Origin of the sequence: Pontibacter sp. JAM-7 (assembly GCF_048548695.2) — a bacterium.
Taxonomy (GTDB): domain Bacteria; phylum Pseudomonadota; class Gammaproteobacteria; order Pseudomonadales; family Balneatricaceae; genus Neptuniibacter.
In genome coordinates, this window is record NZ_JBLYIF020000005.1 from 171378 (window position 1) to 228414 (window position 57037).

57 protein-coding genes and 1 tRNA gene (2 of these 58 only partly in view) are annotated in these 57037 nt (G+C 51.2%); 42 read left to right on the plus strand and 16 right to left on the minus strand.

Translation table 11 applies throughout. From position 1 onward, the window contains the following. A protein-coding gene (locus ACFVYJ_RS08620; RefSeq protein ID WP_419415082.1) for a hypothetical protein crosses the window boundary here: on the plus strand, positions 1 to 169 show its 3' portion. 140 nt of this gene lie to the left of the window's left edge; the window shows 169 of its 309 coding nt (coding positions 141–309); the start codon falls outside the window, past its left edge; it ends in the stop codon at positions 167 to 169. Beyond that, a complete protein-coding gene (locus ACFVYJ_RS08625) occupies positions 166 to 594 on the plus strand; it encodes a hypothetical protein (RefSeq protein ID WP_419415081.1) in 429 nt (142 codons plus the stop codon). Before ACFVYJ_RS08620 ends, ACFVYJ_RS08625 begins: the two co-directional genes overlap by 4 nt. Here the strand turns inward: ACFVYJ_RS08625 and ACFVYJ_RS08630 are convergent. From ACFVYJ_RS08630 to ACFVYJ_RS08650, 5 genes are all read right to left on the minus strand, one after another. Then, positions 588 to 983 (minus strand): hypothetical protein, encoded by a 396-nt coding sequence (locus ACFVYJ_RS08630; protein ID WP_419415080.1) that lies wholly within the window; start codon positions 981 to 983, stop codon positions 588 to 590. The genes ACFVYJ_RS08625 and ACFVYJ_RS08630 overlap by 7 nt on opposite strands. 43 nt (positions 984 to 1026) lie before the next feature. Then, the gene (locus ACFVYJ_RS08635; protein ID WP_419415079.1) at positions 1027 to 1818 is read right to left on the minus strand and encodes a lipoate--protein ligase family protein; all 792 of its coding nucleotides are present in this window, start codon (positions 1816 to 1818) and stop codon (positions 1027 to 1029) included. A gap of 4 nt (positions 1819 to 1822) precedes the next feature. Then, the gene (locus ACFVYJ_RS08640; RefSeq protein ID WP_419415078.1) at positions 1823 to 2650 is read right to left on the minus strand and encodes an ion transporter; all 828 of its coding nucleotides are present in this window, start codon (positions 2648 to 2650) and stop codon (positions 1823 to 1825) included. A 79-nt stretch (positions 2651 to 2729) separates the two neighbouring features. Continuing rightward, complete coding sequence (locus tag ACFVYJ_RS08645) at positions 2730 to 5828, minus strand: efflux RND transporter permease subunit (protein WP_419415077.1); 3099 nt, start codon at positions 5826 to 5828, stop codon at positions 2730 to 2732. Beyond that, positions 5825 to 6883 carry an efflux RND transporter periplasmic adaptor subunit gene (locus ACFVYJ_RS08650; protein WP_419415076.1) on the minus strand — a complete coding sequence of 353 codons (1059 nt, stop codon included), beginning with the start codon at positions 6881 to 6883 and terminating at the stop codon, positions 5825 to 5827. The genes ACFVYJ_RS08645 and ACFVYJ_RS08650 overlap by 4 nt, the downstream gene beginning before the upstream one ends. 556 nt (positions 6884 to 7439) lie before the next feature. Here ACFVYJ_RS08650 and gspE point away from each other — a divergent pair. The 12 genes from gspE to ACFVYJ_RS08710 all read left to right on the plus strand — a co-directional run bounded on the left by gspE (position 7440) and on the right by ACFVYJ_RS08710 (position 20689). After that, positions 7440 to 9164, plus strand: coding sequence for a type II secretion system ATPase GspE (gspE, locus tag ACFVYJ_RS08655; RefSeq protein ID WP_419415075.1), 1725 nt, complete (start codon positions 7440 to 7442; stop codon positions 9162 to 9164). A gap of 1 nt (position 9165) precedes the next feature. Further along, positions 9166 to 10389 (plus strand): type II secretion system F family protein, encoded by a 1224-nt coding sequence (locus ACFVYJ_RS08660; RefSeq protein ID WP_419415074.1) that lies wholly within the window; start codon positions 9166 to 9168, stop codon positions 10387 to 10389. 12 nt (positions 10390 to 10401) lie between these two features. Beyond that, the gene (gene gspG, locus ACFVYJ_RS08665; RefSeq protein WP_419415073.1) at positions 10402 to 10854 is read left to right on the plus strand and encodes a type II secretion system major pseudopilin GspG; all 453 of its coding nucleotides are present in this window, start codon (positions 10402 to 10404) and stop codon (positions 10852 to 10854) included. Between the two features lie 6 nt (positions 10855 to 10860). Then, entirely contained in the window at positions 10861 to 11316 is a 456-nt protein-coding gene (locus ACFVYJ_RS08670) for a GspH/FimT family pseudopilin (RefSeq protein WP_419415072.1), read from the plus strand. Continuing rightward, positions 11309 to 11749 (plus strand): type IV pilus modification PilV family protein, encoded by a 441-nt coding sequence (locus ACFVYJ_RS08675; protein ID WP_419415071.1) that lies wholly within the window; start codon positions 11309 to 11311, stop codon positions 11747 to 11749. The genes ACFVYJ_RS08670 and ACFVYJ_RS08675 overlap by 8 nt, the downstream gene beginning before the upstream one ends. Next, positions 11746 to 12450 (plus strand): prepilin-type N-terminal cleavage/methylation domain-containing protein, encoded by a 705-nt coding sequence (locus ACFVYJ_RS08680; protein WP_419415070.1) that lies wholly within the window; start codon positions 11746 to 11748, stop codon positions 12448 to 12450. The genes ACFVYJ_RS08675 and ACFVYJ_RS08680 overlap by 4 nt, the downstream gene beginning before the upstream one ends. Further along, positions 12428 to 13381: a type II secretion system minor pseudopilin gene (locus ACFVYJ_RS08685; protein WP_419415069.1), complete on the plus strand. Its 954-nt coding sequence runs from the start codon at positions 12428 to 12430 to the stop codon at positions 13379 to 13381. The genes ACFVYJ_RS08680 and ACFVYJ_RS08685 overlap by 23 nt, the downstream gene beginning before the upstream one ends. Positions 13382 to 13386: 5 nt before the next feature. Further along, on the plus strand, positions 13387 to 14505 hold the full coding sequence (locus tag ACFVYJ_RS08690) for a PilN domain-containing protein (RefSeq protein WP_419415068.1): 1119 nt from the start codon (positions 13387 to 13389) through the stop codon (positions 14503 to 14505). Continuing rightward, positions 14502 to 15113, plus strand: coding sequence for a type II secretion system protein GspM (gene gspM / locus ACFVYJ_RS08695; protein ID WP_419415067.1), 612 nt, complete (start codon positions 14502 to 14504; stop codon positions 15111 to 15113). The genes ACFVYJ_RS08690 and gspM overlap by 4 nt, the downstream gene beginning before the upstream one ends. A gap of 1 nt (position 15114) precedes the next feature. After that, complete coding sequence (locus ACFVYJ_RS08700) at positions 15115 to 15702, plus strand: hypothetical protein (protein ID WP_419415066.1); 588 nt, start codon at positions 15115 to 15117, stop codon at positions 15700 to 15702. Then, complete coding sequence (gene gspD, locus ACFVYJ_RS08705) at positions 15702 to 17876, plus strand: type II secretion system secretin GspD (RefSeq protein WP_419415065.1); 2175 nt, start codon at positions 15702 to 15704, stop codon at positions 17874 to 17876. Before ACFVYJ_RS08700 ends, gspD begins: the two co-directional genes overlap by 1 nt. 536 nt (positions 17877 to 18412) lie before the next feature. Beyond that, on the plus strand, positions 18413 to 20689 hold the full coding sequence (locus tag ACFVYJ_RS08710; protein WP_419415064.1) for a hypothetical protein: 2277 nt from the start codon (positions 18413 to 18415) through the stop codon (positions 20687 to 20689). A 76-nt stretch (positions 20690 to 20765) separates the two neighbouring features. Here the strand turns inward: ACFVYJ_RS08710 and ppsR are convergent, their stop codons facing one another. Then, positions 20766 to 21584: a posphoenolpyruvate synthetase regulatory kinase/phosphorylase PpsR gene (gene ppsR / locus ACFVYJ_RS08715; protein ID WP_419415063.1), complete on the minus strand. Its 819-nt coding sequence runs from the start codon at positions 21582 to 21584 to the stop codon at positions 20766 to 20768. Positions 21585 to 21718: 134 nt separating this feature from the next. Between ppsR and ppsA the strand changes: the two genes are divergently transcribed. After that, positions 21719 to 24088, plus strand: coding sequence for a phosphoenolpyruvate synthase (gene ppsA / locus ACFVYJ_RS08720; RefSeq protein WP_419415062.1), 2370 nt, complete (start codon positions 21719 to 21721; stop codon positions 24086 to 24088). A 10-nt stretch (positions 24089 to 24098) separates the two neighbouring features. Here ppsA and ACFVYJ_RS08725 read toward each other — a convergent pair whose 3' ends face one another. Then, complete coding sequence (locus ACFVYJ_RS08725) at positions 24099 to 25019, minus strand: LysR family transcriptional regulator (protein ID WP_419415061.1); 921 nt, start codon at positions 25017 to 25019, stop codon at positions 24099 to 24101. A gap of 108 nt (positions 25020 to 25127) precedes the next feature. On the opposite strand from ACFVYJ_RS08725, the gene ydiJ reads away from it, so the two are divergent. Both ydiJ and rraA read left to right on the plus strand, forming a co-directional pair. Further along, positions 25128 to 28211, plus strand: a complete 3084-nt coding sequence (ydiJ, locus tag ACFVYJ_RS08730; protein WP_463255163.1) for a D-2-hydroxyglutarate dehydrogenase YdiJ — start codon at positions 25128 to 25130, stop codon at positions 28209 to 28211. 57 nt (positions 28212 to 28268) lie between these two features. Then, positions 28269 to 28760, plus strand: a complete 492-nt coding sequence (rraA, locus tag ACFVYJ_RS08735) for a ribonuclease E activity regulator RraA (RefSeq protein ID WP_419415598.1) — start codon at positions 28269 to 28271, stop codon at positions 28758 to 28760. A 28-nt stretch (positions 28761 to 28788) separates the two neighbouring features. Here rraA and ACFVYJ_RS08740 read toward each other — a convergent pair whose 3' ends face one another. Beyond that, positions 28789 to 29217 carry an RrF2 family transcriptional regulator gene (locus ACFVYJ_RS08740; RefSeq protein ID WP_419415597.1) on the minus strand — a complete coding sequence of 143 codons (429 nt, stop codon included), beginning with the start codon at positions 29215 to 29217 and terminating at the stop codon, positions 28789 to 28791. Positions 29218 to 29369: 152 nt separating this feature from the next. Between ACFVYJ_RS08740 and ACFVYJ_RS08745 the strand changes: the two genes are divergently transcribed. The 3 genes from ACFVYJ_RS08745 to ACFVYJ_RS08755 are packed head-to-tail and all read left to right on the plus strand — an operon-like array spanning position 29370 to position 31752. Continuing rightward, positions 29370 to 30026 (plus strand): HAD-IA family hydrolase, encoded by a 657-nt coding sequence (locus ACFVYJ_RS08745; RefSeq protein WP_419415596.1) that lies wholly within the window; start codon positions 29370 to 29372, stop codon positions 30024 to 30026. 15 nt (positions 30027 to 30041) lie between these two features. Next, positions 30042 to 31076 (plus strand): S49 family peptidase, encoded by a 1035-nt coding sequence (locus tag ACFVYJ_RS08750; RefSeq protein WP_419415595.1) that lies wholly within the window; start codon positions 30042 to 30044, stop codon positions 31074 to 31076. 34 nt (positions 31077 to 31110) lie between these two features. Continuing rightward, positions 31111 to 31752, plus strand: coding sequence for a glutathione S-transferase family protein (locus tag ACFVYJ_RS08755; protein WP_419415594.1), 642 nt, complete (start codon positions 31111 to 31113; stop codon positions 31750 to 31752). Here ACFVYJ_RS08755 and hisI read toward each other — a convergent pair. From hisI to ACFVYJ_RS08770, 3 genes are all read right to left on the minus strand, one after another. Further along, positions 31747 to 32172, minus strand: a complete 426-nt coding sequence (gene hisI / locus ACFVYJ_RS08760) for a phosphoribosyl-AMP cyclohydrolase (RefSeq protein ID WP_419415593.1) — start codon at positions 32170 to 32172, stop codon at positions 31747 to 31749. The genes ACFVYJ_RS08755 and hisI overlap by 6 nt on opposite strands. Before the next feature lie 324 nt (positions 32173 to 32496). After that, positions 32497 to 32772 (minus strand): hypothetical protein, encoded by a 276-nt coding sequence (locus ACFVYJ_RS08765; RefSeq protein ID WP_419415592.1) that lies wholly within the window; start codon positions 32770 to 32772, stop codon positions 32497 to 32499. A 187-nt stretch (positions 32773 to 32959) separates the two neighbouring features. Beyond that, positions 32960 to 34105: a GNAT family N-acetyltransferase gene (locus ACFVYJ_RS08770; protein ID WP_419415591.1), complete on the minus strand. Its 1146-nt coding sequence runs from the start codon at positions 34103 to 34105 to the stop codon at positions 32960 to 32962. Positions 34106 to 34174: 69 nt separating this feature from the next. Between ACFVYJ_RS08770 and ACFVYJ_RS08775 the strand changes: the two genes are divergently transcribed. The 17 genes from ACFVYJ_RS08775 to nadA all read left to right on the plus strand — a co-directional run bounded on the left by ACFVYJ_RS08775 (position 34175) and on the right by nadA (position 47977). Beyond that, positions 34175 to 34621: an HIT domain-containing protein gene (locus ACFVYJ_RS08775; RefSeq protein ID WP_419415590.1), complete on the plus strand. Its 447-nt coding sequence runs from the start codon at positions 34175 to 34177 to the stop codon at positions 34619 to 34621. A 205-nt stretch (positions 34622 to 34826) separates the two neighbouring features. Beyond that, positions 34827 to 36590 carry an aspartate--tRNA ligase gene (aspS, locus tag ACFVYJ_RS08780; protein WP_419415589.1) on the plus strand — a complete coding sequence of 588 codons (1764 nt, stop codon included), beginning with the start codon at positions 34827 to 34829 and terminating at the stop codon, positions 36588 to 36590. A gap of 59 nt (positions 36591 to 36649) precedes the next feature. After that, positions 36650 to 37390: a YebC/PmpR family DNA-binding transcriptional regulator gene (locus ACFVYJ_RS08785; RefSeq protein WP_419415588.1), complete on the plus strand. Its 741-nt coding sequence runs from the start codon at positions 36650 to 36652 to the stop codon at positions 37388 to 37390. A 78-nt stretch (positions 37391 to 37468) separates the two neighbouring features. Continuing rightward, positions 37469 to 37990 carry a crossover junction endodeoxyribonuclease RuvC gene (gene ruvC, locus ACFVYJ_RS08790; protein ID WP_419415587.1) on the plus strand — a complete coding sequence of 174 codons (522 nt, stop codon included), beginning with the start codon at positions 37469 to 37471 and terminating at the stop codon, positions 37988 to 37990. Further along, complete coding sequence (locus ACFVYJ_RS08795) at positions 37990 to 38649, plus strand: trimeric intracellular cation channel family protein (RefSeq protein ID WP_419415586.1); 660 nt, start codon at positions 37990 to 37992, stop codon at positions 38647 to 38649. The genes ruvC and ACFVYJ_RS08795 overlap by 1 nt, the downstream gene beginning before the upstream one ends. Next, the gene (gene ruvA / locus ACFVYJ_RS08800) at positions 38646 to 39284 is read left to right on the plus strand and encodes a Holliday junction branch migration protein RuvA (protein WP_419415585.1); all 639 of its coding nucleotides are present in this window, start codon (positions 38646 to 38648) and stop codon (positions 39282 to 39284) included. The genes ACFVYJ_RS08795 and ruvA overlap by 4 nt, the downstream gene beginning before the upstream one ends. Before the next feature lie 33 nt (positions 39285 to 39317). Then, on the plus strand, positions 39318 to 40331 hold the full coding sequence (ruvB, locus tag ACFVYJ_RS08805; RefSeq protein ID WP_419415584.1) for a Holliday junction branch migration DNA helicase RuvB: 1014 nt from the start codon (positions 39318 to 39320) through the stop codon (positions 40329 to 40331). A gap of 368 nt (positions 40332 to 40699) precedes the next feature. Continuing rightward, positions 40700 to 41029, plus strand: coding sequence for a TraR/DksA family transcriptional regulator (locus ACFVYJ_RS08810; RefSeq protein ID WP_419415583.1), 330 nt, complete (start codon positions 40700 to 40702; stop codon positions 41027 to 41029). Between the two features lie 205 nt (positions 41030 to 41234). Continuing rightward, a complete protein-coding gene (gene tolQ / locus ACFVYJ_RS08815) occupies positions 41235 to 41915 on the plus strand; it encodes a protein TolQ (RefSeq protein WP_463255172.1) in 681 nt (226 codons plus the stop codon). 11 nt (positions 41916 to 41926) lie between these two features. Next, positions 41927 to 42343 (plus strand): protein TolR, encoded by a 417-nt coding sequence (gene tolR, locus ACFVYJ_RS08820; RefSeq protein WP_419415582.1) that lies wholly within the window; start codon positions 41927 to 41929, stop codon positions 42341 to 42343. A 10-nt stretch (positions 42344 to 42353) separates the two neighbouring features. After that, positions 42354 to 43259, plus strand: coding sequence for a cell envelope integrity protein TolA (tolA, locus tag ACFVYJ_RS08825; RefSeq protein ID WP_419415581.1), 906 nt, complete (start codon positions 42354 to 42356; stop codon positions 43257 to 43259). Next, positions 43253 to 44557, plus strand: a complete 1305-nt coding sequence (gene tolB, locus ACFVYJ_RS08830) for a Tol-Pal system beta propeller repeat protein TolB (RefSeq protein ID WP_419415580.1) — start codon at positions 43253 to 43255, stop codon at positions 44555 to 44557. The genes tolA and tolB overlap by 7 nt, the downstream gene beginning before the upstream one ends. A gap of 94 nt (positions 44558 to 44651) precedes the next feature. Beyond that, complete coding sequence (gene pal / locus ACFVYJ_RS08835; RefSeq protein ID WP_419415579.1) at positions 44652 to 45167, plus strand: peptidoglycan-associated lipoprotein Pal; 516 nt, start codon at positions 44652 to 44654, stop codon at positions 45165 to 45167. A 6-nt stretch (positions 45168 to 45173) separates the two neighbouring features. Then, positions 45174 to 45977: a tol-pal system protein YbgF gene (gene ybgF / locus ACFVYJ_RS08840; protein WP_419415578.1), complete on the plus strand. Its 804-nt coding sequence runs from the start codon at positions 45174 to 45176 to the stop codon at positions 45975 to 45977. Positions 45978 to 45989: 12 nt separating this feature from the next. Continuing rightward, positions 45990 to 46673, plus strand: coding sequence for a 7-cyano-7-deazaguanine synthase QueC (gene queC, locus ACFVYJ_RS08845; protein ID WP_419415577.1), 684 nt, complete (start codon positions 45990 to 45992; stop codon positions 46671 to 46673). A gap of 47 nt (positions 46674 to 46720) precedes the next feature. After that, a tRNA-Lys gene (locus tag ACFVYJ_RS08850) sits at positions 46721 to 46796 on the plus strand. Positions 46797 to 46924: 128 nt separating this feature from the next. Then, positions 46925 to 47977 (plus strand): quinolinate synthase NadA, encoded by a 1053-nt coding sequence (gene nadA / locus ACFVYJ_RS08855; protein WP_419415576.1) that lies wholly within the window; start codon positions 46925 to 46927, stop codon positions 47975 to 47977. 20 nt (positions 47978 to 47997) lie between these two features. On the opposite strand, the gene ACFVYJ_RS08860 is transcribed toward nadA, so the two are convergent. Further along, positions 47998 to 49428, minus strand: coding sequence for a M48 family metalloprotease (locus ACFVYJ_RS08860; RefSeq protein ID WP_419415575.1), 1431 nt, complete (start codon positions 49426 to 49428; stop codon positions 47998 to 48000). An 83-nt stretch (positions 49429 to 49511) separates the two neighbouring features. On the opposite strand from ACFVYJ_RS08860, the gene ACFVYJ_RS08865 reads away from it, so the two are divergent. Beyond that, entirely contained in the window at positions 49512 to 49748 is a 237-nt protein-coding gene (locus ACFVYJ_RS08865; RefSeq protein ID WP_419415574.1) for a sulfurtransferase TusA family protein, read from the plus strand. A 46-nt stretch (positions 49749 to 49794) separates the two neighbouring features. Next, complete coding sequence (locus ACFVYJ_RS08870) at positions 49795 to 50886, plus strand: AI-2E family transporter (protein WP_419415573.1); 1092 nt, start codon at positions 49795 to 49797, stop codon at positions 50884 to 50886. 15 nt (positions 50887 to 50901) lie between these two features. On the opposite strand, the gene ACFVYJ_RS08875 is transcribed toward ACFVYJ_RS08870, so the two are convergent. Then, positions 50902 to 51378, minus strand: a complete 477-nt coding sequence (locus ACFVYJ_RS08875) for a peroxiredoxin (protein WP_419415572.1) — start codon at positions 51376 to 51378, stop codon at positions 50902 to 50904. Between the two features lie 175 nt (positions 51379 to 51553). On the opposite strand from ACFVYJ_RS08875, the gene dapA reads away from it, so the two are divergent. Then, on the plus strand, positions 51554 to 52429 hold the full coding sequence (gene dapA / locus ACFVYJ_RS08880) for a 4-hydroxy-tetrahydrodipicolinate synthase (protein WP_419415571.1): 876 nt from the start codon (positions 51554 to 51556) through the stop codon (positions 52427 to 52429). A gap of 12 nt (positions 52430 to 52441) precedes the next feature. Next, entirely contained in the window at positions 52442 to 53830 is a 1389-nt protein-coding gene (bamC, locus tag ACFVYJ_RS08885; protein ID WP_419415570.1) for an outer membrane protein assembly factor BamC, read from the plus strand. 227 nt (positions 53831 to 54057) lie between these two features. Here the strand turns inward: bamC and ACFVYJ_RS08890 are convergent, their stop codons facing one another. Further along, positions 54058 to 54234, minus strand: coding sequence for a hypothetical protein (locus ACFVYJ_RS08890; RefSeq protein ID WP_419415569.1), 177 nt, complete (start codon positions 54232 to 54234; stop codon positions 54058 to 54060). Between the two features lie 244 nt (positions 54235 to 54478). Between ACFVYJ_RS08890 and ACFVYJ_RS08895 the strand changes: the two genes are divergently transcribed. After that, positions 54479 to 55429 (plus strand): D-2-hydroxyacid dehydrogenase, encoded by a 951-nt coding sequence (locus ACFVYJ_RS08895; RefSeq protein ID WP_419415568.1) that lies wholly within the window; start codon positions 54479 to 54481, stop codon positions 55427 to 55429. 133 nt (positions 55430 to 55562) lie between these two features. Here the strand turns inward: ACFVYJ_RS08895 and ACFVYJ_RS08900 are convergent, their stop codons facing one another. Both ACFVYJ_RS08900 and rlmD read right to left on the minus strand, forming a co-directional pair. Then, positions 55563 to 56186, minus strand: coding sequence for a pseudouridine synthase (locus ACFVYJ_RS08900; RefSeq protein ID WP_419415567.1), 624 nt, complete (start codon positions 56184 to 56186; stop codon positions 55563 to 55565). Then, positions 56186 to 57037, minus strand: the 3' portion of a protein-coding gene (gene rlmD / locus ACFVYJ_RS08905) for a 23S rRNA (uracil(1939)-C(5))-methyltransferase RlmD (protein ID WP_419415566.1). The gene runs 498 nt beyond the window's last position; 852 of the gene's 1350 nt are visible here — the last part of the coding sequence; the start codon falls outside the window, past its right edge; its stop codon occupies positions 56186 to 56188. The genes ACFVYJ_RS08900 and rlmD overlap by 1 nt, the downstream gene beginning before the upstream one ends.

The window sequence follows — 57037 nt, forward strand, 5'->3', positions numbered from 1 at the left end:
AACAGACAATGGCGGTTTACTGTTCCAGGTGCGTTGCCAAAATATCAGCCATTTTCCCCAGGGGGTGAAAATTTTTTGTCCGGATGCGAGCGATGAACGTAGTTGTGTGTTGCTTAATAAAGGGGTGGAGTTTAAGCAACTTATGTTATTACAGGGTGGTGAGCAGTGAGTAAGGGTGCTTTATGGGTGCTGTGGTTGTCGTTGCCTTTGCTGCCTGTTGTCGTTCAGGGGTCTGTCAGTCAGGCATTGCTGGAATGTCGCCAGCGCAGTGCGGGTGAAGCACGTTTGCTGTGTTATGACGCTATAGATCCGGTCAAACGACACCAGGCTGCAGTGCCAAGGTTTACTGGCAGGCTCAGTCAGTCAACAGAGCAGTTTATTATCGAAAAACCGACCCGTTTACGTTATCAGAGTGATGGTGCCATTTTTGTTCTGGCCTTGCACCGGGCGGATGGCAGGGTTGTGCAAAATCTGCATATTGGTGGTGCAGGTGAAGACAGTTATCTGATTCAGCAGCCGGGAAAATATTTCTTACGTATTAATGGCTCAACTACGTGGCGCATCTGGTTAGAAAATCCAGACCGTTCTCAGTAGCTATGTCCTTCACCGCCAATTCGGTACAGCTGCAGATCTTCCTCGTCCAGAGCATTAAAGGCTGACTCAGTTGCCTGATTGCGGGGGATGCTATATTCAGTGTCCGATAACTTTTCGACGCGGTACAGGTCGTTGGGTGGTGACAGTAATAGGGACAGAAACTCTTCTGTGCTCCAGCTGTATACATCCGCCGGCAAGCCATATGCCAGTGCGATTTCGATCTCCTGCCAAGAGGGATGAATCAGGTCCAGGTAATAGCATTCTGTGACATGGCACATCAGGCCCATTTCAGTATCAATCAGATATACGTCTTGTGACAGGGTACGTGGTACCTGGACGGAGCAGGCCGCCAGTAGTGCTGTGGCGGTGAACAAGGCTAACGTTTTCATGATGTTTCCCTCTATCAGCAATACTATGACGCTGTCGACCGGTTCAAGTTTCCTGTGGCAGATTGTCTGCCGCACAGAGCAGGGCACAGCTATTTATCAGTCTAGTGCGAATGGCGTCGGTGAGAGTGGTTTTATCGGTAGCTGGTGTTAAACCCAGCGTGGCCAGGCTGGTTGCGACTGTCGGTGAGAATTGTTTTTGGCCGCCGGACAGTTGGTAAAATCGGTTGACGATCTGGGTGTAGGCTGCCGCATCTGCTTCAACCATCAGCATTGCCTGAGCCAGAATACCGTGACTAATCTGCTGTTGGTTGTTCGTGGCAACCATCATGCGTTGTGCCGTCCCGGTGATTTTCAAGCCATCGACATTGAGGTTAAAGCGGCCATCGCAATAAGATCCCGGGGTGTCGCCATAGGTAGCTTTAATGCCATAGCTTTGCAGCGCCAGAATAATGGGCTCACACAGGGCGAGGTAGAGAGTATCGAGATCAAAGCGGGGCTGCAGTAGTTGCGGCAAGATAAGTGACAGGTTGAGAATGCCTGGATGGTGAGGCACAGCACTGCCACCACTATCCCGCACCACAACAGGCCAGCCAGCCGCTTCCATCGCAGCTTTGGCGGCAGCAAATTGTGGAAAGCGGGTTTCCTTACGGGTCACGACCAGGCACTGTGGATTTTCCCAGATGCGAATGGTTGCGCCACGTTTGGTTGCTGCCACGTCTCGTAACAACTGACTGTCCTTGTCGACGGCGTGCTGTGGATTGGTGTTCAGCGTTTCATTTTGCAGGTGCCATCGCTGGTGACACTGAAAGACTGCAGCGGCGCTCTCCCCTGCCATCTGGTTAGCGGTCCATGGTGTCGGAGTTGCGTTTATGTTGCGTCTCTAGCATCTGCTTTAGTTCAGCCACCTGTTGTGAGAGGTCCTGCAGGGTTGGCTCATTTGCGGCAGCCGCTTTGGCAGCGCGCTCTTTGGCATGTTCATCTTCCATCACGCTGACCACAATACCGATTACCATATTCAGAAACGCAAAGGTGGTGAGGAAAATAAAGCTCAGGTAATAGAACCAGCTAAACCCATGGACCGCCATAGTCTCGTACATGACATCGGTCCAGTCCTCAAAGGTCATGACCCTGAACAGGGTCAGCATGGCAACGGTAATATCCCCCCACAGTGTGGCGTTGATGTCAGCAAAGAAAAATGCGCCGATCGCACCATAGATATAAAAAATGATAAACATCAACAGCACGACATAACCCAGCCGTGGCAGGGCAATTAGCAGCGAGTTAAGTAAGGTTCTCAGCTCAGGTACCATGGAGACCATTCGCAGCACTCGAAAGATACGTACCAGTCGGCCAATCAGCGCCAGTTCACTGTCCTCAATCGGGATCAGGCTGACAACGACAATTAGGGTATCAAACAGGTTCCAGGCACTTTTAAAGAACTCCCGCTTATTCGGCTCGCCCAGGTAACGAATACTAAGCTCGACCAGAAAAAATAGCGTGATTAATATATCTGTCCATATGATCAGCTGTAGCACCGGCGCAGGAATGTCATAGGTTTTCGCGCCGATTACCAGAGCGGAGAAGATGATGACTGCAATGACAAAGGTTTCAAAAATTTTGTTGGAACGTAGCTCGTAAAATCGTGCCTGCAGTGCGGAGGTGTTCATGGATCAGGTTGGCTCCTTCAGGTAGTTAGCTGAGCAACTTTACTGTGCTTTGTGTTACTGAACCAGTGCTATCTGGTGCTTAGGCAGCAATTTTTTTGTTACGCCACTGATGTACCGTCAGATAGACTAATGGCACCAGAAGTAAGCTGACCAGCATGGAAAAAGACAGCCCCCATACCACTGTGATGGCCAGAGGCTGGAGCATTTCAGCCCCGTCACCCCAGCCCAACGAAAGCGGCAGCATGCCAACAACGGTAGATAGCGTGGTCATCAGGATTGGGCGTAACCTCAGGCGGGCGGCTTCAATAATGGCGGTGTGTAAGTTGGCATGCTGCTCCCGCTCCAGCTCAATATATTCCACCAGTAAAATAGCGTTATTCACTACGATGCCAACCAGCATGATCATGCCCAGCCAAACCGGCATAGAGAGGGGGAGCTGAAGTACCTCAATACCCAGCGCAACACCGATGGCAGCAAAGGGCACGCTAATGATAATGATCATCGGGTTGAGCAGGGATTCATACTGAATTGCCATCACCACAAAAACCAGAAATAACGCTAACAACAGCAGCATGTCGGCTAATTCCTGTTGTTGTTGCAACGCTTCGCGTGAGCCCCCGTCATACAGGGCATAACCCTCTGGTAGTGAGATGTTGTCGCGTAGCGCGTCCAGTGATTGTAATGCCTCACCCAGGGTGAAGTTTTCTTTCAGGCTGGCGCTTAGCTCGACAATACGCATCTGGTTATCGCGCTTTATGGTGGCGGGGGTTTCCAGCAAACGGATTTTGGCCACGGTGCCTAGATATACCGGTTGGCGCTGGTCGGTGCCGGGAAATAGAATAATGGACTCCAGATCCTGCGGACTGGTCATGGTGCTCTGGGCCAGTCGTACGCGTATGTCATAGGCACGATCACCGTCGATGTAGTCACTGATGACCTGACCCTCGAGTGCGATTTTTGCGGCCTGGGCCAGATCCTGCATGTTCAGCCCTAACTGGACTGCACGTTGCCGATCCAGAGTAATGGAGATCTCCAGTTGCTCATCTTCTGCCGAGTGGGTGATGTTACTTAACGAGGCTAGGGCGCGCATCTGGCTGGCCAGCTCATTGGCAAGCTGTTTGAGGATTTGCGGATCATTACCCTGCAGGCGAAGACTAATATCATCATCGCCACGGTTGGTGCGAATACCACGGATGCCGCGCTGTGACATCCTGATTTTAAAGCCGGCCAGTTGCAGGTCTGTGATCATCTGTTGAGTGCGTTGCATCCATTGACCGCTACTGACTGAACGTTCACTCAGAGGCTTCAACTGTACAGTGATGGTTGATCGGCTTGGGGTTTCGCGTTGGGTGCGGCCAAATATCGAGCCGCCTACCAGAGTGAAGACCGACTCAGTTTCCGGCTGCTCAGAAAACAGTGCTTCGATCATGCTGGTTTTCTGATCCATCTCCTCTAATGAGATACCAATATCAGCAGACACTATGACCCGGATTTGACCGTCATCCAATGTGGGCAAAAATATCTGCTTACCGCTTAGAAAAACCGGCGCACTAAAGCCCAGGCCCATAACAAACAGCAGCATGATCAGCCAGCGCACAGATAACAATCTGGCGATGGCAGCGGCGTACAGGTTTTGTAACCATTCTATGCTGCTATCTACCCCGCGCCGCAAACGGCTGCTGCTGATCTGATCTACCCGCGAGGCGTAGGCGGGTACCAGCGTTAGGGCAATAATCATTGAGGCAAAGATGGCGGAGGAGATCGTAAAAATCAGTTCGCGAAACAGGAGTCCGGTTAGGCCGCCAATAAACAAGAAGGGTAGTACCGCTGACAGGTTGGTCGAGGTGGCTGCAACGATGGCTCCATTGACTTCGGATGCGGCTTGGATGGCACCTGCTTCAGCGGCTTCACGTTTACGCTGATGTCGATAGATGTTTTCCAGCATAACGATGGTGTTATCCACCAGCATCCCTATACCGAGAGCCAGCCCACCCAGTGTCATAACGTTGAGGGTTAGGCCACCTAAACCCATGAGTACACAGGTAAACATAATGGCGATGGGGATCGCGCTGCCGATGATCAGGGTGCGTCTTAGGTTACCAAGAAACAGGTAGACCACTGACATTGCCAATAAGGCACCACTGATAGCCGCCAAGCTGGCATTTTTCAACGATTGCAGAATATAAACTGACTGGTCAGCGACCACGGTTGCGGTGATATCCTCAGGCAGCACGCCCTGACTGTTGAGCCAGTCAATCCGTTCTTTAACGACTTGCACTACCGCTGTGGTATTGGCGGTTGGCTGTTTCTGGATTGAGAGTTTGATGCCCGCAACACCATCAGCCCGTACTTTAATACGCTCATCTTCATTGCTATCGATGACCTCAGCTACGTCAGTTAGCAGCACAGTATTGCCGTCATAACGCGCCACGGGTAGTTGGCGTATATCGTCAATGGAGGTGAGCCGGCCGCTGATGCGACCAGTGATTTCGTGGGCTGGCATCTGCAACCGGCCAATTGGCTCGTCGCTATTGGAGGTTTGCAGGGCCTCTATGACATCGTTATAACTAATGCCCACGCCAGCCAGTCGCTGCTGGTCGGGTATGATCTGAATCTCGCGCAACTGCCCGCCACCCACTTCTGCTGCGGCGACGCCTGGAAGATTGAGAAACCATTTGCTGAAAGTATCATCCACCCAGGTGCGCAGTTCGGTACTGTTGCGCAGGGGTGAACTGATCACAAATTCCAGAACCGGAATTTGTGACGGGTCCAGTTTATAGATGACGGGCGGATCGATGCTGTCAGGTAGAAAGCGTTTGGCCCGGTCCAGCCGGGTACTGGCATCCCGTAGAGCGATATCGATATCTTTACCGTAATTGAATGCCAGATCGACGGTGGACAAGCCGCGATTTGTACTTGATTGAACGCTAATAGCATCTTCGGTAATGGCCAGTTGTTCCTCTAACTGGCGTGTGACTTGATCTTCCATCACTGAAGCCGGGACACCGCTATCGATAATCCGCACCCGGATTTCAGGATAGATAATGTGCGGCAACAGATCGATGGCCAGTCGGCTGAGGGCAAAAAAACCCAGCACAATCACCGCCAGAGCAATCATGCTTACGCCAACCGGGTGGCGAATTGACCAGGCCGCCAGGCCGCCGCTGCGAAATTTCACTGACGGTTACCCGCCGCATTTAACAGGCTGACGTTGAGGCCATTACGTAATCCGGTGAAACCACGAATAACGACGTATTCCCCTGTGCTCAGACCTGACAGTATTTCAATGCTGTCACCGATGCGTAAGCCAGATCTGACCGGACGAGTTTCTATGCTGTTATCAGCGTTCACCAAATAGACAAACTCACCTTCGCTGGCGCGTCTGAGGCCGACAAAAGGGATCAGCAGTCGGCTGGCTTTTTCTGTCTGCAACGTGATGCGTGCCAACTGTCCCGGGCGGGCACCGTCCGGCACTGGATTGAGTGCGATCTCCACGGTGCCGGTGCGTGTGAGTGGATTCAGATTAGGATGAATGCGCGTGATACTGGCGCTGAGTGGTACAGCTGAACTATCAAGGCCAGACAGTGCGTCGATGGTCATAGTGACTGGGTCGCCGATGTGCAACTTGTTTAGCAGTAGCTCTGATACCTGCACTTCAGTGATGAGTTTGCTTTGATCAGACACCGTGAGTAAATGGGTGTAACGCTCGGCGATATTACCTGGTTCCGTCAGCCTGGCGCTGATGACGCCATTGATTGGTGACTGCATCTGTGTGTATTCCAGTCGCGTGTTGATGATCTGTTCATCCGCTCTGAGCACAGCCAGGTCAGTTTCGGCGCGGGTTAAATCGGTTTCAGCCGCCAGTTTGCGTTTCGCCAGACCTCGAATCCGCATCAGGTCTTTTTCCGCTTTGCGCCGTTCCGCAGTGATTCGGTTACGTTCAGCATTTAGTAAACGATCATCCAGCCGTGCCACCAGTTGGCCGGACTTAACCTGATCCCCCTCATAAAAGGGCAGGGCAGTAATGCGGCCCTCTTCCTGATTAAAAATTTGAATCTCGCGGAAGGCACGCAAAGAACCTGTGCGTTCTCGACGCACGGCAATGTTAATTTGGCTGGCAGAGACAACTTCAACCAGGTGAGGTGAGGCTGCTTTTTTGCCCGGCGCCGGCGCCTCTGAGCAGCCGACAATCAGCAGGCACAGGGTGACTGCTGTAAACAATACTAAGCGCATCAGTATTAACCTTGAGTTTCCGTGGCACCGGTAAGGGAATATGCATCGATTTTAGGTAGCCGTTGCGGTCAAGTCCAGCGGCGTGAGAATGCAACATGCAGGCGGCAACAGCGTTAATCAAGGCTGCTATCTGCCTTGCCACTGTTAGATTGTCATCTTTGCCAGGGATAATAGTCGTAGGCGTGACCACGGTAAGATAGCCGAAAAGGGGCTGTGATTGCGCTTGGGTGAGCGTGTTCGGTGGCAAAATTTTTTTGTTTTCAGATCGTGTTAAGCCGTGTTGATAATTCGTATTGTGTGCAGAAATAAACCTAAAAATTAATATGTTATCTGATATAGTCGATTGGAATCGGGGCGTCTAAACAGTGTGTGTGCAGTAGGTTAGTCTCTACCGAAATCAATAAGGTTTGGTCGGGTTTCGCATCTACCTGGGATGCTTAAGCAGCCAGCAGGATATATCGGTGGGCAACTGACTGCCCAGGGCGTGATCGTCTATATTTTCAGTATCACGTGACGGTGCTAGCCACCGGGCCTTCAACCGGCAAAGGAATGATCTATGCAACAGTCAACTGAGCAGATAAGTCTTGCCGATAACCAGCAGTTGGGTCAGGCATTGGTTCAGGCTGGCTGCCTTTCCGGAGGAGACTTGAACCGGGTAATGCAGATGGATGAGCTGAAACAGCAACGCTCCTCACTGTCTGGTTTGCTGGTTCGGCTGGGGTTGGTGTCAGAAAATAACATGGCTGAGCAACTCACCCGCTTGCTGCAGTTGCCAAGAGTCGAACCCAAAGACTTTCCACCGGCGGCGGTATTGCCTGAATCTCTTTCTTACCGTTTCCTCAAAGATACGCATGTTTTGCCGCTTAATTTGAATGATCAGACTTTGGTGCTGGCCATGTCTGATCCTCAGGATCAATTTGCCGTCGATGCGGTGGAACTTGCCACCGGTTATCAGATAGAGCGTCGTGTCGCACTGGGTTCCGATTTGGAAAATGCGATTGAGAAACTCTATGGTCAGGGTAAGAGCCAGATGGGTAATATCCTGGCGGGTGTCGATTCTGTTGAGGATATTGAAGATGAAGAGGACATCGAGCACCTGAAGGATATGGCCAGCGAGGCCCCCGTTATCAGGCTGGTCAATCTGATTTTGCAGCGCGCAGTTGAGTCACGTGCATCAGATATTCATATCGAACCTTTTGAAGACTGTCTCAAAGTGCGTTATCGCATTGATGGTGTGTTGCAGGAGGGTGAAGCGCCCCCTGTGAAAATGTCCCCTGCGGTGATCTCTCGAATTAAGATCATGTCACGTTTGAATATTGCCGAACGCCGTTTGCCTCAGGATGGCCGCATAGAGTTGCGACTGCAGGGTAAGGACCTTGATGTGCGTGTATCTACCGTGCCTACCATGCATGGTGAGAGTGTCGTCATGCGTTTGCTGGACAGGGAGACAGTGAGCCTGGACTTTGGCTCGCTGGGTTTGGATGACGACATTCTGCAAAAACTTTACACCGTGTTGAGCATCCCCCATGGCATGCTGGTGGTAACTGGGCCCACAGGTAGTGGTAAAACCACGACGTTGTATACCGCGCTGAGCAAACTGAATACGGAACAGAGCAAACTGATTACGGTGGAAGATCCGGTTGAATACCAGCTGCCGGGTATTAATCAGATTCAGGTTAAACCGTCCATTGGTTTAAGCTTTGCCGGAGCACTGCGTGCCATTGTGCGGCAAGACCCTGATGTCATTATGGTGGGGGAAATGCGCGACCTTGAAACGGCCCGTATCTGTGTCCAGTCAGCACTGACCGGTCATATTGTGTTATCTACCCTGCATACCAATGATGCGGCCAGTAGTGTGACACGACTACTGGAAATGGGTGTTGAAGATTATTTGCTGACTTCTACGCTGAATGCCGCGATAGGCCAGCGCCTGGTTCGCCGTTTGTGTCCCCATTGCCGCGAACCTTACACACCACTACCTGAAATTATCGACGAAATGGGCCTGGCTAAACTGGCTGGTGATCAGCCCATTACTCTGTACAGTCCAAAGGGTTGTGAACATTGCGGAGGCAGTGGTTATCGTGGCCGGTTGGCGATCATCGAGTTGCTGGTAATGAATGACAACATAAGGCGTTTGGTCATGAGCCGCGCGGATTCCGGCACCCTGTTTAATGCTGCCCGGGAAGCCGGTATGCGCACCATGTATGAAGATGGTTGCCTCAAGGCGTTACAGGGCTTAACCAGCATCGAAGACGTGATTCGCGTCACTCAGGAGAGTTAAGATGCCGGTCTTTCACTATCAGGCGGTCACATCTTCCGGCGAAGCCCGTGCTGGTCAGCTTGAAGGCGCTGACCAGCATGCAGTGGTAGCGCAGCTTCAGTCTCAGGGATTGATTCCGTTATCGGTAGAGAGTGGCATTCGTGGTTTCAGCCTGCAGCAACTGTTGCAGATGAAAGTGGGTGGCCGCCAAGGTTTGAGTGAAGCAAAATTGTTGGGTTTTACCCGTCAGTTAGCTGCACTGATGCAGGCCGGCATCGCGTTGGATCGGGCGCTACAGATTATGCACCGGGTGACCGATGATCATGAGCTACGCGAGGTGATCAGCCCGATCCAGGAAGGTGTGCGCCGCGGCCAATCCTTATCTGTGGTTCTGGAAGAGCAAAATGCGGGTTTCACTAATTTTTATATCAGCATGGTCCAGGCCGCAGAAGTATCCGGTGATCTGGGGCAGGGGCTAACAACTCTCGCCAGCTATATGGAGCGCAGCAAAATATTACGGGACCAGGTGATGTCGGCGCTGATCTATCCGATTATCCTGCTGCTGGTATCAGCCATTTCACTGCTGATTATTCTCACCTATGTGGTGCCTCAGTTTGAACAGTTGTTCTCTGATATGGGGCGGGCATTACCCCTCTCCACCCAGGTGGTGATCGGCGTGGCACAGTTCCTCCAGAATTATTTACCGATGATCTTAGTCATCATGTTGGCGTTGTTTGTTTATTGCCGCTACTTGCTAACTCAGCCGTCAATACGTCTGTCCTGGGATCGCCGGAAACTCAGTCTTCCCCTGTTTGGCAGTTTGATACAACGCCTGGAAACTGCGCGCTTTACCCGCAGCCTGGGAACGCTGGTCAAGGGTGGCGTGCCGTTATTACGTGCGCTAAGTATTGCTCAGGAAACGCTGTCAAACCGCCGCTTGATTGAAGCTGTCAGTGGGGCTACCAACAGTCTTAAAGAGGGGCGTCATTTGGCGGCACCGTTACTGGCGACCGGCGCTTTCCCTGCACTGGCTATTCAGATGATGCAGGTGGGCGAAGAAACCGGGCAGCTGGAAGAGATGCTGCTAAAGGTTGCCGATGTATTTGATCAAGAAGTGGCGACAGCGATTCAGCGTATGCTGGCGATTCTAACCCCGGCACTGATTGTCACCTTAGGGGTTGTGATCGCGGGTATCATCATGTCGATTTTGGTAGCCATTATGAGTATTAACCAAATTCCTATTTGATTCGGAGTTGTTATGACACAGGAATATGTCGCAGAAAAAACCGTGCGCCATCATTACAAAACGGGTGGCTTTACCCTACTTGAAATATTGGTGGTACTGGTCATTCTGGGTTTGCTTGCCAGTCTGGTAGGGCCTCAGGTATTTAAGCAGTTATCGAGCTCGAAAACTAAAACTGCGGAGCTGCAAATAGAAGAACTGTCATCAGCATTAGATCTTTATCGCCTGGAAGTGGGTAGCTATCCCTCCACGGCTCAAGGATTGAATGCCCTGATTGAACAGCCAGCTTCGGTTGATAGCTGGAACGGCCCTTACCTGAAGAAAAAAGTCATTCGCGATGATCCCTGGGGTAATGCTTATCTTTACAAATTTCCGGGAGACAACGGTGAGTTTGATTTGTACTCACTTGGCGCGGATAAACAGGCTGGCGGAGAAGGTGAGAATCGAGATGTTGCCAGTTGGGAATAAAACCTAATGGCCGGGGCGGACGGTATAACCAAGCCTTCAGCGCAGGGCTTTACCTTGCTGGAGCTGTTGGTGGTACTGGTTATTGCCAGCCTGGGAATGACTTTAATGGTGCCACAGTTCTCGAATTTGATTCCCGGGGCTGAGCTGCGAGGGGAAACCCGAAAAATAGCTGCCATGCTGCGCCATGCGCGCAGTGTGGCAATTGCCCAGGGTCAGGCAGTCAGTTTTAGTCAAGACCCAGAGACGGGCGAATATGCGTTATCGTTTCAGGCTGCCGCCTATCAGCCTCCCGAGCGAATTCAGCTGACAGTGGCAGCGAATATGCCAGGTGCAGCCACAGGCCAGATTCTGTTCTACCCGGATGGGAGTTCAAGCGGAGGCGCGGTTAAATTGCAATCAGGCACTCGTCAGGGCGAGGTGATGATTGACTGGCTAACAGGCCGGGTAACCAGCGATGATTAAGGTGAGCCCGTTAGCCCGATTAATGGCCAAAGCACAGCCTAAAAAGCTGCAATCGGGTTTTACACTGCTGGAAGTCTTAGTGGCGTTTATGATTTTGGCCATGTCGCTGGGCGTGATTATGCACATTTTTTCGTTGTCGCTAAAAACGTCGCATAGCGCATCGCAACAGCAGATGGGTATGCAACTGGCACAGTCAAAGATGGCTGAGCTGCTGGCCGAACCCCGTCTTTCTCCTGGCGTACAGCAGGGTGAATTCAGTGAACAGTGGCAGTGGCGTGCCGAGATTGAGGCGTGGCGGTTTCCGGATCAGGATCGGGTCACTGAGTACCGTTATCAACCCTACCGCATTCGGGTTGAGGTTGAACGAGGTGATGGTCGCACGGCACCGCTGGTACTCAGCACCTTGTTTCTGGTTGACGAGTCAGCCTTATGAACATGGATCGGCGGCGTGGTTTTACTCTGGTTGAGATGCTGGTGGCATTGTTACTACTGAGCCTCTTATCGGTGGTGATTGGTAGTGGTTTATATCTGGGTTTACGCAGTTGGCAGGGTATTGACCAGCATCAGCAGCAGGCGGGTGATGCATACTTGGTTCAGCACGCATTACGTCGTCTGTTGGGTGCGACCACCCGTTCTGTTGTGCAGGACGAAGACCGTGGTCGACAGCTGGCATTCCACGGTAATGCAGAGGAACTGCTTTGGGTGGCACCGCTACAGCAGTATGACCAAGGCGACTCATTAAGCTGGTTGTGGTTGGGTTATCTGGATACCGGTGAGGAGGATATGCCTGCGGGATTGTATCTTGCCCATGCCGCCTTTAATGGGCTGGCTGATCAGGATGTGAATCAGCAGTCAGGTTTGACCAGCGGCAACCTTGATTGGAACCAACTGCGGTTTCAACTGACGCAGGATGCCCGCAAAACCTTGTTAATGGCAGGCAGTTTTGCAGATTTTAGGCTGGAATACCTGCGTGTAGAGCAGGATGAACCGCCTCGCTGGGAACAAGAATGGCAGTACGAAGACAGTTTGCCAGCATTGATAAGTGTGCACTTTCAGGACGGAGATAGAGCGCCCTGGCCGATCCTGAAAGTGCGCCCTAAGGCGGATGCATATGTTGTTAAACGTGACCGCTAAGCCTGACATGATGCGTGGTATGGCTCTGGTGATGGTGCTGTGGTTTTTGGTGTTGCTATCAGTCATCGCCTTGTATCTGGCGGATGTGACGCGCAGTGAAGCCAAGTTAACCCTTAATTTGCGTGCCGCCTCCCAGGCCAATTACGCAGCTGAAGCAGGTATGCAGTGGGCGATCTGGAATTTATCTCTGGCGCCGGAACAGGCTTGGCTGGCAGATGGTGATTGGCATGAGATGGCACTTGAAGAACACCTGGATGTTTATGTCTCGGTACAGGATGAAAACGGCAAGTTTGATCTCAATACGATCACCCCGGAGCTGCTGCAACGTTTATTACTGGCTGCAGATCTGGAGGAAAGCTACAGCAGTATGCTTGTTGACAGAATTCTGGACTGGCGAGACAAGGATGACCTGAAGCGGCTGAATGGCGCTGAAGATGAAGACTATCTTGCTGCCGGACTTGATTATGAATCAAAGGATGATCGTTTCTCTACGGTGGCAGAGTTACAAAAAGTGTTAGGTATGGAAATCGACGTTTATCATCGCATAGCACCGGCTTTGAGTGTGCATGCCCGCAACCAGGGCATAAACCCGCTGGTGGCGCCTAAACTGGTACTGATGTCGCTGCCGGGAGCGACAGAGGCGTTGGTGGATCAATATATTACGCAACGCCGTAGTAACCGTGAAAACGGATTGCCAGAACCTACGGTTCCGGTCACGGATGCACGCTTGATTCCCACCTCTACATTGGGGGTCTACTACACTGTCAAAACAGAGGGTAGATTAATCCCACACGCTCAGGTGGGGCTAAAGGTGCTGTTACAACGCAGTGGTCGGGGGGCAGAATCCTATTTTCGTGTCGCGGAAATTTCGGAACAACGCTCGGAGATCAGGCAACGTTGTAGTGCAGAGCCATGCTCAGAGGATGAATAACCCACATGGATAAAACGCAGAGCCAAGTAAAGCCCAGCATGATTTCGGTGATTCGCGGATGCCGTGAACACCTGTATCAGCTGTGGCATTGGTGGAAAGCTGAATTGATCGATATGCTGCCGGAATCATTTAGTGCTCGACTGCAAAGTCGAGGTCGCTATCTGCTGGCAGAGTTGCATGATAGTGCGTGCAGTATCCGTTATGGCAATCGTGGTGATTTGGCCATGCTGGGGCAGTTTGAGCTGGCGCAGTTGTCATCAGAAGAGTGGCGGCGCAGGTTTGCCGAAGAAGCGGGCAAAGCGGACGAAACCATTCTGTTACTCCCGGCTAATTTTTTATTGGTTCGTGATATTAGCTTACCGCTGGCGACAGCAGGTAATCTGCACAATGTGCTCAGTTTCGAGATGGATCGCTATACGCCTTTCAGCGCAGATCAGGTGTATTATGGCTATCGCATTTTGAGTCGTGACCTGAAATCGCAAGCCCTACTGGTACGTCTCTGCTTAATTACTCGTCAGCGCCTTGACCCGCTACTGAATCTTTTTTCTGCACTGGGTATGTCGCCTACGGTTGTTGCTCCAGCGGCAGATGCCAGTAGTGCACTTTACAGCATGAACCTGTTACCTAAATCATTGCAGGGTGTTCGTTCCGGCCGGCAGCAATTTATGGCGCGTAGCCGTAGTGTATTAATCTTGCTGGTGCTGGCAATGCTGTTGTTTTTGCCGCTGAAATATCAGGCGCAAAAAATAGCCGAACTGCAGGCGGGTATCGAACAGCCACGGGAATTGGCAGAGCAGGCACGCACCGTCAATGCCGAGATTGAAGCGTTGCTTAAAAGTCAGGGATTCCTGGAGCGTAAAAAAGCGGCCAAAGTGTCCAGTCTTTTGCTGTTAAATGATCTGACCGATGTACTGCCGGACCATACCTGGATTAGCAACGTGCAAATGGATGGCTCCAGTCTTCGCTTGCAGGGCGAGTCCAGAGAGGCTTCTGCGCTTATTGGCTTGCTCGATGCAACCCAATACTTAACCAATGTGCGCTTCGCATCTCCGGTCACTCTGAATGCGCGAACCAGTAAAGAACGGTTTGCCATCAATGCCGATCTGATCAAGGAGCAGCCATGATGCAACTGACCCAGAATCAGAGACGTATCGCGGCACTTCTGTTGCTCGCGTTGGTTGTCGCAGTACTGTACCAGTTAGTACTGGGACCCCTGTTAAATAGATACCTTGAAAACAGTGACCAGATTGACCGTTTGCAGCACCAGTTGGCGGTATATCAACGGGTGGCAGGTGATCTCGACAGCCAACAGGAAAAACTCAGGCAACTTAAAGCCAGTAATCCGACGGTGGGCATGTATCTGACTGAAACCCGACCTACGCTGGCGGCTGCAGAATTACAGCAGATACTTAACCGGTTGCTCACTCGTGGCGGTGGTCAGCTTGTGAGTACCCAAATTATTACCAGCCCAACCACTGATGCGCTGCCAGCCGTGGCAATCAAAGTACGATTACGTTGTGAGATAGATGAGTTGGTGCAACTGCTATATAGCCTGGAAACGCATCGGCCAGTGATGTTTGTGGAAAACTTGTTGTTAACCTCCACCGCGCAAAACGCGAGTCAGCGGGCGCGTGTCACGCGACGGACTGCAAGGCTCAGCCGTAGCATCGAATTACCCTCACTGGATCTCCGCTTTGATTTGGTGGCTTATACCGTGAAGGGAGGTACCTAAGATGTTACCTATCAGAGCTTTGGTATCGCTTCCGTATTTCCTGACGGCCTGCTTAACCGGTTGGTTAGCCATGTCGCCATTATGGGCGGCAGAACCGGAAGTCGACTCGGTGCCCACAGAATTACCCGACAACCAGGAAGAGCTGAAAGACGGGTTACCCCCCTTGGAGGCTTTCGAAGGCATGGTGGAACGTCCTTTATTTCATGCTACCCGACGACCTAAGGCGGTTCAGGAGGAGGCCAGTGGCAGTGATGCTGAACTGCTTGAAACATGGAAATTGACTGGGGTTGTGTTCGATGATGCCGGTGATCCGGTGGCACTGTTCAAACAACGTAATGGCGAGGAACGCCGCAGATTGACTCAGGGGATGCCCTTGGATTCAGGCTGGGATGTGGCGCTTATAGCTGTCAATCACGTGGTTGTTGGCAATGATGATGAGGAAGTGCGGTTTGATCTGTGGGAGCCACGACCAGTCGTACCGGTAGAACCACCAAAAAACCGGCGTCAAATTGTAAGGGAAGCGCCTGATGAGAAGCTTGATGAACAGGAAAATCAACCCGACAGTCGCAGTACGGGAGATAAACAATAATGAAAACTAAAAAAGTAGTGCAGGCTTCAGGCTTGCTGATCAGCACGATGCTGATCGCCTCCTGTATGACCTCTCCGGGAGGTGGGCGAGCAACGCTGGACAATCCATGGAATAGCCCTGAGGACGAAATACAGGTTACCAGCACACCCGCCGGGGCAACTACGGTAACGAATCGGTCAGGCACTGCGACGCGGTTTCAGAACCAGTCCAGTACTGGGGCCAATCAGAGCGCACCCGAAGCAGAAATTTATGAATCTTCGGGTGTCATGGTTGACCTGAAGAGCCCGACCTTAAAACCGGTTGCCGACGCAGAAGGCGAAATTACGCTGAATTTTCAGGGCGCCGAAATCTCGGAAGTGATTAAAACGGTGCTTGGCGATATTTTGCAGGCCAACTACGTCATGGATGAACAGGTGCGGGGTACGGTGAACCTGCAAACCAGCCGACCCCTGACCCGGGATGAACTGATACCTGCATTAGAAACATTGCTGCATATCAACGGCGCGGTATTACTCAAGACCGATAACTTCTACGAAGTCTTGCCAGCTGACAGTGCGTTAAACGGTGTTACCCCCGGTGCTGGCTTAACGCCTGGCAGTGGCTACCAGTTGCTGATACTGCCACTGCGTTATATCGCGTCTAGCGAGATGATGAAAATTTTAGAACCGCTGAAACCAAAGCAGGGGCTGATGGAGACCGATAGTCGACGCAACCTGTTGATGGTCGCAGGCACCTCATCTGAGCTGGTAAATATTCGGGAAACTGTACGTATTTTCGATGTTGATCAGTTACAGGGGATGTCGGTTGGCTTATTCCGGCTGCAATCAGCTGAAGCCGAAGTGATGATTGAAGAGCTGGATGCCATCTTTGGTGACAAGGTCGATGGACCACTGGCGGGCCTGGTAAGGTTTGTCCCCATTGAACGACTCAATGCCATTTTGGTGATTACTCCCCAGAAAAAATATTTGCGTGATGCCCGTGTCTGGATCAAGCGACTGGATCGTTCACAGAATGTCCGTGGTAAAAACATGTACGTTTATTACGTCCAGAACGGTAAGGCAGAAAACCTTGCCGGTATGCTGGGTGAGCTGTTCAGCGGTACGTCGGACAATGCCGAGCGGGGCGATCGTAGTCGTCGCACCCGTAGCAACACTAGCAGTGCCCCTGACAGTGATTCGCGTCAGGAACAGTCACAGGAGCCGGTTCAGGCCGTCAGAACCAGCCCGGCAGCGAATGCTGGTGTCGACGGTTCTAACCTGGAGGTAGGCGAAGTCAGCATTATTGCTGATGAGGAAAACAACGCCTTGTTGGTCATGGCGTCGGCAAATGACTACGATAAGGTTTTACAGGCGATTCAGAAGCTGGATGTGTTGCCTTTACAGGTTCTGGTAGAAGCGACCATCGTTGAAGTCTCGCTGCAGGATGAACTGCGTTACGGCCTGCAATGGTTCTTCAAGTCCAGTCTGGATGGTGGCAGTAAATCAGCCATCGGGTCATTGGGTTCGTTACCAATAGACACGCCGAGTGATTTCTTCCCCTCGGCCAACTTTGAAATTTTTGATGCTTCCAGTACCCGGTTATTGCTCAATGCTCTGGCGCAGGATTCCCGGTTGAAAGTGGTGTCTTCACCGTCACTGATGGTGTTGGATAACCGTACTGCCAGTATTCGAGTGGGTGATCAGGTGCCGGTGCGTACATCAGAAACGACCGCGACCAGCAGTGATAATTTGAACACCACCAGTACTATTCAATTTAAGGATACGGGTGTCCTGCTGGAGGTCACACCTCGGGTGAATGCCGGTGGCATGGTGGTATTGGATATCAAACAGGAAGTAAATGATGTCGATCTGACCACCACGTCGGGTATTGACTCGCCAACTATCATTCAACGCCAGATAGAAACCAGTGTCGCCGTGCAGAGCGGTGAAACCCTGGTACTGGGTGGCCTGATTAAGGAAAACCGTGACCGCAGCTCGCAAGGCCTGCCGGGTCTGCGGCATGTGCCGGTACTGGGTTGGTTGTTTGGCAGTGAAGGTAAAAACATTAATCGAACTGAGCTGGTAGTTATGATTACGCCAACTGCCGTCACCTCTCAGGAAGAGGCTCGAGATGTTACCCGTGAATATCAACAGAAATTACGCGATATCAATTTTGACGCATCGAGCAAGCATTAACACTAGGGGATAATGCACTTCTTTCCGTACCCAGCGGAACCGTTTTTTCGGTTCCGCTTTTTTTTGCCTGTTTCATCAGCTTTACAGCTTGCCCAGACACTGCGCTGGACATGGTTGAACGGCTGCCCGTTATTCTTCATGATTCTAAATCGTTAACATATTCAATAGCTTATTATTCATTACAACGCTGTTGTGGTCCCTCGTGCTGAGGTTGTTGTGCGGCTTAGGCGGTATCTATTGAACGGCTTGGTAAGCCAGTGTTAACAGTCCTTGATAGTTTTCCGCCAGAAAACTGGCTGTCTTTATTTAATCTGCTTTGAAAACAAGCATGTACATAAATGGTATGTAAATTGCCATCACCCCTTTAATGACACCCCTGTGCAGGTATGGGCTAGGCATCGGGGTGCCTGAATGACGGCATGTCAGGGTTCAGCACAGATGTTGCGCGGATACATTACCCGCACCACCGGCGCTGAAAGTAGTGATAAAGGAGGCCCGGCACTTAAGGTTAAGTGTCAGGGTGCAGGAGGTGGATCATGCAACGGATAAAAGTTTGTACGTGGCTCCAGGTTGGGCTGTTAAGCAGCTTGCTCAGCCTGGGGTTGCCAGCCTGGTCAGTAGGGGTAGATGAAGAGGGCCTATTTGAGCTGGATGGTAACGCACTGGAGTCTGGTAGTCCCGGTGATGATTGGGAAACGCTTTATTTAAACCCCGCATCAGGGGCGCAGGAGGTGTTCACATTTGCCACTGAACCAGATAATTACACTGTGTTTGATGGCGGTAAAAAAGATATTCAGGACATTACCCAGTGGAGCTGGGGTAAGTATGGTAACGGCCCGGATAAAAACGATATCACCAATGCTTATGCAGCCGCATATAATAATCCCGGTGGTGAGTTGATCGTCTACTTTGGCGCAGACCGTATCACCAATGAGGGGGATGCCTTCTTTGGCTGGTGGTTCTTTGTCAATGAAGTCGGACTGGATCCAGACCCGGGTGATCCGGCTGATCCTGATCCAAGTGGTGGGGATTTTATCGGTTCACACACTTCTGTGGTGTGGACTGACGACAGTCCCGCCAACGGCAGATTGGATGCGGGTGAAATTATCACCGCCGGTGACCTGTTAACTGTGGTTGAGTTTCCTCAGGCCAACAATGCGGTTCCTTACGTTGAAATCGTGATGTGGGATAACAGTTGCTCTAAAGCAACCAGTAATAACCCAGTAGAGGGTGAATGCGCGGCTAAAAATCTGCGTTTGCTATACAAACGCGCCGCCATGGACAGCGGTGGTACCGGTGTTGTGTGTGGTACTGAGCCCAATCTGCCGGTGTGTGCCATCACCAATGCAGAGGGTGGCCCTAATGACCCAACTGATGCGCCTTGGCCTTATATAGCTAAAGACGGCACTGACGGTATGTTCCCTTACGAAACCTTTTTTGAAGGGGGCATCAACCTGAGCCAATTGCTGGGCACTGAAAGCTGTTTTGCCAGCTTTATGGCAGAAACCCGAAGCTCTCGTTCGTTCACAGCGACGCTGAAAGACTTTGTTTTGGGCTCTTTCCCATTATGTGGATTCGAGATCTCCAAATCATGTGAAGCTGATCTGAATGCAACAGATGATGTTGCGACCATCTCTTTCTCAGGTGAAGTGGAAAATACCGGCGTGTCTTCGCTGGAAGTCGACCTGGAAGACATTACTGCAGGTGGTAACGGCACCTTTACTGCATTCTGCATTGATGATGGTGATGACGAGTGCGGTGGCGCAGGCGATACACCGGTAACCAATACTGGCACAGCCACAGTGGCGACCATTATTGTGCCTGGCGGTACTAACGTGCGCTATGAAGGTTATTACACAGTTAATAATCCGGATCTTACTGATCTGAACTTCTCGGATGAAGTCCAGGCAACCGCCTACTCTCTGGTGGGCACGCCCATTGGCGATCCAAAATCGGATACAGCAAACTGCTTTGCGCCGAATCCGACCATCGATGTCACCAAAAACTGTGATGCTTCACTGACTGGCGGTGATACCTTCCAGGGTATTTTGTCAGGCCTGATTACCAATACGGGTAATGTCACATTGGAAGATATCACGCTGATTGATATTGCCACTGATGGTAGCGGTCTGGTACCTGCCAGCTTTGATGCCTGGTATGACGATGGTGATGGTATCAAAGAAGTCGGTGAGGCCAGTTTCACCTTGGGTGTTGATGATTTGGTTGTGGATGGACAGGTAGGTTATAGCGGTACTGTGACCAGTAACGCAGTTACCAGCCATTCGGATCAGGTCACTGCCAGCGGTGATTATTATGCGGGTGGTCAGGTGGAAGAGACTGCTTCGGATATTGCTACCGCGAGTTGTTCTTTGATTCTGTCTCAGGACATTGATTTGACCAAAGCCTGTAAAGATGGAGCTGATGATGGTGTATCACTGTTCATTACTGCCACTAATGAAGTGGCTGTACGTATTACGAATGAAATCGTGGTAACCAACCCAGCTACTGCTGATCCAGATCGGGAAAATCTGAATATCCTGTTGACCGATACTAAAGCGGACTCACTGACAATTATCTCGAAACCACTGGGTTCTGACGTGGCTTGCGGTGCGACAAACTGTACCGGTGTCATGAAAGTGGGTGATGTTGTCAAAGTCAAAGCAACCTATGTACCGAGCAGCATTGATGCAGGCTCATTGGTTGCTCAGGAAACAGCAACCTTCTCTAATACAGCCAATGTGGCTGCAACCGGTGTCTTGTCAGGATCCCCTGTTTCTGACAACGATACTGCCGATTGTACGCTCTGTAACTGATCCACCATCATTGCAGTGCGACACTCAAACGGGGCTGAATTTCAGCCCCGTTTCTCATGTAGTGTACTGGTTGTTATCAACTCATCCGGCGTTCCAGACCGGCCTCCGCCATGATGCGCGTTGAGATCTCTTCAATGGAAAAGTTGGTGGTATTGATAAACGGCACCCCCAGCTTTTTGAACAGCCGCTCGACTTCACGTACCTCAAAATCACACTGATCCAGTGAAGCATAACGACTGTTTGATCGGCGTTCATGGCGGATTGCTGCCAGTTGAAACGGGTCGATGGTGAGGCCATAGAGTTTGTGACGATGCTCTGCCAGTGATTCAGGCAACCGGCCAAACTCCAGATCGTCTTCTGTCAGCGGGTAGTTCGCAGCGCGGATGCCAAATTGCATTGCCATGTAGAGGCAGGTTGGCGTTTTGCCGCAGCGAGAAACGCCAACCAGAATAATATCGGCCTGGTCATACTGCCTGATGCGCGCGCCATCATCGTTATCGATGGCAAAGTTGACAGAGTCGATACGGGCTTTGTATTTATGTCGTTCGACGATGGCGTGAGACTTACCCACCGAGTAATTTGAGCGGGCATCCAGCTCTTGCTCCAGCGGTTTTAAAAAGCTGGAGAAAACGTCAATTTTGAAGGCATCTGCTTCAGAAATTCGGCTACGGATGGCTTCGTCAACAATGGTGTCAAAAATCAGTGGTCGTTCAGCATCACGTTGAGCTGCGGCATTGATTTGTTGAATTACCTTTTCTGCTTTGTCCAGGGTATCGACATAGGGCAGGGTGATCTGCTCAAATTCAATCCCATCAAACTGCGCAAGCAGACTGTGGCCCAGAGTTTCTGAGGTAATACCGGTACCGTCGGAAATAAAAAATGCAGTCCGTTTCATCTTTGTTACATTTATATGGGATATAGTAGGGCACTGAGAAATATGTGCTTTATTTGGCTCACTATAACAAATTGCACTGCCAAATACGCAGATTTGCGCAGTGTAAACACTGGTTCAGAGTAGGAGAGAGACCTTTGCAGAGTTACGTATTACGCCTTGATCAGGTTGGCATGAATGACGTTGACAAGGTTGGTGGTAAAAATGCGTCCCTCGGGGAGATGATTCAGGAGCTGAGTGGTGCCGGTGTTCAGGTGCCCAATGGTTTTGCTACCACAGCAGAGGCGTTTCGTGACTTTCTGCAGCATAGTAGCTTGGAACAACGTATTCATGATGCCCTGAGTCAGCTCGATACCAACGATATTCAGGCGCTGACGGAAACGGGTAAGCAGGTGCGCAACTGGATTCTGCAAGCTGAGTTTCAGCCAGAGCTGGACCAGGCAATCACCAACGCCTGGCAAGAGCTGGCCGCGGGTAATGAAGAGCTTGCCGTTGCTGTGCGTTCGTCGGCGACCGCTGAAGACCTGCCGGATGCATCCTTTGCCGGCCAGCAAGAAACCTTTCTTAATATTCGTGGTCTGGCCGCAGTCAAGCATGCCATTCGTGAGGTATTTGCTTCTCTCTATAATGACCGTGCTATCAGTTACCGCGTGCACCACGGCTTTGCGCACAGCGAAGTGGCGCTTTCGGCAGGTATCCAGCGTATGGTGCGCAGCGAAACCGGCGCTTCCGGTGTCATGTTTACCCTGGATACTGAATCCGGTTTTAACCATGTGGTGTTTATTACCGCTGCTTATGGATTAGGTGAAACCGTGGTGCAGGGCGCCGTTAACCCGGATGAATTTTACGTTTATAAGCCGACCCTGAAACAGGGGGCACCGGCCATTATCCGCCGTACGCTGGGCGCTAAAGCGATCAAGATGGTCTATGCCGATCAGGCTGAAGGCAGTAATCCGGTTGAAACCGTGCAGGTCAGCCAGGCAGAGCGGCAGCAATTCTCGATTGATGACACTGATGTTCAGCAGCTTGCTCGTATTGCCGTCGAAATAGAGAAACATTACGGCCGCCCGATGGACATCGAGTGGGCCAAAGATGGCGACACTGGTGAATTGTTGGTGGTTCAGGCGCGTCCGGAAACAGTTAAAAGTCGCAGTAGCCAGACTGTCATCGAACGTTATCTGTTAAAAGAAACCAGTAACGTGCTGGCGGAAGGGCGCTCGATTGGCCACCGTATTGGTTCTGGTGCGGTCAGGGTGGTGCATGATCTGACGGAAATGGATCTATTGCAGCCGGGCGAAGTGCTGGTGACGGATATGACCGATCCTGATTGGGAGCCAGTGATGAAGCGCGCCGCTGCCATTGTGACAAATCGGGGGGGACGTACCTGTCATGCGGCTATTATTGCCCGCGAGCTTGGTATTCCAGCGATCGTCGGTTGTGGTGATGTCACCGATCGCTTGCGTGAAGGTCAGCTGGTGACAGTATCCTGTGCTGAAGGTGATACCGGGAAAGTATACGAAGGAAAACTGGATTTTGAACATCAGTCTAGCTGCGTTAAATCCATGCCATCACTGCCGTTCGATATCATGATGAATGTGGGTAATCCTGATCGGGCGTTTGATTTTCAAGCTCTGCCGAATGCCGGGGTTGGTCTGGCCCGTTTGGAATTTATCATCAACCGTATGATCGGCATCCACCCGAAAGCACTACTGAATTACGATACTCAACCACCGGCGCTGCAACAGACAATTCAGCGACGTACCTCCGGTTATGCCAGCCCGGTGGACTTCTACGTTGACCGCTTAGTAGAGGGGATTTCCACTCTGGCTGCAGCCTTCTATCCGAAGAAGGTGATTGTGCGCATGTCAGATTTTAAATCCAACGAATACAGCCACCTGATTGGTGGCGATGCGTTTGAGCCAGTAGAAGAGAACCCCATGCTGGGTTTCCGCGGAGCGGCACGCTATATCTCTGAGAGTTTCCGAGACTGTTTTGAACTTGAATGCCGTGCGTTGAAACGGGTGCGGGATGAGATGCACCTGACCAATGTCGAGGTCATGGTGCCGTTTGTGCGCACCCCGGGCGAAGCGCGGCAGGTGGTTGAGCTGCTGGCGGCGCATGGTCTGAAACGGGGCGAGAATGGCCTGCGGGTCATCATGATGTGCGAAATTCCATCCAATGCCTTGTTGGCGGATCAGTTCCTGGAATACTTTGATGGCTTCTCTATCGGTTCCAATGACCTGACTCAGCTCACTCTGGGCCTTGACCGTGATTCCGGGGTCATCGCGCATCTGTTTGATGAACGCAACGAAGCTGTACTGAAACTGCTGTCCATGGCAATCAGTGCCTGTCGGGCGCAGGGCAAATATGTCGGCATTTGTGGCCAGGGGCCTTCAGATCATCCGGATCTGGCGCGCTGGTTGATGGAGCAGGGCATTAATAGCGTGTCACTGAATCCTGACTCGGTGTTGGATACCTGGTTCTTCCTGGCTAACGACGAGCCCTGATTGGTTGTCATCAGATACGTTCGACAAAGGTTGGCAGGGTTTGTTGCTGCAAACTGAGTAATAGGTTTTGCAGCATGGCTTCTGCCGCCGGGCTGAGCGCTCGTCCACGGCGACTGATTAGATAAATTTGCCGATAAAACTCTGGCTCCAGGGGGCTGAATACCAGGCCACTGAAGCCTCGGGTATTGGCTGCCAGCGCAGGTAACAGGCAGATTCCCATATCCCGCCTGATTAGCTCCGCCATGGCGGCCGGGCTGGACACCTCTATTTGCGTTAGTTGCAGGTTCTGGTCGGGATATAGGCTCTGTAATTCGCTGCGGATGCCGCTGTCAGTGGTCAGTTGCAGTTGCGGCAGGGCGGCAATTTGTTCCCAGCTCAGTGTTGCCTTGGTAGCTAGGTCATGTGTGTTGGGCAGTACAACACCATAGCGATCTTGCAGCAGTGGCTGGTAACTCAGGTCTGGATGATTGGAGTGGTTACCGCCGATGCCAAAATCGACACTGTTATCCAATACCCGTAGTTCAATACCGCCAGCGTTTTCATCCCTGAGCTGCAGGTGAATGTTAGGGTATTGTTGGTGGTAATTGTGCACCACGTCGGGCATCAGGCAGGTAATAACCGAAGGCGAGGCGGCAATGCCAACCTGACCACGCTGGCGTGATGATATCGCCTGCAGGTCATTCAGCGCGGTATCAAAATCAGATAACAGCTTCTCTGCCACCGGCAAAAACTGCTCGCCTTCACGGGTCAGCATTACCCTGCGGGTGGTGCGGTCAAAGAGTGTCAGCGCGACCTGTTGCTCCAGCTGCTGAATCGTCGCGGTCAGGGTCGACTGCGTCAGGTGCAGGTCATCTGCAGCTCGGGTGAAACTGCCGCAGGCAGCAATGGCAGAGAAGGCGCGTAGATGGCGGATTGAGATATTATTCGACATTATCAATTAATTTATAGAATTTTATCGTTTGATTGATAAATAACAATTCTGCATCATTGCTCGCAGACTGACAATTCCGGTGCGCCGGACCCAAAGAGGATGTTTGCCATGATCCCGCGGCTGTCACAGGTTGAAACCACCGAAGCCCTGTACCTCAATTTTATCGACGAACTCAACAGCGCTGGCTTTGCCGGTGATATGAACGCCGATTATGCCAACCGGATAGTGTTGTCCACGGATAACAGTATCTATCAGATGCTGCCACAGGCCGTACTTTATCCGCGTCATGCAGAAGACCTGACTCTGATCGCAGCGCTGGCGGATGAGTCGCGCTTTGTGGATGTGAAAATGAGTGCCCGCGGTGGCGGTACCGGCACTAACGGTCAGTCGCTGACCGATGGTCTGATTGTTGATGTATCAAAGCACATGCACAAGGTGCTTGAAATTAATGCTGAAGAGCGTTGGGTGCGGGTTGAGGCGGGTGTGGTAAAGGACCAGCTGAACCGGGCGTTGCAGCCTTATGGCTTATTTTTCGCCCCTGAACTGTCCACCAGTAACCGGGCGACCATCGGCGGCATGATCAATACCGATGCCAGCGGTCAGGGATCTGTGTTGTATGGTAAAACCCGCGACCATGTCTTAGAGCTGCATACGGTACTACTGGGTGGGGACTTGTGGCACTCAAAGCCGATCAGTGATGATGAGCTGAACGCACTTAAGCAGCAGTCGGGCCGGGTCGGTGAGATCCATAGCGTTCTGGACCAGATTTTCACTGATAAAAAAGAGCTGATTGATGCGCGCTTTCCTAAATTAAACCGCTGCCTGACCGGCTATGATCTGGCGCATATCCGGGATGATGAAGGGTGTTTCAACCTTAATAACATTCTCTGTGGTGCTGAGGGGTCTCTGGGCTTTATTGCGGAAGCTAAGCTGAATGTCCTGCCGATTCCGAAGCATGCCGCACTGGTCAATATTAAGTACGACAGCTTTGAGGCTTCCCTGCGTGATGCCAAGGATTTGATGAGTTGGCAGCCTACCTCCATCGAAACCATCGACTCCAAGGTCCTGAATTTGGCGATGGGCGATATTGTCTGGGAAACCGTTAGCCAATACTTCCCACAACAAGCGGATGAGCCCGAAATCCAGGGCATCAACCTGGTGGAATATACCGATGATGATCCCGAGGCACTACGCCAGCGGGTTGAGCGTCTGGCGCAGCATTTGCAATCGGTCGCCGGTGAGGTTGGCAAAAGTTTTGGCTATTCGGTCGTATATGGTGCGGCAGAGATTAATAAAGTCTGGACCATGCGTAAAAAAGCGGTTGGCCTGCTGGGTAACGCTAAGGGTGAAGAGCGGCCGATTCCATTTGTCGAGGATACAGCGGTCCCGCCTGAGCACCTGGCAGACTTTATTATGGAGTTTCGCAAGGTTCTGGATGACCGCAATCTGGCCTATGGCATGTTTGGCCATGTCGATGCTGGTGTGCTGCATGTACGCCCGGCAATTGATATGAAAGATAAAGCCCAGGAACATTTGATTCGAGAGATAACGGATCAGGTGGTTGCCCTGACGCAGAAATATCATGGCCTGCTGTGGGGCGAACACGGCAAAGGGGTGCGATCAGAATATGCACCTGAGTTTTTTGGCGAACTCTATCCAGAGTTGCAACGCGTCAAGGCGGCCTTTGACCCACGTAACCAGTTTAACCCGGGTAAGATTGCTGCGCCGGCCATTGAAGGTGCCGAGCTGCTTAAGATTGACCAGGTGGCAACCCGTGGCCAGTATGATCGCCAGATCAATGTTGACACACGTAACACCTATGATTCGGCAATGTTCTGTAATGGTAATGGTGCCTGTTTCAACTATGACCCCAATGATGCCATGTGCCCATCCTGGAAGGGCACCCGTCAGCGTATTAACTCCCCCAAGGGGCGTTCATCCCTGATCCGTGAATGGCTACGCCTGATGGAGCAGAAGGGCAGTAATCTGGCACTGGAAAGTGAGCGTGCCAAGCGTGGTTTTGGTTTGAGCCGCCTGCCACAACGGATTAAAAACACCCTGAAAAAACGCCAGGGTGAATATGACTTTTCCCATGAAGTACATGAATCGATGATGGCATGTCTGGCGTGTAAATCCTGTGCCGGTCAATGTCCGATTAAAGTCAATGTGCCGGATTTCCGCTCCCGTTTTCTGGAACTGTATTACAGTCGTTACCTGCGTCCGGCCAAGGATTATTTGGTGGGCAGCCTGGAATACATGATTCCTGTTATGGCGCGGTTTCCCGCCCCTTATAATTGGCTGATGAGTCAGCCGTTGCTGAAAGGTGTATTTAAACGTCAGGTTGGCATGGTCGATAGCCCGTTAATCTGTCGCAATACCCTGGTCTCCGGTTTACGGGCGCGGGGGATCGATTTTGCTACGCCGGCAGTGATGAAACAGCTGACCGAAGTTGAGCGCGAAAACGGGGTGATTTTAGTCCAGGATGCGTTCACCAGTTATTTTGAAACTCAGCTGGTGCTGGACCTGGCTGACTTGCTCACCGGTCTGGGTTTCCATGTGTTGGTCGCGCCTTTCAAACCGAATGGCAAACCTCTGCATGTGCATGGCTTTATGGCAGCCTTTAACCGGGCGGCAAACAGTAATGCCGCGTTGTTGAAAAAACTTGAAGGCAGTGGCATCCCCCTGGTGGGCATTGACCCGTCAATGACCCTGACTTACCGTCAGGAGTATGCGACCACTGTAGCGGAAGATGGCTTGCCTGCGGTCCAGCTCCTACAGGAGTGGCTGATACAACATTTGGATCGCTTGTCGGGTTTCAGTCAGGCTTCAGCCTCTGCTGCGAGTGATTTCAAATTGCTGGCGCACTGCACCGAGAAAACCACGGCGGCTGCGTCTATCCGGCAGTGGCAACAGGTGTTTGAAGCTGCCGGTCTGAACCTGAGTGTGGAGGCGGTAGGGTGCTGCGGTATGTCTGGTACCTACGGTCATGAAACGGCGAACCTTGAAACATCCCGCCGGATCTATGATTTGAGCTGGGGTCCACTGGTGAGCGATGCCGCGGTCCGTCCGCAGTTGGTTGCAACCGGGTACTCCTGCCGTAGTCAGGTCAAGCGTCTGGATCAACAGCAGATTCCGCATCCATTGCAGGCATTGCTGGCGCAACTGCGTCACAGTAAAACACTTAACGGATAATATTTAATCTATGAACCCCTGGATCAGGGTGTTTGCTCAGCCTTTAAGGAGATAAAAGTGGAAGATCTATTGCCGGAACTGTGTGATCAGTTCCCAGAACAGGTACGCGTTGTTGAGCCAATGTTTGGAAATTTTGGCGGTCGTGAGCGGTTTGGCGGTGAGATCGTGACCCTGAAAGCGTTTGAAGATAACTCATTGGTGCGTGAACAGGTTGCACTGCCGGGTCAGGGCAAGGTACTGGTCGTTGACGGCGGTGGCTCTATGCGTCGAGCCATGCTGGGGGATTTGTTGGCTGAAAAAGCGACCAAGAATGGCTGGGAAGGCATTATTATTTATGGTTGCATTCGTGATGTGAATGCCATCAGTGATCTTGATATCGGCGTGCAAGCGCTGGGTGCACACCCAATGAAAACCGATAAGCGGGGCTTGGGTGACCTAAACGTTGAGCTGACGTTCGGTGGTGTGACATTCCGTCCGGGCGAATTCGTTTACGCCGATAATAACGGTATCTTAGTCTCTGCTGAGAAGTTGGAGTTGGCGGACGCCTGATACAGGAACGCCGTGCTGACCCTTTGGGTTACACGGCTTTTAACAAGAGTTGTTGTCGCATCGTCGGACTTTTGATCAGGTCAGCCAGGGTATATTCCTCAAGCACAGCCATAAATTGAGCTTGGGCACGATCCAATATTCCCTGTAACGAACAACTACCGGTGAGACGGCAGCCCTGTTTGCTGCAATCAATCAACGGCTCTTTGCCCTCTGTTTGCGCAACGACAACAGCCAGGTTTATTTCAGTGGCGTCTACAGCCAGCTTGATACCACCATTTTTACCACGAAAGGTTGCCAGGTGCCCCGACTTGGAAAGTGCGTGAACCACCTTGCGCAGGTGCTCAACAGATATGTCAAAATAACCGGCAATTTCTGACAGTGTAACCAGGCGGTCATTGTTGGCTGCAACATAGAACAGCACGCGAAGGGTATAATCTGTAAATCGACTTAGTTGCATGGGATAGTCTGCTGAAAAGATGCAATTTGAATATACGTTTCAGTTAGCATTAAAGCAACCCGGCTTTGGTTGATGATTGCGTTTATGACCCAATATTGAGTCTGGGGTTCATCAATCGGACGTTTAGTGTTGCGTAACCAAGGATCAGTATTTTGTACAAATTATTAATTTTTGATTGGGACGGTACATTGATTGACTCGGCCGACCGAATTATTGCCAGCATGCAGGCAGCGGCACGTGATTGTAATGTGCCGGTGCCGGACGCCGAAGCTGTACGCAATATTATTGGCCTCGGTTTGCCTGAAGCGATCCGGTTACTGATCCCCGGTATTGACCAGGTGGGTGTTGAAGAGATGCGTCGTCAGTATGGCGCTCACTTTCTTGAAATTGATCAAACGCCAATGATTCTGTTTCCTGGTGTGCGTGAGTCGCTGGAACGAATGCACCAGAAAGGTGTCCGAATGGCGGTAGCAACCGGCAAAAGTCGCCGTGGCCTGGACCGTGGTTATAAGCAGACCGGCCTGGGACCTTTGTTTGAAACTTCACGTTGTGCAGATGAAACGACCTCTAAGCCTGATCCGCATATGCTGCATGAAATTTTGGAGGAAACCGGTGTTGCACCCCACGAAGCGTTAATGATTGGTGATACCGAATATGATCTCGAAATGGGTCAGCGGGCCGGCACAGGGCTGGTGGCAGTGAGCTATGGTGCACATCCATTACACCGGTTAGAGCCGTACAAGCCGGTACTTAAAGTCGATCAATTTATGCAACTTGAAGCCTGGTTAGCACCTGCTTTGGGCTGGTAAATGTAAGGAAATTGTATGAGTGATAACCCATGGAACGAACCAGAGACCAACAGCGCTGCCACGGCCGAAACCCCCGCCAAGTCCTTGGTTGAAAAAGCTCAGGCCAAGGCGGGTAATAGCCGTGAGTGGAAATTGATTGAAAAGACCCTTAACGGCTTGTTTTTGGAGCAACGCCGGGCGCGGCGCTGGGGGATCTTCTTCAAGAGTCTGACCTTTCTTTATCTGTTTGCATTACTGGGTTTGCTGCTGGTGGGTAATGACCTTGAACAGGGCGTCACCTCGCATAGCCATACCGCAGTGATTGAAGTCAAAGGCACCATCAGTGCCGATGATGAGGCCAGCGCGGATAATATTATTCAGGGGCTGCGCGATGCCTTTAAAGCGCCTAATGCACAAGCAGTTATTCTGCGCATTAACAGTCCCGGCGGCAGTCCGGTTCAGGCGGGCTATGTCTATGATGAGATTAAGCGTTTACGGGCGTTGAACCCGCAGAAACCACTGTATGCTGTGATCACCGATATAGGGGCTTCTGGTGCCTACTATATCGCCGCGGCAGCAGATGAAATTTATGCCGATAAAGCCAGTCTGGTAGGGTCTATTGGCGTGGTATCAGGCGGGTTTGGTTTTGTTGAGTTGATGCAGAAGCTGGGGGTAGAGCGTCGTCTCTACACGGCAGGTGAACACAAGGCGTTTCTGGATCCTTTTTCGCCAAGCGATCAGGGCGAAGCAGCTCTGTGGCAGGAGGTTTTGAAGACCACCCATGCGCAGTTTATCGAACAGGTTAAGCAGGGCCGTGGAGATCGTCTCAAACCAAGTCCTCAGCTGTTTAGCGGTTTAGTCTGGACCGGAGAGCAAGCGGTTGAACTGGGGCTGGTGGATGGGCTTGCCAGTAGCAGTGCTATTGCTCGAGATAAAGTGGGTGCCGAGCAGTTGGTAGATTACACCCCACGTCCGGCACCCTGGAAGCAGGTGATTGGTCAGTTGGGTATCAGCTTTGCCAAGGCGATATCTACCCAGTTGGGGCTGAGCCCGGCATCGCCATTGCGCTAGACTGTATTACATCACCGGTCAGCAGGAGGAACAGATGAACAAGGTTGAAATATTTGGCCCCGGTTTTAGCACTTTTGTCCGTACTCTGATGTTGGCCTGTGAGGAAAAGTCGATTCCATACCGTCAGCATATGGAGTGGCAGGGTGAGCCGGTTGCTATGCACAGTGACAGCCATTTTCAGTTGCATCCCTTTGGTAAGGTACCGGTGTTAATTGATGACGGCCGTGTGTTGACTGAAACCTGCAGTATTCTGCGCTATCTGGAAGCGGTTTATCCGCAACATCCTCTACAACCGGCAGATGCGTTTGACAGAGCGCTACTGGATCAGTGGTGTGGTTATATCAGTGGTTATGTCGACCAGGCCCTGATTCGGCGCTACCTGCTTGAATTTGTTTTTCCCAAAGGCGAAGGCGGTACGGTACGCGAAGATAGAGTTGAGCGTGCGTTGCCTGGGCTGCATGAAGTGTTAGCGATGCTGGAAAAGCAGCTTGCAGATCAGCCGTTCCTGATGGGTGATACACTTACCCTTGCTGACCTACTGTTATTACCGATGTTGGATTATCTTCTGGCAATGCCGCAAAGCCGAGAACTTATGCTCGGCTATTCGGCTTTGGTCAGTTATACAGAACGTCTACGCCAGCGGCCCTCTGCCCAGCTTGTGCTGGCAGCATCATGAGTCCTGTTTCTGGGGCTCGGCAATCAGCGTAAGGTTGTCATCCCGCGCGGCCAGATAAAAGCAGTTGCGTCGCTCGGTATGACAGGCCGGACCTTGTTGCTCGACTAGGCAAAGAATTGCATCGCCATCACAGTCTATACGCAGTTCCACCAAGTGCTGCATATGGCCTGAACTCTCGCCTTTACGCCAATAATTCTGTCGCGAGCGCGACCAGTAGCAGACATGGCCTGTTCGCAGGGTTTCTGCAATTGATGCCCGGTTCATCCATGCCAGCATCAATACCTCGCCGGTATCATGTTGTTGGGCAATCGCCGGTACTAAACCGTCCCGATTAAAATTAAGCTGATCTAGGGCTTCATTCAGATCGACACTGCTGCCTTTAGCGGCTTGCTCCAGTGCCAGGTAATAATTGTTTTTCATGGTGTGTTTGGTAATTAAGTTAGCTAACCCCAGTGGGGGTGGCGGCCAATAGTAGCACGTTGTGGCAAACAGGAAGAAAAGTTGAATTTTTGCAGTGTTGGCTTATCCAAGCAGTAACCTTGCTGAGGGACTCTGCATGTTATCCAGAACCAGTATTTTTGCCTTCGTCATAGCGGTATTGATTACGTTATTGTTAGCGAGTCAGTGTTCGTCTGAGCATGATCAGGTGAGCGCTGTAATTGTGCAATTAGGGCAGTGGGTTTAGTGTATGCGCGCATAAAAAAGGCCCGGATAACCGAGCCTTTTTTCGAAATGGGTTATCGCCTAAGCGGCTTGTGTTGCATGGTGTTCGGGGTGTGTGGCAATGAAATGTTGTAGAACTTTATGCAGCATCTCGGCGTGAGCGTAGTTCTGGTGTCGTTTTGCGTTTTCAATGTCGTCCAGGATAATTCCCTTGATCTTTTGCTCGCCGTCATGAGTGATCAGATAATGGCCCAAGCCCATAGCGATCATGGCATTGGTATGCTCATGCTCAGCGATGGCTTCCACTTCGTCCTCTGTCAGATCACTTAATTCAAGACATTCCTCATACGTTAACATTATTTATTGTCCCTCTGGCTTCGCTTTATTGTCTTGTTGTTTTTATCTATGCATCGCTAATCTTGCGATGTCGCACACAAGTCTAGGAGAGGTTAATCGCTTTATCTAATACTTTTGTAGGACAATATTTCACATTATTTTCCGAGTTGATGAATTGAAATCATTACGCAAGTGCGAAAAGTGAAATTCATTCATTACTTTCTGTCGCTTGTTTAAAGGGCAATAGTTGCGCCAGCGCCTGCATTCGTTCATCCAGCACGTGCTGCTCTTCTAAGATAAAGCGTGCAATCGCTTCATTGAATCCCTGTTCTTGCAGCCAATGCGCAGAGTAAGTGGTTGTGGGTTCAAAGCCACGCTGAATTTTATGCTCGCCCTGTGCGCCAGGGTCAAAGCGTTGCCGGCCAGTCTCAATACAGTGGTCTATGCCTTGGTAGTAGCAGGTTTCAAAGTGCAGACTGTCAAACTCTTCAAGACAACCCCAGTAGCGGCCATACAGTGTTTGCGAGTCCTGCAGGCACAGGGCTGCCGCCACTGGCTGATCATCACAGCAGGCTTCTACCAAGAGTAACTGTTCAGGCATCGTTTCCCGTAGCTGGTGAAAAAACTCCGGCGGCAGATAAGGGCGTTGTCCACGTTTCCAATAGGTGGCCTGATAAAAACGGTAAAAAATCCGTATCGAATCGGGGCTGATGTCAGTGCCGGTGCTGCGGGTCAGTTGAACACCCTGATGACTGATTTTTTGCCGCTCTTTACGTAGGTTTTTGCGTTTGCGCGAGTTGAAGTGTGCCAGGTAGTGCTCAAAATTTTGATAGTTACGGTTATACCAGTGGTATTGGCAGTCCTGCCGCAATAAAAACGCATTACCAAACTGCTTAATTTCAGCTGCAGAAAAAAACAGGCCGTGCCAGGAATACGCACCCAGCGTTGCAGCAATTTTGGGAATAGCGATGGTTAACTGGGGTAATAACAGGTCAGTTGATAACGGTGTCAGTAACCTGGGCCCGGTCACCGGCGAGAAGGGAATAGAGGTTACCAGCTTTGGGTAGTAGGGGCGTCCATGACGTTGGTAGGCATCGGCCCATGCCCAGTCAAATACATATTCCCCGTAGGAGTGAGACTTGAGATACATCGGCAGAACAGCAACCGGTGCGCCATCAACGAGTATTTTCAGGTGTGCGGGTTGCCAGCCGGTCTCGGCACAAACGGCGCCACTGCTTTCCAGCGCATGCAAAAACGCATAGCGAGTGAAGGGGTAGTCATCGGTACGAAACTGTTCCCACAGAGACTCGCCAATTTTGCTAATGGAATCACATATTTGAAAGGTCAGATTCATTACCTGATGATGCCATGCAGTGGCAATAAACGCTAAACTTAAGCTATATCCACTGTCAGGAGTTATCAGATGGACGAGTTGGAGCTTGAATTTGTGCTGCATCCGCAGTTGCAGGCTGATTGTGTTGTGTTAGGTGATTTGCCACTGTGCCGGTTGTTATTGATGAACGATGCCAATTATCCCTGGTTTATTCTGGTACCACGCCGTGCCGAGGTGACAGAGGTCTACCATCTGTCTGTCGAGGATCAGGTGCAGCTTACCCGTGAGTCTGCCAGTTTGGCAGAAACGTTGGCGGATACCTTTGCCGCCCGCAAAATGAATATTGCGGCGTTGGGTAATGTGGTGCCGCAGCTGCATATTCATCATGTCGTTCGCTATGAAAAAGACCCTGCCTGGCCTGCGCCGGTATGGGGTAAAATCGCGGCGGTACCCTACAGTAGCGAAAGAATCGACTCGATTCGCCAACGCCTGGAATTACTATTGCAGGGAGATCTTGAGTTCGCCCCCCATCACTGAACGACTTATCTAAGACCCCGGATTCTGGGGTCTGTTACCACCGCTTAAATCAGGTATAATCCGCGATCTCTTATGATCGACCTAAAACCCACTTTTGCCTCAATTTATTTGCTGAGGTGTTACGGGTCGGGTCGGTTTTGCAACAGATATACCATGACAGGGTGCCTTGGAGGTGCCCGGATCTCGTAAACAGGAACCAGACATTATGCGCAGTCATTATTGCGGCGACATTAGAAAAGAACATATTGGTGAAGACGTTTCTCTGTGTGGTTGGGTCCACCGTCGCCGTGACCACGGTGGTGTAATCTTTCTTGACGTGCGTGACCGTCAGGGTTTGGTTCAAGTGGTATTTGATCCGGACCGCCAGGATAGCTTTCAGCTAGCCGATACTTGTCGTAGCGAATTTGTTATTGAACTGAAAGGTACTGTGCGTAATCGTCCTGAAGGCACGGTTAACCCTGAAATGCCGACGGGTGAAATCGAGATTCTTGGCAAAGAGCTGGTGATTCTGAACCGTTCCGCCACGCCGCCATTCCAGCTGGATGAGCATCAGCAGGTGGGTGAAGATGTGCGTTTGCGCAACCGCTTTGTCGATCTGCGTCGCCCGGAGATGCAGGACAAATTGCGTTTTCGCTCCAAAGTGACCATTGCGATTCGTAACTTCCTTGATGAAAACGGCTTCCTCGACATCGAAACTCCTATTCTAACCCGTGCTACCCCTGAGGGTGCACGTGATTATCTGGTGCCAAGCCGTACCCACGAAGGTTGCTTCTTTGCGCTGCCACAGTCACCGCAGTTGTTTAAACAGTTGTTGATGGTCTCTGGTTTCGACCGTTACTACCAGATCGCCAAATGTTTCCGTGATGAAGACCTTCGTGCCGATCGACAGCCTGAATTTACCCAGGTGGATATCGAAACGTCCTTTATGGACGAGGGCGGTATCATGGGTATGGCTGAAACTATGGTGCGTCAGCTGTTTAATGACCTGCTGGATGTTGAATTGGGCGACTTCCCACAGATGCCATATTCTGAAGCGATGAACCGCTATGGTTCTGATAAGCCAGACCTGCGTATTCCACTGGAGCTGGTTGATGTGGCTGATCTGATGGAAAGCGTTGAATTTAAAGTCTTCGCCGGCCCTGCCAAGGATCCTAAAGGTCGTGTTGCAGCACTGAAAGTACCGGGTGGTGCTGAGCTAACCCGCAAGATCATTGATGAATACACCCAGTATGTGGGTGTATATGGTGCCAAGGGCCTTGCCTGGATCAAAGTGAATGAGCTGGAGAAAGGCGCAGAGGGTCTGCAGTCGCCAATCGTTAAGTTCCTGGGTGAAGAGGTTGCCATGAATATCATGCAGCGTCTGGGTGCCCAGAATGGCGATATCGTGTTTTTTGGTGCAGATAAAGAGAAGATTGTTAACGAAGCGCTGGGCGCACTGCGTATCAAAGTTGGCCACGACATGAACCTGCTACAGTCCGAATGGGCGCCTCTGTGGGTTGTCGACTTCCCAATGTTTGAAGAGCTGGAGGGTGGCAACCTGACGGCACTGCATCACCCGTTCACTGCGCCAAGCTGTAGTGCTGAAGAGCTGAAAGCCAATCCGACCGGATGCCTGTCCCGTGCTTACGACATGGTGCTGAATGGCACCGAACTGGGCGGTGGTTCAGTGCGTATCCATGATCAGGACATGCAGCGGACAGTATTTGACGTACTGGGTATTGGTGCTGAAGAGGCCGAAGAGAAGTTTGGCTTCCTGTTGAATGCGCTGAAATACGGTGCGCCACCACACGGTGGTTTGGCATTTGGTCTGGATCGTATGGTCATGTTGATGACTGGCTCTGATTCAATTCGTGAAGTCATCGCGTTCCCGAAAACGCAGACCGCAAGCTGCCCGCTGACAGAAGCGCCAGGTGAAGTCAGTGCCGCGCAGTTGCGAGAGCTGAATATCAAACTGCGTAAAACACCCTAATAAAGTAAGCATCGAGCCAGCGGGGCTTTCGGCTCCGCTCAGATTCGAGGACGTTCCAAATGGCCGGTCATTCCAAGTGGGCCAACATTAAACACCGCAAAGCTGCCCAGGATGCGAAACGCGGTAAGGTTTTCACCAAGCTGATTCGTGAGTTGGTTGTGGCGGCAAAAGAGGGTGGTGGTCTGCCAGAAGACAACCCACGCCTGCGCGCTGCGATGGATAAGGCACTGGGTGCCAACATGAAAAAAGACACCATCGACAAAGCGATTCAACGTGGTGTTGGTGGCAGTGATGGTGATAACTATGATGAGCTCACCTATGAGGGCTACGGTCCCAATGGGGTCGCCATCATGGTTGAATGTATGACTGATAACGTTAATCGCACAGTTGCTGGTGTGCGGGCAGCGTTTAATAAGCACAATGGAAATCTGGGCACGAACGGTTCTGTTGCATACCTGTTTGAGAAAAAGGGACAGATCAGCTTTGCACAGGGGGCTGATGAAGAGCAGATTCTGGAAGCCTCCCTTGAAGCCGGTGCCGACGATGTTGTTAGCAACGAAGATGGTTCTATCGATGTATTTACCGATGTGCCGTCTTATCTGGATGTAAAACAGGTATTGGTCGAAACTGGCCTTGCACCGGCACACGCCGAAGTTGCCATGATTCCGGCCACTGAAGTCGAGCTGGATGAAGAGGGTGGTCGTGAGGTGCTGAAGCTACTCGATGCGCTTGAAGACCTCGATGATACTCAGAACGTCTTTCACAACGCTAATATTCCCGAAGCTGCAATGGACGATTAAGCCTCGTAACTGAGGACAGAAAAAGCCGGGGCTGTTATCCTCGGCTTTTTTGTTTCAGGCATCTTGCACTGGAGAGTCATGCTCATTTTAGGAATTGATCCCGGTTCAAGAATCACCGGATATGGCATTATCAACGTTGTTGGCAGCCGTAATGAATATGTTGCCAGTGGCTGTATTCGCATTAAGGGGGATGAGCTGGCTGAGCGGTTGCATCAGGTGTATGCCGGTGTGGCTGAGGTGATTCAACGTTACACCCCTCAGGAGATGGCCATAGAACAGGTATTTATGGCTCGTAATGCCGACTCTGCTCTGAAGCTTGGGCAGGCGCGCGGGGTCGCGATTGTTGCCGGCACTAACGCATCGTTACCGGTATTTGAATACTCAGCCCGAAAAGTAAAACAGTCTGTGGTGGGCAAGGGCTCTGCCGATAAAGTGCAGGTTCAGCACATGGTGGCACACATCCTGAAACTGCCAGGCATCCCGCAGGCGGACGCCGCTGATGCCCTGGCAATTGCGCTGTGTCACGCCCATAGCAGCAGCAGTTTGGTGCGTGCTGCGGGGACTACTCAAACCAGAAAACATACGTGGCGTAACCTGTAATGGCTGATCTGAGCTTACTGTATGCTGCCGAGCTGATTGGCGTGGCGGTGTTTGCTATTGCCGGTGCCTTGGCGGCACAAGGCAAGCGGCTGGATATCTTTGGTGTAGTGGTGCTGGCAATCGTTACTTCGCTGGGCGGCGGTTCCATCCGTGATATTAGCCTTAACAGCTATCCGCTGGTCTGGATTGCCGATAATAACTACCTCTGGGTCGCTGTGGCGGCTGCTGTGTTCACCTTTATCTTCTGTCGTTATCTGGCTTATCCAAAACGCAGCCTGTTGATACTCGATGCGATGGGGCTGGCACTGTTTGCTGTATTGGGTGCAGAGAAAGCCCAGGCAGCCGGTTTGGCGCCGATTATAGTGGTTATGATGGGTATGATTACTGGTGCTGCCGGTGGCATGATTAGGGATATTTTGACTGGACAGATCCCGCTGATATTGCAGCGGGATGGTTCACTCTATGCTACTTGTGCTCTGGCCGGTGCGCTGTTTTATGTATTGGCGGATCAAATACTGGAACCTGCTTTGCAGTTGACCCTAGCCGCGTTGATTGTTTTTTTGCTGCGCTTGGCAGCAATTTTTGCCAATTTACGTCTGCCGGAGTTTATTATGGCCGGACATGATCAGCCAAAATCGGAACAGGATAAAAAACCGTGATAGGACGTTTAACAGGTGAGCTGGTTGAAAAACATCCGCCACAGTTGCTGGTAGAGGTAAACGGTGTCGGTTATGAGGTTGAGGCCTCCATGAACACCTTTTACCGGTTACCCGATTGCGGCAGCCGGGTGACGCTGTTCACCCATTTTGTGGTGCGTGAAGATGCACAGCTTCTGTATGGTTTTTATGCGCGTGAAGAGCGCACGCTGTTTCGGACCCTGATTAAAGCCAATGGTGTTGGTCCCAAGCTGGCGATTACTATTCTGTCGGGTATTTCAACCCATGAATTTGTCCGCTGTGTTCAGCAGCAGGATACCGCTGCATTGATCCGGCTGCCCGGTGTCGGTAAGAAAACGGCAGAACGCCTGATTGTCGAGATGAAAGATAAGCTGGCGACACTGGGCTTGCAGGATGTGGCAGAGTTCAGTCTTGAGTCAGGCGGTATCCATGATGACCTGACGCCGACAATAGCGGCGGCTGTTGATAGTCGTACTGAAGCAGAGAGCGCTCTGGTGGCGCTGGGTTATAAACCCGTACAAGCGACCAAGGCCATCGCCCAGGCTGAAAAACAACTGGGTGCAGATGCAACCAGTGAAGATCTTATTCGTGCCGCCCTGAAAGCGATGGTGGCCTGAATAAGCCAGGGCATAACAAGAGTTGAGTTTTAGATGATTGAAGCTGACCGTTTTATATCGCCGCTGAGTGGTCCTGTTGAAGAAGCGCATGATCGTGCTATTCGGCCTAAAAACCTGGCCGACTACGTTGGTCAGCCGATTGTGCGTGAGCAAATGGAAATTTTTATTCAGGCTGCCAGGAATCGTGGTGAAGCGCTCGATCATACGCTTATATTCGGCCCGCCGGGTTTGGGTAAAACAACCCTGGCCAACATCATCGCTAATGAGATGGGCTCTGATATTAAAACTACCTCGGGCCCGGTGTTGGAGAAAGCTGGTGATCTGGCTGCATTGCTCACGAACCTTGAACCCAACGATGTGTTGTTTATCGATGAGATCCATCGCCTAAGCCCCAATGTAGAAGAGGTGCTTTATCCGGCAATGGAGGATTATCAACTGGATATTATGATCGGGGAAGGGCCTGCGGCGCGTTCTATCAAGCTGGATCTGCCTCCCTTTACCCTGGTGGGGGCGACCACCCGCGCAGGTTTGCTGACATCACCGTTGCGTGACCGCTTTGGTATCGTGCAGCGGCTGGAGTTCTACAATGTTGAAGACTTGACCCATATTGTCAGCCGCTCTGCCAAATTATCCGGAACAGAAATTGATACCGACGGTGCCCGTGAGGTAGCACGTCGTTCCCGGGGTACGCCACGTATTGCTAATCGCCTGCTGCGCCGGGCGCGGGATTATGCAGAAGTGAAGGCTGATGGTGTGATCAGTAATGAGATTGCTGATAAAGCCCTGAATATGCTTAATGTTGATCAGTTGGGTTTTGACCATCTGGACCGACGTATGCTGCTGGCAATGATTGAAAAGTTTGCTGGTGGGCCCGTGGGTGTGGAAAGTCTGGCGGCATCCATCAGTGAAGAGCGAGACACCATTGAGGATGTGTTGGAGCCCTATCTGATCCAGCAGGGGTTTGTCATGCGTACCCCCCGAGGCAGGGTGGTAACTGACCATGCTTACCGTCATTTTGGTCTGCAAAAAAACGTTGTTGATAAATAAAAAACCAATTTCAGTTAGGGAGTCTGCGAACAAGTCCAAGACTTTCTCTGCCGGCGATAAATTCGCCTTATGCGCGAAAAGCAGCGCAGTGGAATGACAAGTCCTTTCCAAGCTGCCTGACAAAGCAGCAGGCTGTTTTAGAACGCTCCCCATGGGGCTTTCAGATAAATCTGACCTCTGCGTTAGCGATTTTCGACAGGCAAACAGCATGCCTGTAACCGCTGCCTTGATCTCAAATTGCCCTGAAAGCCAGAGGCGTTTTGGGCTTATTCGTAGTTTCCTTAGCGTATGAGAGTGTGACACGGGTCAATATAAGCAGTTAGCACAGAGGTTATGATGCTGTAACCCAACATTGGTCTGATTGCGCTATGTCTGCCTTTCTCACACTCAAGCAACTTAACAGTTTTAAAACTGAATTGTTGGAGTTGCGCCAGCAGCTGATCTCAGAACTCCAGGTTGAAACGCAAGGACGGCTCATGGCTGGTGCTGGTTCCAGCCGTATTGCGGATGAAGACGCCAGTGAGTTTGTAGCTTCAGTTCAAACAGAACTCGCTGCTTGCCAAGCTGCATTGAGCCGGCTGGAACAAGGCTGCTTTGGCCATTGTGTGCGCTGTGGTGAAGAGATTGAACTTAGCCTGCTTGTTGCTTCGCCAAGTATAAGTTGTTGCCTTCGTTGTCAGGCAGTTAACAGTAAATAATAAAGTAAATTCTAGTCCCTTCAGATCGCATTCATTTTCCGCCAAGTATCCTCTGTCACCGTCGTGGGTTTTGCTTGTATATATTGTCGCGACTGGTATTGTTGCAGCTGATTAAATGGTCAGCTTTGGCCTGAACTTTGTCAGTTTAACTGACTCAAAACGCGTTACAGATATTCTCCTGTCCGAACACTGAGAGGGATGTGTAGTGGTCGAAAAAATGTCGATCTGGAGTCTGGTAGCCAATGCCAGTTTTGTTGTGCAGTTGGTAATGCTTAGCCTGCTGTTGGCTTCATTTCTTTCCTGGGTAATGATTTTTCAGCGTCAGCGTGTGCTAGGTCAGGCGCGCAGGACAATGATCAAATTTGAAGACAGATTCTGGTCAGGTGTCGATCTGGGACAGCTGTTCCGGGAGATCAACCATGATCCGAATCCCGATAGTGGCGTCGAGAATATATTCCGCGCGGGTATTAAAGAATATACCCGGCTCACGCAGCAGACTAACTATGACCGTGATGCGGTGATGGACGGCATTCAGCGCAGTATGCGGGTTGCTCTTGCGCGTGAAGAGGATAAGCTGGAGCGACATCTGCCATTTCTGGCAACCGTCGGTTCAACCAGCCCCTATGTTGGTTTATTTGGCACTGTGTGGGGCATCATGAACTCGTTTCGAGGACTGGCCAATGTGCATCAGGCGACACTCTCCTCTGTTGCCCCCGGAATATCTGAAGCATTGATAGCCACGGCGATTGGTCTGTTTGCTGCCATTCCTGCGGTGATTGCCTACAACCGGTATTCCGCCAAGGTAGACCATTTGATAGGTAATTATGAAACCTTTGCTGATGAGTTTTCTGCGATTCTGCACCGTCGTCTGCACGGCTCAAACTAACGGAGTCGGTTATGGTCAGACGGCAGCGTAAAAAACGCAAACTCAATTCCGACATTAATGTCGTACCCTATATCGACGTCATGCTGGTGCTGCTGGTCATTTTTATGATTACCGCGCCGATGCTGACCCAGGGGGTGGACGTTGAACTACCCAAGGCCGCTGCTGAACCTGTGGATGATAAGGACAATGAGCCAGTGATCGTCACGGTTGATGCAGAAGGTCTTTACTATATCGACATTGGCGGCAGTCCAGATGCTCCCATTTCAGGTGAGGTGGTGAGCGACCGGGTAGCCAAAGTATTGGCCAGTAACCCGCAAAAGATGCTGCTGGTGCGGGGCGATAAAAATGTGGATTACGACAAGGTTGTCCAGCTGATGGTGTTATTGCAGAAAGCGGGTGCTCCTAGTGTTGGTCTGGTAACAGAATAGGGCCGTATTGGTGAAGAGCACTAGCTATCTGATCCCCTCCGTATTTGCAGCATTGCTGCATATGGTTGTGGTTGTGCTGTTGGCTGAAAGCTGGTTTATGACAGAACCCGAACATCGTCAGGTGCCACGTCATGTTCAGGCGCAGCTGGTGGATTTTTCTGAGCGACAAGCTCAGCAGTTGGAAGAAGTCAAAGCCAAGGCGCAGCAGAAAGCTCAACAGGAAAAGCGTGCACTTGAGCGCCAGAAAGAGGCGCAGCGTCAGGCTGAGTTAAAACGGCAGCAAGAAGATAAACGTCGGGCAGATAAGAAAAAAGCGGCTGAGGCAGCAAAGCAAAAAGCCGTTGCAGAGAAGCAACGTTTAGCGGAAAAAAAGAAACAGGAAGCGCTGGCGCTGAAGAAGAAAGCTGAAGCTGCAGCGAAGCAAAAAGCCGCAGTTGAGCGTAAACGTAAACAGGCGGAAGCGAAGAAACAAGCTGACGCTGAGCAAAAACGACTGGCAGACGAGAAACGCAAACAGGCTGAGGCCGAACAGCGTAAGCGTGAAGAGCAGCAACGTCAGGCACAGGAACTGGCAGTCAAACAGGCAGAAGCTGCCCGTCGGGCCGAGTCGCAGCGTCAGGCGGCAGCATCCTATGAAGGCTACATCAAGGAGCTGATCTCCAGAAACTGGCGTCGCTCCCCAGGTACGCGCAATGAAATTGTGATCGAACTTTCGATATCACTGCTGCCCACCGGAAAAGTGGTGGATGTACAGGTAACCCGCAGCAGCGGTGATAGCCGCATTGATGAGGACGCTATCAGGGCGGTACAGCGGGTTGACCGGTTCGAGAAATTACAACAACTCGACCCGGTGGTATTTGACCGTTATTACAGACGATTCACCCTGCGATTCAGACCGGAGGACTTGCGGTGGTAAACATTTTTAGAAGTATGCTGATCAGCCTGACCATGCTGCTGGTTTCAGTAACAGCACAGGCAGACCTCACCATTGAGATCACTCAGGGGGTCGATAAACCCACACCGATTGCAGTGGTGCCTTTTGCCTGGAATGGCAGTTTCGCTCTTAAGGAAGATCTGGCTGCGATTGTTTCTGCAGATCTTGGCCGTACTGGCCTGTTTAGTATGATGCAAAGGGACAATATGCTGAGCTTTCCCAGTCAGCAGAATCAGGTGTTTTATCGCGACTGGCGGGTAGGGGGCACTGAGTTTCTGGTGATCGGCCGTCAGCAAGCCATTGAAAATGGACAGATTCGGGTCGAATTTGAGTTATACGATGTATTGAAACAGCAGCGCATGCTGATGGAGCGGGTGACGGGTAATAACAACAACCTGCGCGATATCGCTCATTACATATCCGACAAGATTTATGAAAAGCTCACCGGGGTCCGGGGCGCTTTCTCGACGCGTATTGTCTACGTTACGGCGCAGCAGTTTGGTAATGGTAAGGTGAATTATCAGTTACAGATGGCCGATGCCGATGGTGCTCGGCCAATAACGATTCGCGAGCAGGACCAGCCTATCATGTCACCAGCATGGGCGCGTGATGGTTCCAAACTGGCATATGTCTCATTCGAATCCGGCAAGCCGGCGATCTATATTCAGTATCTGGCGACCGGTAAACGGGAAAAATTACAGTCTTTCCGTGGGTTGAATGGTGCCCCGGCCTGGTCGCCTGATGGAAACCGGTTGGCACTGGTTCTATCAAAGGACGGTAATCCAGAGGTGTATGTGCTCGACCTGCGGTCACGTCAGCTTAACCGTATTACCCATCATTACGGGATTGATACTGAGCCGAGCTGGAGTCCTGACGGCCAATCATTGATTTTTACATCCGACCGGGGTGGTCAGCCTCAGATCTACCGTATTCGTCTGGCGAATCGTGATATCGAGCGTATTACCTATGAAGGTAACTATAATGCCAGTGGTAAGTTGACCCCAGACGGACGCTTTATGGCGTTGGTGCACCGGGGGGGTGATAACCAGTTCCATATTGCGGTTCGGGATATGAAAAACGGGCGTCTGGATGTGCTGACCGACACACTACTTGATGAGTCTCCAACCATTGCGCCTAATGGCAGTATTATTCTTTATGCGACCCAAAAAGGCACCCGTGGCGTGCTGGGCGGGGTCACGTTGGATGGCCGTGTTCGCTTTTTGCTACCCGCTCCTGCAGGGGATGTCCGTGAGCCTGCGTGGAGTTCATACTTGCAATAAATGCAATAAGACTTTAATTTATCAGCTGCTATAGGACATGGGCGGCTTGCAACCACATTACTGCTGAATAATCAGTAGGATACAGGAGTCATAAATGCGTACTTCCAAATTAACAAAAGCAGCAGCACTGGCATTCGGCGTTGTATGGGCTGCGGGTTGTAGTACTTCTTCTACAACTGATACAGCGCAAACCGCTACCGATACTGATGGCAGTGCCACTCAGGGCGTTGGTGTGGGTTCCGATGTAACAGGTGTTACCATCGAAGATCTGGCAAACCTGCGTACAGTGTTTTATTTCGACTTTGACCAGTCAGTTTTGAAAGCTGAAAGCTATGCTGACCTTGAGAAGCACGCGGCTTATCTGTCTCAGAACCCATCTGCTAGCGTTGTACTCGAAGGCCATGCTGATGAGCGCGGTACGCGTGAATACAACATTGCATTGGGCGAGCGTCGGGCACTGTCCGTTTCCCGCTTTATGCAGGTGAACGGTGTCTCTGGTGGCCAGGTTGAAGTTGTTAGCTTTGGTGAAGAGAAACCAGCCGTAGTTGGTCACAGCGAAAGTAGCTGGAGCCAGAACCGTCGTGTAGAACTGAAATACACTGCGCGTTAAGTATTAATGAACTGCGCAAAAAAACTTACCTTTGCGGGTCTGGCACTGCTTTGCAGTGCCATGGCTTGTGCTGAAGAGGTACCAGTCATTGAACTGGGTGCTGAGCGTGACAGCTCAACCGTAAATGTTGCTACTCCACCGCCGCAGCCGATGTCTCAGTCTGGTCAGATGTTGATGTTGATTCAGCAGCTGCAAGATGAGGTGCGCAGTCTGCGCGGTCAGGTAGAGCAACAGGCTTACCGTTTGAAACAGATGGAGCAGGAGCAGCTGGACCGTTACCGTGATCTAGACCGACGCCTCTCCGTACTTTTAGCTGCCAATGATGCTGCTGAGGTAGCCGCGCCTGCGGCGGCGTTGCCGTCAAGTTCAGCTCCCGCATCCGCAACCAGTGCCGTGCCAGAACCGCAGCCGACAGTTACCGCTAATGCTGCTACCCCGGACGCTGATTTGCGTGCTTACCGGGAGGCATTTTCTTTAGTACGTGACAAAGCTTATGCGCCGGCCATTTCTGCGTTTCAGGCGTTTGTGCAGCAGTACCCACAAAGCCCTCGTTTAGCAAATGCACATTACTGGTTAGGTGAAGTTTATCTGGTACAACAGGACGTTGAGTCCGCCAGAGATGCATTCAGTACTGTACTGAATGACTTCCCGCAAAGTAGCAAAGCACCTGATTCAGCCTATAAATTGGCTGTGGTATATGACCGGTTAGGTGATGCACCTCGCTCCAGTCAGTATCTTGATCTGGTGTTAAAGCAATACCCGGATTCCTCTGCTGCGCGCTTGGCGCAAGAGTTCAAACGCCTCCCCTGAACAGGTAGTTTCATGTCCCAAGGGATTCAAAAAAAAGCAGTAGTACTGCTCTCCGGTGGTCTGGATTCGGCCACCGCGCTGGCTCTGGCAAATGATCAGGGTTATCAATGTTTTGCCCTCAGCTTCGATTATGGTCAGCGCTCTTTAACAGAGCTTAATGCTGCTCGCAGGGTTGCCGCTCAGCTCTCAGTTGCCGATCATCGGGTGATTCGTTTACACCTGGAAGACTTTGGCGGTTCTGCTTTAACCGATCATGATATTGCTGTCCCAGACCAGTTAAGTGATGACATTCCAGTGACTTATGTGCCGGCGCGGAATACCGTGTTTTTGTCTTTAGCACTGGGTTGGGCCGAAGTATTGGATGCTGATGCGATTTATATCGGTGTGAATGCCGTGGATTATTCAGGTTACCCGGATTGTCGTCCGGAATATATTGCCGCTTTCCAAACCATGGCCAATCTGGCAACTAAGCGAGGTGTCGAAGGGCAGGTTATTCGGATTGAAACACCACTGATACACATGACAAAACATGAAATTATTGTTGCGGGTACCCAATTGGGTCTAAATTACGCTGATACTGTTTCATGCTATCAGGCGGATGAGGCGGGACGTGCGTGTGGCCGTTGTGATAGTTGCCGTTTGCGAGCCCAGGGGTTTGCAGCAGCAGGTCTGAGTGATCCCACGCATTACGCTTGATCTTGATTTTGCCGCTTGCATCGGTAATATGACGCCACTTATTACTCGGGTCGTTAGCTCAGTCGGTAGAGCAGTTGGCTTTTAACCAATTGGTCATAGGTTCGAATCCTATACGACCCACCATTTACCCTGATGAACAGGTTGTGACAGACCTGGCCATTTTTGCCTGCTTCGCTGACTGGAACAACAAGTAAGCTTGGATGTCCATCAGTTGAAAGCCGTACCAACCTTTTAACGTTTGATGGCCCGCCATGTTAAGTAAACAGGATATCTCCGACCAGATTTTGGTGCAGGAGCACTTCGCGAAAGAGCATCTGCCATCTGATATGACATCAGATCAGGTAGCTGCTTATAAAGCGCAGATTAAAACGTTGCTAAAGGAAAAGGATGCCTGCTTAGTAGCTCATTACTACACCGACGCACTGTTACAGGAGTTAGCAGATGAAACCGGTGGCTGTGTCTCGGACTCATTGGAGATGGCCCGCTTTGGTAATGCGCACTCCGCCAGTACCCTGATTGTGGCGGGTGTTAAGTTTATGGGCGAAACAGCGAAAATACTGACCCCGGAAAAGCGGGTTCTCATGCCGACGCTGGAAGCGACCTGTTCCTTAGATATCGGTTGCCCGATTGATGAATTCTCTGCATTTTGCGATGCGCACCCCGATCATGAAGTGGTGGTATATGCCAATACCTCGGCTGCAGTTAAAGCGCGTGCCGACTGGGTCGTGACGTCGAGTATTGCCTTGCCTTTGGTTGAGCATCTGGCGGATCAGGGCAAAAAAATCATTTGGGCTCCGGACAAGCATCTGGGCACCTATGTTCAGCGCAAGACCGGAATTGAAATGCTGATGTGGGATGGTGCCTGCATTGTTCATGAAGAGTTTAAGGCCAAGGGTATTCTGGACCTGAAACAGGTCTACCCTGATGCGGCTATTCTGGTGCATCCGGAGTCACCTGACGCGGTGGTAGATATTGCTGATGCTGTTGGTTCTACCAGTCAGCTTATCCAGGCCGCGCATGACCTACCTAACCCGCAGTTTATTGTGGCGACGGATAAAGCGATCTTTTACAAGATGCGCCAGGCCGCTCCGGGCAAGCAGTTTATTGAAGCGCCTACGGGCGGCAGTGGCGCTACTTGTCGGAGCTGTGCACACTGCCCATGGATGGCAATGAATGGTTTGGATAACCTGGTGCACGCGCTGCAAACAGGTCAGGATGAAATCCTGGTGGATGCGGCGCTGATTGAAGATGCACGCCGTCCACTGCAGCGTATGCTGGATTTCTCCGCTAGCCTTAAACGTTAACATTAATCACTGAAGGTGGCTTAAAAGTCCATCTTCAGTGAATCTCTCACCCTGAGTGCTTCTTGCTTCTGTTGCTCAAGCCGTGCCTTCTGATACTCGGACAGTCCGTTCTCGCGCATGGCAAAGTCGATCTGTTGTAGCGCCTGATCGACATTGGCGGTCTGCAGGAAGTATTCAATTCTTGCCTGATGCACGCCAGCAATATCCCCCGCTAAACCGTATGCTTCTGCTAATAGGTACCATGCCCGCGAATCCCGTGGATGGTCGTCCAGGTAGTTGCGGTATATTTTTACCGCTTTTGCTGGCTGGTTGGATTTGGTGAGGCTCTGTGCGTAAAGATACGCCACCGCCTGATTTCCCGGATATAACTGATACAGCGTTTCAAGCGCCGCGGTGGCTTGTGGCAATTTTTCTTGTTTTAGCAGAATTTCAACGGATAGCAGGCGGCTGGGCAGTTGCTGTTCAAAGGCTTGAGAGAATTGGGTTTGGTGCTGTTTGGCTGTGCTGAAGTTGTTCTGCAGCATGGCAGTATATGCCAATGCATAGTGCAGGCTATCGGAAGGTGCTGTCATTTCAGTTTGGTAATGGGCATGTAACTCACCAAGCTTGTCAGCATAACGTGCCTGGATCCGGGCGCGGGCAATATTAAAATCGATACTGTTACTGCTACGCTGGCCAGACGGCAGGTTGGCGGCGCGGTTCTGGCTCTCGGCAATACGTGACTGGGTAATAGGGTGGGTCAGCAAGAACTCCGGCGGGGTGCGGCTAAATCGAGTGGTCTGTTGAATCTGCATAAACATTTGCGGCATGGCTTTTGGATCATAACCGGATGCGGCCAGAGTCTGCATGCCAACATAGTCTGCTTCGCGTTCGTTCTGGCGACTGAAGGAGAGGCGGGAAGATACTGAGGCCGCCATGGAGGATTGCATAGCCGCGACCCCGGCTTCAGGGTCAGCTGCGGCAATGAGAATGCTGGCCAAAATAGAGGCAATCATCAAGGGTGAATTGCGGCGTTGTGCTTCAAGCTGGGCTGCGAAATGCCGTTGACTCAGGTGGGCAAGTTCATGGGCCAGCACTGAGGCGAGTTGGGCTTCATTCTCTGCATGCAGCAACAGACCGGCATGAATACCGATAATGCCACCGGGTACAGCAAAGGCATTTAACGTGGGGTTATCAATCACGATAATTTGCAGGCGCCGATCTGTCAGTTCGCTATAGGTGACCAGCTTCCAGGTCAGGTCTTCCAGGTATTGGCTTACCAGTGCATCTTCATAAAGCCGACCGCTACCCCTCAGCATGCGGGCCCAGGCCTCACCCAGTTTATGTTCCTGCTCGGTGGTGATGACACTGTAGCCAGCGCCGCCAATGTCCGGCAGTGCATTATCGGCGCTGGCCTGAAAGCTCAGGCTAAGCAGCCCGAAAATCAGAAACTGAAATGTGCGTTTAACCATAAATTCGTCTTATACCCGGTGCTAATCCCTTGGCTCTGGTATATAGTGCGGAAGTTGGAGTCTCCCTACAACCAGTGTTTTTCATGTCTGAATATTCCATAGATCAAGTACTTGATGCCTCAGGTTTACGTTGCCCCTTGCCACTGCTTAAAGCTAAGCAGGCGTTGAATAGCATGATGCCGGGACAAGTATTGCAATTGCTGGCAACTGACCCGGGATCGATACGCGATATCAAGGCATATACGGATCAATCAGACCACCAGTTATTGGAAATGTTCACCAAATCGGAACCCTATACCTATATCATCCGCCGAGGTTAGTGTAACCGGCAAGGACCGATACTGTTTTATTTATTAGGACCTGCTCATGCGTAAGATTTTTAGCAAGTGGATTGAGCGATATTTCTCGGATGAAGAGGCGTTACTGCTATTTCTCCTGTTAGCAGGGGCCTTGGTGGTGATTATCACCCTGGGTCAGACCCTTGCCCCGGTTTTTGCGGGCATTATCCTAGCGTTTTTGATGCAGGGCGGTGTAGAGCGGCTCTATGACTGGAAGATCCCTCATACACCTGCGGTGATTTTGGTGTTTCTGGCCTTTATTGGCTTCCTGATGGCATTCTTATTCATTGTTATGCCATTGGCCTGGCAACAGGCGGTAAATCTGTTTAATGAATTGCCGCGCATTATGGCCGAAGTGCAGACTGTACTGTTGCTGTTGCCGGAAAAGTTTCCCGGTGTCATTTCTGCGGAGCAGGTGCGAGATTTGACTAACCTGGCCGGCAGTGAGTTGTCAAAGATGAGTCAGTGGTTGGTCACCTTTTCTCTGAATTCCATTACCAATATTATCGCGCTGCTGATCTATCTGGTACTGGTGCCTATCCTAGTGTTCTTTTTTCTCAAGGATGGTAAATCCATCGCACGTTGGTGGGTCGGTTTTTTGCCCGAAAAACGGGTCATGATGACTCAGGTGTGGGTAGAGATGGATCAGCAGATTGCTAATTATATTCGTGGCAAGGCAATTGAAATTGTGATTGTTGGCTCGGTGACGTATGTCACCTTCCTGCTACTGGGAATTAACTATGCAGCACTATTGGCCCTGCTGGTCGGGCTGTCTGTGCTGATTCCATATATTGGTGCCGCTCTGGTAACCCTTCCGGTTGCTCTGATTGCTTTTTTCCAGTGGGGTTGGAGCGGTGATTTTATGTATCTGATGTTGGCCTATGCGATTATTCAGGCGCTGGATGGCAATGTGTTAGTGCCATTGCTATTTTCGGAAGCAGTTAACCTGCACCCAGTTTCGATTATTGTGGCGGTGTTGTTATTTGGCGGGCTATGGGGGTTCTGGGGGCTGTTTTTCGCGATCCCACTGGCGACCCTGTTAAAAGCGGTGATGAATGCCTGGCCAAGGGCTCATCAGGTCATTACTGAAGAGCCGCCGAACGCTGAACTGCCTCAGTAATGACTCGTTGCTGCATCAGGCGTTGTTTAACGCCTGGGCAGCTGCCAGTACTTCAGCTACATGGCCTTTTACTTTCACCGAGCGCCACTCCTGAGCCAGGTTGCCTTCGGCATCAATCAGGAACGTGGACCGGTCGACCCCCATATATTCTTTGCCGTACAGTTTTTTCAGCTTGATCACGTCAAACAGCTTGCAGACGGTTTCGTCAGGATCAGAGATCAACTCGAATGGGAAACACTGCTTACTCTTAAAGTTCTCATGCGCGCGCAGGCTATCGCGTGAAATGCCGAAGATCTGGGTGTTGGCATCGGCAAACGCATCTATCGCATCGCGAAATTCCTGACCCTCAGTGGTGCAGCCTGGTGTGCTGTCTTTCGGGTAGAAGTAGAGAACAACCTGCTGGCCATGTAATGCACTTAGTGAAAACTCGACGCCACTGGTGGCCTTTGCGGTGAAATCAGGTATTGGCTGATTAAGGCTGATGCTGCTCATGTTGCTTCCTTAGATGTCGTTTAGATGGCTACTCAATATAGGGGAAAGTCGTTAAAATAACGTCCCTTTTAATACGATACCAGATCAGGATCGGATGATAAGGTTGTAATAGCGCCGGGGTCAGAGTACTTTTGGCGCTTGCCTGAAACCGATTCCTCTCGCGATGGAGAAAAGCATGATTACTGGCAGCATTGTTGCTCTTGTTACCCCGATGCATATTAACGGTGATGTCGACTGGGATAACCTCGACAAACTGGTGGATATGCATCTGGAGAAGGGCACTGATTCTATTGTTGCTGTTGGTACAACAGGTGAGTCGGCGACGTTGGATTGTTCTGAGCATTGTGCGGTGATTCAGCGGGTCGTCAACCGTATCGCGGGGCGCATTCCGGTTATCGCCGGTACCGGTGCCAACTCGACTACTGAAGCGATTGAGTTAACCGCTGAGGCGAAAAAAGCCGGTGCGGATGCCTGCCTGCTAGTTACACCTTATTATAATAAGCCGACTCAGGAAGGCTTATATCTGCACTATAAAGCCGTGGCTGAAGCCGTTGATGTACCGCAGATTCTCTACAATGTGCCTGGCCGTACCGCCTGCGATATGTTGCCGGAAACGGTGCTGCGCCTGACTAATGTGCCCAATATCATTGGTGTGAAAGAGGCAACTGGTGATCTGGATCGGGCGCGCTGGTTGATTGAGCACTGCCCGGCAGAGTTTGCGATCTATTCCGGTGATGATGCGACAGCGATTGAACTGATTCTGGCTGGCGGTCACGGCAATATCTCTGTGACCGCGAACGTTGCACCGGCAGAGATGTCTGAGCTTTGTCGTCTTGGTCTGGCGGGTCAGGCAGATGATGCCCGTGCTCTGCATGAGCGTTTGATGCCGTTACATGAAAAACTCTTTGTCGAAGCGAACCCAATTCCGGTGAAATGGGCAATGGCTGAAATGGGCTTGATGGAACAGGGTATACGTCTGCCGTTGACTGTTCTGGCCGAGCAGTATCATGAAGTAGTGCGGGAAGCACTGCGTTCCAGCAAAATAATTTAAGTTGTGGTTGAGATGCAGAAAAAGATCCTTGCCCTAACCCTTACTGCCCTGACGCTCAGCGCCTGTGGTGTTATCGATAATAATCCGATCTACGGTGAAAAAGGTATTGTTCGCGACCGTAGTCAGGATTATGAAAACGCGGAGCAGGGCAAACGGTTGAGTGTACCGTCTCACCTTGATGCGCGTGTTACTGAGGATTCTCTTCAGATTCCTCAGGTCAGTGAAGTTGGCTCTGCCCGGGTGGGCGATTTCGAGGTACCAAGGCCTGAGTTTTTCTATGCCGAATCCGGCAGCGATGCGGTAAACCTGAAGCGGGTCGAAGGTGAAAAACTGATCGTGGTGGATGAAGGTATCACCAATGTCTGGGTCAAGCTGACTGAGTTCTGGTCGTTTAATGGTATTCAGCTGTCCGACACCAAACCGCGACAGGGGTTGATGGAAACGGAATGGATCAGCAATGAGGCCAAAGAGTTTGGTTTTGTTGATACCTGGATTAAACGTCTGACTTTTCAGGATATCCCGGGACCGACCAAGGATAAGCTTCAAGTTCGGTTGAATCCAGTGGTTGGTGCGTCAGACCGTACTAGCATCTCTATGCGCCATATTCGTTTTGCGGCAGAAGAACAGGTGTCTGAGGTTGATTGGGCTAACCAGGCACGTGATGTCAGTTACAAGTCGGACATGATGTTCGAAATGTTGCGTTATCTGAGTAAAGCGACCGGGGAGCGCAGTGCGCAAAGTCTGGTTGCCTTTCAGGAGAAGCATCGTGGTGGCACCCAGTTAGGCCGCGACTCCCGTGGTAACCCGGTACTGAAAATCGATGCACCGATAGCCCAGGCCTGGGACCTTGTCAGCGCCGCATTGGATAAGGCGGATCTCGATGTGGGAACCCGGGATGCTGACGTGGGTTATTTTTATATGACCTACACCACCTCTACACCATTTGAAGAAACAGAAGATCTTGGTTTTTTCGAGTGGTTGCACTCGGATCGAGGTCCTATCACTTTCTCTACCAGTGCACTGGGTGAAGCCTTGGGTCTGAGTGATGGAGAGACAGATGGCATCAGCTATAGCTCTGGTAAAACCCTGGCTCGACTGCAGAATACTGACCCGGATGCTATCGACCCTCTGAGTGACCCTAATGATAAAGCCAACCAGAAAGGTTATAAGATCTGGTTTGGCGGTAAGCCAATCTACGTGTTTGGTGGCGGTGACGATGCGGGTATCTACAATCAGACCACTGGTCAGTTTGAGCATACTGGCTTGTATCAGTTGAAACTGACACGTACCCGCTCCGGTGCATACCTTAGCGTGTATACAGAGGAAGGTGTTTCAGCACCGGCTGTGGTGGCAGAAGAGATTCTGTGGGATGTTAAGGATGGCTTGAGTAAGCAGGGCTGATAAGCAACAGATCTTAAAAAGGGGCGATGCAGCCCCTTTTTTTATGCGTGCGATACGGGCTATTATTTTTTCGCTTTTTTGAGCAGTTTTTTCAGTTTCTTCAGTTTACCTTCTTGCTTGGCAATTTTGGCGGAACGTAGTTTGATCTGCTTTTTGAGTTTTTTTACTTTAGCCATCTTAAGGTCCTGTGGTCAGTAAATTAAGTAAGCACTGCAAATGCACTGTTGTCAGGCGTCTGCCTGTTGTTCATGCGCAGCGAGATAATTTCGTATAAACCGGCGTATTTCACGGGCGGCACTGGTGTCCAGCTCTTCACACAATGATACAAAACGATCGCGTTCTTGATCATTGATTCGAATAACTAACTGACTGTTTTTTTTCATCGCTTTATTCGATCTGCCCACGGTCGTTACCTTTTAGAACCAACGTAATGTGTGCAGAATACAGCGATTCGCAGCCAGCACCAATGACTATATGAAGTACATCGAATGTATATACATTTTCCTTTTTAGCAAATCGCTTCTGCATCCGCCAGCATGTCATAAATAATTCACATTGCGGCAGGGAAAAAGAACTTAAAACATATTTGTCAGAGACGGCTTTACAATTAACTGTATGGCTTACAAGCAGGATTAAGGAGTGTGTAACATGCGTGGTGTGATACTTGATTTAGCCAGTATGGAGGATATCGATCTGGCACCACTTCGGGCGCAGCTGGACCAGTTGGACACGCATATGTTGACGTCAGCCAATCAGGTGGCTGAACGTATCCAGGGCTATGATCTGGTGATTACCAATAAGGTGCCACTCGACCGTGAACATATCATTCAGGCTGAACAGTTAAAGTTAATCTGTGTGATTGCTACTGGCACTGATGTGGTGGATAAGTCAGCGGCGCGAGAACAGGGAGTGCCGGTATGCAATGCGGTCGCCTATGGCGTGGAGGCGGTTGCCCAGCACACGCTGTCTTTGATGTTGGCACTGCATACCCAGTTACTACCTTATCATCAGGCAGTTAAGACGGGGCGCTGGCAGCAGTCGGGTCAGTTCTGCTTTCTTGATTATCCTATAAGAGAACTGAGTGGTCGTTCGCTTGGCATCATTGGTTATGGTCACCTAGGACAGGCGGTGGCGTTGCTGGGGAGGGCGTTTGGTATGCAGATTCTGGTGGCGGAACGCATAGGTAGCGAGACCTGCAGGGAGGGTCGTCTACCGCTGGATACGGTATTCCAGCAGGCGGATGTGATATCGCTGCATTGCCCGCTGACGCCTGAGACACAGCATTTGATCAATGCTGACAGGTTGTCGCTGATGCAGCCTGGCAGTTATTTAATCAATACTGCCCGTGGTCCGCTGATGGATGAAGCCGCTGTTGCGGCTGCATTATTATCCGGTCATCTGGGTGGTGTTGCTACTGATGTTTTGACCACTGAGCCGCCACGAACCGGTAGCCCTTTGTTAGCACTGGATCTGCCAAATCTTATTATTACACCGCATATTGCCTGGGGCAGTCTTGAAGCGAGGCAACGAATTATCGAACAAACGGCGGAGAATATTAGCGCATTTGTTGGCGGTCGACCGATGCGGGTGGTTAACTAAGGAACCTGCGAACAAGCCCAAGACTTTCTCTGCGTTACCGATTTTCGACAGGCAACCGGCATGCCTGTAATCGCTGCCTTGATCTCAAATTGCCCTGAAAGCCAGAGGTGTTTTGGATTTATTCGTGGGCTCCCTAAAACGGACTGGCCGTAAACAGCTGCAGTGGCTTGCCGGTAATGGGGTGTGGCAATTGCAATGCTTCTGCATGCAACAGCAAACGGTCGGCGGCGGCTTTACATCTTTCATGACCATAAAAGCGGTCACCTATTATCGGATGGCCCAGCGCCAGCATGTGCACCCTGAGTTGATGGGAGCGGCCGGTGATCGGGTGTAGACGGACTCTGCTGCCCTCGGCAGTGTCATTCAGTTTGCGCCAGTGGGTGAGGGCCTGTTTGCCTTGCTCAAAGTCGACTATCTGTAACGGGCGGTTCTCCCAGTCACAGCGCAGAGGCAGATCAACACTGCCTTCATCGGCTTGCAATTGACCGCTGACCTCGGCGATATAATGCTTGTCGGTCAGGCGTTGCTGGAATGCTTGGTTCAGGCCTCTTTGAGCGTCCAGATGCAGGGCAAATAACAGAATGCCGGACGTGGCGTAATCCAGACGGTGTACCACGCGTGCAGTCGGGAATTGCTGTTGCACACGGCGCCATGCACAGTCCTGTTTGTCTGGCCCGCGTCCGGGAACTGATAGCAGGTCGGCCGGTTTATTGATCGCAATCAGGTCATGATCCTGGTAGAGCACTTCGATTGACATCAATTGCGCTCAAACAGGGCCAGAGATTCGATATGTGAAGTTTGCGGAAACATATCCATGACACAAAAGCGTTTTAGTTTATAACCTTGTTTGCCGAGTGCGGCAGCGTCTCTGGCGAGTGCGGCAGGATTACAGGATACATATAGAATTGCCTTCGCCTGATAATGGCCTATCTGTTCGATCAGCTCTGCTGCTCCGGTGCGAGGGGGGTCCAGCAGTATCTTATCAAACCCCTGCTTGAACCAGGGTTGAGCTCTTAAATCAGCACTCAGGTCTGCTCGGTAGAATTCACAATTATTAAGCTGATTAAGTTGCGCGTTGGCTTGCGCGCGCGCGACCATATTGTCGGCACCTTCAATTCCTACAACGGTATCTGCCTGGGTCGCCATGGGTAAGGTGAAATTGCCGATGCCGGAGAAGAGATCCAGCACGCGTTCATGACTTTCTATTGCCAGCCAGTTGAGGGCACGATCTACCATCGCTCGATTGATCTGGGCATTGATCTGAATAAAGTCACCTGGAGCAAACTGCAGCTTGATAGTGAAGCTGGGTAACGCGTAGTCAAGTATTGGCTGGAAGTTGCCAACAGCGACTATCTCACCATCATCATGCTGTAAACACAGCCCGAGCTGGATTTCAGTCGTCAGCTTTTTCAATGCCTGTAGCAAAGTCGCCGGCAAGGCTTTTTTGACCCTAAGCAGCAGTATGCCAGTGTCGTCACCCAGGATAACTTCTGCATGGGTAATCTGCCTGAACTGATCTGCACAGGCGAGGGCATCAGGCAGGCCTTTAAGTAGCAGGTTTATCTCTGGTTCTGCTACCGCGCAGGTGCTAATTGCTGTGAGCTTGTT

Bases quoted from the DNA above. Each gene is read 5' to 3' on its own strand.
- ACFVYJ_RS08630 (WP_419415080.1), bottom strand. From the start codon at position 983: ATGAAAACGTTAGCCTTGTTCACCGCCACAGCACTACTGGCGGCCTGC.
- ACFVYJ_RS08635 (WP_419415079.1), bottom strand. From the start codon at position 1,818: ATGGCAGGGGAGAGCGCCGCTGCAGTCTTTCAGTGTCACCAGCGATGG.
- ACFVYJ_RS08640 (WP_419415078.1), bottom strand. From the start codon at position 2,650: ATGAACACCTCCGCACTGCAGGCACGATTTTACGAGCTACGTTCCAAC.
- ACFVYJ_RS08650 (WP_419415076.1), bottom strand. From the start codon at position 6,883: ATGCGCTTAGTATTGTTTACAGCAGTCACCCTGTGCCTGCTGATTGTC.
- gspE (WP_419415075.1), top strand. From the start codon at position 7,440: ATGCAACAGTCAACTGAGCAGATAAGTCTTGCCGATAACCAGCAGTTG.
- ACFVYJ_RS08660 (WP_419415074.1), top strand. From the start codon at position 9,166: ATGCCGGTCTTTCACTATCAGGCGGTCACATCTTCCGGCGAAGCCCGT.
- gspG (WP_419415073.1), top strand. From the start codon at position 10,402: ATGACACAGGAATATGTCGCAGAAAAAACCGTGCGCCATCATTACAAA.
- ACFVYJ_RS08670 (WP_419415072.1), top strand. From the start codon at position 10,861: ATGGCCGGGGCGGACGGTATAACCAAGCCTTCAGCGCAGGGCTTTACC.
- ACFVYJ_RS08675 (WP_419415071.1), top strand. From the start codon at position 11,309: ATGATTAAGGTGAGCCCGTTAGCCCGATTAATGGCCAAAGCACAGCCT.
- ACFVYJ_RS08680 (WP_419415070.1), top strand. From the start codon at position 11,746: ATGAACATGGATCGGCGGCGTGGTTTTACTCTGGTTGAGATGCTGGTG.
- ACFVYJ_RS08685 (WP_419415069.1), top strand. From the start codon at position 12,428: ATGTTGTTAAACGTGACCGCTAAGCCTGACATGATGCGTGGTATGGCT.
- ACFVYJ_RS08690 (WP_419415068.1), top strand. From the start codon at position 13,387: ATGGATAAAACGCAGAGCCAAGTAAAGCCCAGCATGATTTCGGTGATT.
- gspM (WP_419415067.1), top strand. From the start codon at position 14,502: ATGATGCAACTGACCCAGAATCAGAGACGTATCGCGGCACTTCTGTTG.
- ACFVYJ_RS08700 (WP_419415066.1), top strand. From the start codon at position 15,115: ATGTTACCTATCAGAGCTTTGGTATCGCTTCCGTATTTCCTGACGGCC.
- gspD (WP_419415065.1), top strand. From the start codon at position 15,702: ATGAAAACTAAAAAAGTAGTGCAGGCTTCAGGCTTGCTGATCAGCACG.
- ACFVYJ_RS08710 (WP_419415064.1), top strand. From the start codon at position 18,413: ATGCAACGGATAAAAGTTTGTACGTGGCTCCAGGTTGGGCTGTTAAGC.
- ppsR (WP_419415063.1), bottom strand. From the start codon at position 21,584: ATGAAACGGACTGCATTTTTTATTTCCGACGGTACCGGTATTACCTCA.
- ACFVYJ_RS08725 (WP_419415061.1), bottom strand. From the start codon at position 25,019: ATGTCGAATAATATCTCAATCCGCCATCTACGCGCCTTCTCTGCCATT.
- ydiJ (WP_463255163.1), top strand. From the start codon at position 25,128: ATGATCCCGCGGCTGTCACAGGTTGAAACCACCGAAGCCCTGTACCTC.
- ACFVYJ_RS08740 (WP_419415597.1), bottom strand. From the start codon at position 29,217: ATGCAACTAAGTCGATTTACAGATTATACCCTTCGCGTGCTGTTCTAT.
- ACFVYJ_RS08750 (WP_419415595.1), top strand. From the start codon at position 30,042: ATGAGTGATAACCCATGGAACGAACCAGAGACCAACAGCGCTGCCACG.
- ACFVYJ_RS08755 (WP_419415594.1), top strand. From the start codon at position 31,111: ATGAACAAGGTTGAAATATTTGGCCCCGGTTTTAGCACTTTTGTCCGT.
- hisI (WP_419415593.1), bottom strand. From the start codon at position 32,172: ATGAAAAACAATTATTACCTGGCACTGGAGCAAGCCGCTAAAGGCAGC.
- ACFVYJ_RS08765 (WP_419415592.1), bottom strand. From the start codon at position 32,772: ATGTTAACGTATGAGGAATGTCTTGAATTAAGTGATCTGACAGAGGAC.
- ACFVYJ_RS08770 (WP_419415591.1), bottom strand. From the start codon at position 34,105: ATGAATCTGACCTTTCAAATATGTGATTCCATTAGCAAAATTGGCGAG.
- ACFVYJ_RS08775 (WP_419415590.1), top strand. From the start codon at position 34,175: ATGGACGAGTTGGAGCTTGAATTTGTGCTGCATCCGCAGTTGCAGGCT.
- aspS (WP_419415589.1), top strand. From the start codon at position 34,827: ATGCGCAGTCATTATTGCGGCGACATTAGAAAAGAACATATTGGTGAA.
- ACFVYJ_RS08785 (WP_419415588.1), top strand. From the start codon at position 36,650: ATGGCCGGTCATTCCAAGTGGGCCAACATTAAACACCGCAAAGCTGCC.
- ruvC (WP_419415587.1), top strand. From the start codon at position 37,469: ATGCTCATTTTAGGAATTGATCCCGGTTCAAGAATCACCGGATATGGC.
- ACFVYJ_RS08795 (WP_419415586.1), top strand. From the start codon at position 37,990: ATGGCTGATCTGAGCTTACTGTATGCTGCCGAGCTGATTGGCGTGGCG.
- ruvB (WP_419415584.1), top strand. From the start codon at position 39,318: ATGATTGAAGCTGACCGTTTTATATCGCCGCTGAGTGGTCCTGTTGAA.
- ACFVYJ_RS08810 (WP_419415583.1), top strand. From the start codon at position 40,700: ATGTCTGCCTTTCTCACACTCAAGCAACTTAACAGTTTTAAAACTGAA.
- tolR (WP_419415582.1), top strand. From the start codon at position 41,927: ATGGTCAGACGGCAGCGTAAAAAACGCAAACTCAATTCCGACATTAAT.
- pal (WP_419415579.1), top strand. From the start codon at position 44,652: ATGCGTACTTCCAAATTAACAAAAGCAGCAGCACTGGCATTCGGCGTT.
- ybgF (WP_419415578.1), top strand. From the start codon at position 45,174: ATGAACTGCGCAAAAAAACTTACCTTTGCGGGTCTGGCACTGCTTTGC.
- queC (WP_419415577.1), top strand. From the start codon at position 45,990: ATGTCCCAAGGGATTCAAAAAAAAGCAGTAGTACTGCTCTCCGGTGGT.
- nadA (WP_419415576.1), top strand. From the start codon at position 46,925: ATGTTAAGTAAACAGGATATCTCCGACCAGATTTTGGTGCAGGAGCAC.
- ACFVYJ_RS08860 (WP_419415575.1), bottom strand. From the start codon at position 49,428: ATGGTTAAACGCACATTTCAGTTTCTGATTTTCGGGCTGCTTAGCCTG.
- ACFVYJ_RS08865 (WP_419415574.1), top strand. From the start codon at position 49,512: ATGTCTGAATATTCCATAGATCAAGTACTTGATGCCTCAGGTTTACGT.
- ACFVYJ_RS08870 (WP_419415573.1), top strand. From the start codon at position 49,795: ATGCGTAAGATTTTTAGCAAGTGGATTGAGCGATATTTCTCGGATGAA.
- ACFVYJ_RS08875 (WP_419415572.1), bottom strand. From the start codon at position 51,378: ATGAGCAGCATCAGCCTTAATCAGCCAATACCTGATTTCACCGCAAAG.
- dapA (WP_419415571.1), top strand. From the start codon at position 51,554: ATGATTACTGGCAGCATTGTTGCTCTTGTTACCCCGATGCATATTAAC.
- bamC (WP_419415570.1), top strand. From the start codon at position 52,442: ATGCAGAAAAAGATCCTTGCCCTAACCCTTACTGCCCTGACGCTCAGC.
- ACFVYJ_RS08895 (WP_419415568.1), top strand. From the start codon at position 54,479: ATGCGTGGTGTGATACTTGATTTAGCCAGTATGGAGGATATCGATCTG.
- ACFVYJ_RS08900 (WP_419415567.1), bottom strand. From the start codon at position 56,186: ATGTCAATCGAAGTGCTCTACCAGGATCATGACCTGATTGCGATCAAT.